The organism is Acinetobacter sp. YH12249, assembly GCF_013417475.1.
Taxonomy (GTDB): Bacteria; Pseudomonadota; Gammaproteobacteria; order Pseudomonadales; family Moraxellaceae; genus Acinetobacter.
Window position 1 is genome coordinate 1 of record NZ_VPDX01000023.1, and the last position, 52,359, is coordinate 52,359.

The following is a 52,359-nucleotide window of genomic DNA, read 5'->3' on the forward strand; positions in this document are numbered from 1 at the left end:
TGTTCCATTTTAGAGATTTGTTTAAGATAAGATATAACTCATTGAGATGTGTCATAGTATTCGTCGTTAGAAAACAATTATTGTGACATTATTTCAATGAGTTATCTATTTTTGTCGTGTACAGAGAATTTTTTATAAGTCTATGACGGTCTCTTTTCATTTTAAATAAATGTTTAGATGTCTATATGGCTACTTTTGCTTCGGCAAAAGTAGCCAAAACCATTTGTCATCCGCAAAACTCGTCCACCACCTTCACGAAATAAATTTATTGTAGAAACAATCCTCTTATGATGTAGTCCTACCTCAACCAGTTACGGATGACGTTTCCACGTATCTATAGGCGATAAAAGCGTTTGGCATTCTCATAAAAAACCGGCTTTACAGCATGTTCGTCATAGCTCTGCACAATATCGCTAAAGGCATCAATGATGGTGACCAGATCTGTGCTGACACGATCCATCGGGAAATTAGAAGCAAACATGATGCGATCTTTAGCGAAGCATTGTAGGGCATGCTGGATCAATGGAGCCGCGAGCTGAATCAGTTCATCTTTTTTTGCCAGTTTTCGCTCTAAATGAAAACGATGACCGAGTACAGGCATAAACAGACCGGAAATTTTGCTATACACATTTGGGCATTTTGCCAGTTCAGCCAGGTCTTCTTTCCAGGTCTGAAAAATATAGTCTCGCTGCTGTGCTGTTTGTCCTGTTGCTTTACCGACTTTCCCAAAGATGCCGGCAGGTGTGCCCAAGTGATCCAGCACAATCGGCGTTTCAGGAAATGTTTTGGCCAGATGGGCCACATCAGAAATTTGGGTAGAATAAACCCAGGCATCAAAACTTAAATTGGCTTTGGCTAATTCCTCAAATCCTTTCAGAAATTTCTTATTGCAGTATAAATGCGGTTCATCGGTCCAGGCATGAATGCCTTTATCGGCATGGAATGATGCCATTTTACGAATACCACGTAATTTAGGCGAAACTTCCTGATGTAATTGCAGCAGCTGTTTAAAGTTTTTTTGACGAAGATCAGCTGTAGCCACAATGCCGCCTAGCTGAATATTCTGTTCAGCAAAAGGCAGCCCGGCAATAAACCTGGTTTCATTAACCACGCCAGTACCTTTATGCTCATGCCAGCTTGCTTCTATATGAACAATCTGTTCCACCTGATAATGACCGATGTCACGTTTATAATTTTCAGGTAGGTAAGGCGCGGTCAGATGTTCGGTCAGACCAATGGTATCGATCACCGCTTTGGGCTTGATCAGTCGCACCATTTTGTTCAGCAGTTTGGGATGTTTGCCAAATAATTTTACGGCTGAGGCTGCGGCATGCGGTGTGGTATAAGGGTCCCATTGATGAATATGCGGATCTATAATCGGAAAGGGCAGTTGTTGCATGATATTTTTGGTCATCGTTTAATTTTTATTCATTTTTTATAGGATGAATCCAGTATTAAAGTCAAATTAGAAATCAAAGATTTAAAAAAAGCCCCGTAGGGCTTTCATTAATGATCGTGGTCGTGTTGATGCTTGTTGGCATGAAACTCTTCATTACGACGGAAACGTAAATAGTTCTCAAACTGCTCACAGTATTCATCGTAGTTATCTTCCAGCATCATCTGAAATTGCTGCAAGATATAAGACATGACCTGATCTTTAGCGTCGCGCATCTCGTTGCCATCTTTGAAATTGTTGGCAGCGACCCAGGTATTAAAGCGGGCAGTACCAAACAGCATAGCGGCGCTGACTTGGCCACGTTTTTCTGCCGGGTTTTCCTGAGAGCCTTTTTCTACACGGCTAAATTCGTTGGCCTGTTTAATAAATTCATCAGCACGTTCAAAGAATGCAGCATTTAACGCTTCTTCTTCGGTTACATCGGTTGCTTCAATCTTTTGAACCATGAATTTTTCCTGATAATAAAATCTTAATCACTAATTATAGGCAAAGCCTTGCAGAAACTAAACCTTTGCCTTAATCTAAAAATAGCCTAAGCAATAAAAATGTAAATCTCATGCAAGATGCAATTGCTGTACAGAGTCTGAAAAGTGATATTGCCTTATTACGCCAGAATATCTGGCCACCAGCAAATCTGGCCAATGTGGAAGGATTGCCAATTTATTATGGCACCAAGTCGCAGGTCGAAGAATATTACAAGCAATGGCTGGGTCTGATTGAAAGGGCACAAGACCTGTTTCAGCCTTTTATGGAAGATGAAGTTCTGGATGCGATTCATTTGCCAAGCCATTTGAATCTGCCTTTATTCTATTTTCATGTGGACCGCATCCGGATTAATAAAACCCGTGCCAAAGAATCCAAGACTTTTCGTGGCATTGCCAGCCTGATTGAAAAATGTGGGCAATTTGAACCGGAACAGATTCAGGCCATGCAACGCTGGCTAGACAGTGATGAGACAGCGGCACTTGTGGCACATCGTGAATTTGTAGATCTGCGTACTTATGTATTCCAGCATGGTCAAAGTGAATACACCCGGACTCGGTTCTATGTGAATGGCATCGTCCTCAGTGTCGAACCACATTTTGAACTGGTTGATGCCCGTGATAAGCCGCGTAAGCAGCGCAGCGATAGTTATAGCGATCCATTAGCTGATAACAATACCTGGAAAGTATATGGAAAATATCGCTAGAGCAATTTTGTCTATTTATCTCTTACCAGAATGGCTGGGTGTGAGAAAATTTTTGTAACTGCTCGGCAGCCTGTTCCGACAGATGCTGCTGTTCTGCGGTGAGCCAGCCGATGACAAACCATGCCTTGGAATGTTTTTTGGCATAAGGCCTATACAGGCTTTCTGCGACAAACAGGTCATTATAATGACCTAAAGTCTCCTGTAAGGGCTTCAACGCTTTCAGATATCTTTTGATTTCCTTTTCCGGAAACAGGCTTTGCAGAAATTCCACATTATAACGCAAGCGTTTAACCCGCTTGCGGGTTCGGTGGCGTGATTCAATATCCAGTTCCTGATAATTCTCTGCATCTGCACAAACTTTCTGGTGCAGTTTACTCAGCCCTTTACCCAAGAGTTTATGAGAGGACTTTTGCTGGTTTGCACTCTGATCCTGACTAAATTGTAGTAGCTCCAGTATCAGCTCCATCGTAGCTGGCTTTCTGAATAATTGGCTAATATCTGCCTGATCCTGTTGGGCTGGAGGCAACTGCAATACTGGTGAACCCGCAGCTTCTAGCTGAGGAAGCAGACTTTCAGCTAAAGCATCGCGATCCCGAGTAGAGCCTAATTGCTGGAAGATATTGCGTAACTGATCCTGCCATTCCTCTGGCAAATCCTGATGATAGGGCTGGAAGATTTTTAAGGCACTGCGTAAACGCCGGATAGCGACGCGGGCCTGGTGCACATGGTCACTATTGTAATTCTCTAGCGCAATCGCCGTCGCATTGGGAAACAGGTGCGTCAGACAGTTGGTGATAATTTTTTGCAAGATATGATGAATATCGTCTTTAGCTGCGAGCTCTAAGGTTGTCTGATGCTGGACCGGAAGATCAGTTTTATTATTCAGCAGAGCATAACCACGTTCAGATTTGCTGCGTACATCCAGCCATAACTGATAACGTTGAATCCAGGGTTTAACAAAATCAATTAAGTCATCAAGTTTGCCACTTTTGAGCTCAAATTCAACTTCATAAATATCCAAGGTCTGGCCATTAGAACGAATCTCACCTCTATCCAGTGCAATTTCAATCTGACTTCCTCGGTAATTTTCAATCCAGAGATCCCGCTCTACATCAGTTTCAAATTGTAGAGTCAGAGACGTATCTAGGGTGTGAAGTGCCTGTTTTAGAATCTTCCGAGCCTGTTTATGCTTGGCATAAGCTTTTAAATCACAGTTGTCCGGTGCGGTATCCAGTCTTTCTTCCAGCTCAAAGCGTTCAAATTGATGCTGGCTCGGTGCTTTTAAGGTCTGAAACCATTGCTGATCTTCCAGACGCTGCCGGAGTGCAATTTTGTGCTGCTGTAACTGCTGATCGGCAGTATCAAAGTATTTGGCACATAAATGATGTCGAGTTGGCCCGTACTGCTGAAAATCTTGTTCGAATTGGTGACGTATACTTTGCGGAATCTGGAATTTGAGTTCGATTTCTGCCATCGGGCCATTCCTTCTCGATGAAGCTCATAACAATCAATATAGACCAAACAACAAAAGTATTGTGATGTGCTTGTGCAACAAAAAGCACGCCGTAGCGTGCTTTGAAAGTCAGTTAAATACTTATTTAAGAAATTTGCGGCTGACCAGAAACTGTTCTGTCGCTTCCAGTAAGCGCTGTGCATAGACTTCCTGCTTGGCAGTCAGCCAACCCAACACAAACCAGTCACTGGCTTCCAGCTCAGTCTGCTGGATATACAGGGCAGAGGAGGCCAATGTCTGATATTCATTTGCTGCCTGCTGCGCATCATTGAGTGCCTTGCTGTATTTTTGCAGGTTTTTGACATCATAAATTGTGGTCAAAATTGGGAAGCTGAATTTTAATTCCTGAATACGAACTGACAGCTGATCCAGACTTTCAAAATTGGTAATATCAGTCTGGTTCATCTGTTCCTGCAAAACCTTGTATTGTTGCTGCAGGGTAGTTTGCGCTGCAAATTTTAATTCCAACGGTTTAGCTTCATCTGTACTTAAGCTGAAGATCAGCAATTCCAGATAGTGATGCACATTCTGAGTAGACTTCACCAGATTGCTCAGCTTCTCTTTGGCATAGAGAATATCTTTAGTCAGGTTCTCTGCAGTCGTAGGATTTTGCAGGAAGCCAGCTAGGGTGTTTTGCATGTGCTGTAAATGTTGCAGATGTTCAAACTGATGTTTAAATGCAGCAAGCTGATGCGCCCATTTGTCTGAAACCTGAGTATGCCAATCTTTAAACAAAAGTAGGGTCAGATAGAGATGATTCAAGGCCTGTTGTGCCTGATCAATATGTTCCTGCTCTGCCAATTGCGCGGAGATTGCCGCAATATTTGGCAATAGGTGCTGCATTTGCTGGGCCACCAGATGACACAGGTTTTTGCCTGCACTGTCTTTTTTGCTGATCTGGAATTCTTTGGCAAAAGTAGCGGGACTTACATTCTGATGAGTCGCTAACAAATTCCCAATTTCAGCCTTACTGCGTACATCCAGCCACAGCTGATATTTTTTGACCCATTCAAAACTAAAGGCCAGCAAATCCTGAATTGAGCCATGCTTTAACTCGAATTCAACTTCATGCACTTCCTGTTCAGCATGAGGCGTGCGAATACAGCCGATATCCAGGCTGACTTCGATTGATGTGTTTTCATATTCAATCACGCGCAAGGTACGGGCAATATCGGTTTCAAACTGCAATTGCAGCTGGTCAAACTGATCACCTAAAGCACGATTAAGCAAGGTTTGCGCTTCAGCAGACTGCTTGTAAATACTCAGGTCCAGCTCAGGAGAATATTCTAATTCACCCAGATCATGATTATGCTCGAAACGTTCAATGTGGCTTTTGCCTGCCGCTTTTAACGTCTGAACCCAACGACTGCCTTCTAATCGTTGGCGTAGGGCAATTCCATGCTGGGCCAGTTGACGGTCTGCAGTATCATAGTATTTGGCTTGAAGCAGGATCTGTTGAGATTTCTTGGGATCAAGTGCCTTAAGCAGGGCAGTACGGCGTGCCGCGGGAATCTGGAACTTGAGTTCAACTTCAACCATGATAATCATCCTGTCTATTCAATTTATTGAAAAATATTAAAAAATAAATTGAATTTTTATTCGCTTGCATGAAATTCCGATATGAAATGGAAATATTTTTTAGACTTTTGAGCGGCTGATTGTAACGAAAAACCAATCTGATGTAAGACTTGACCGATTGAAAAAAATGGAAATGGAAAAATTAAAATGCTGATCTCATTCGCTGGTTTCTACTGAAAGCATGACAATTCAATATCTAAGCCAAATTCAGGTACAGAATTACATGAAAATAAAGGTACTTTTAATTGCCTAAATTATGCGCTAAGGTGAAGAAAAAAGATCAGGATGATGATAATGAATGCACAAGTGCAGCCGAGCAATGAGATTGCAGAACTGACTTCTCCACAAATGCCGATTCATGACTATCATGAGTTTTACCGGTTTTATCTAACCGAGCATCGCCATATTATGAGCCGCCGTTTGCATGTCGCAGGCAGCAGTATCGGTTTATATTTTTTTAGCAAAGCCCTTCATCAGCGTAAAGCTAAATATCTGGCCTATGGACTACTCTCAGGTTATGCCTGTGCCTGGATTGGTCATTTCATTTTTGAAAAGAATAAACCGGCCAGCTTTAAACAGCCGCTATACAGTTTTATTTCAGACTGGCGTATGTTTGCCGATGTATTACGTGGTAACCTGAGCCTGGTCGATCGTAAGCACGACAAAATTCCAAGTTAGGGCTTATGACGTTTTATCGGATTTATGCTTAAGTATTGCAATAAAAACGATAAAAACACTTGCAAGTGTAGAGTTATTATTCTATTAATTGTTTTATTGCTTATTCAGTATTTTATCAAAGAGTATAATTCACTGAATAAATCAGTTTTCCAAGCCTGGAGCGACCTTCTCCGGGCTTTTTTTATATTTAAAAAAATAGAAAGATCTGCATTGACGTATTTTTAATTTATCTGAATGATTTAGAAAATATTCACGAGATGAATGAACCAAGTTTGAGAGATAAGATGGTCAGTTCTGCTTAGATGGGTCGATCCTTTCTAGCTTTGACACGTCTCCCCATAAACGGTTTACCCAAAGCTAGAAAGGATCTGGTAGATAAAACACAGCTTTTGCTTTTCTATTTATGTGTTGTGTTCGAACTTATTTAAATCCTTTAATGCATGTAGACCTATCCCTGAAATTGGGTATTTTGAAGTTTTCTTTAAGTTTTGTGATTAATGGTATTCAAGCAATTTTATACACAGGAATCGTAAAATCCGGACATAAAAAAATCGCTTTCAGAATTTTGCAACTTCTCCACTAAGTTATCTGCAAAATCCTAAAAGCGTTTGTCGGAGGGCGTAAGCATTAACACTTTATCATTATTGTTATAAAACCATTAAAACGTAAATTCTCGCAGTCGCCTATCACTGAAAATAGGGATATTGATCAATCACCTGTATAAAAAGTACAAATAATAATCTAATACCTGAATCGGGTATTATTCAGTGTTTAGGATGGGGAAACTCGCCCATTTATGCCTATAATAGCGTATGTATTTTGAATGGCGGCAGTCATGCGCGGTTTATATTTAATTACCAATGATGATCCTATTGAGCTTCTTCTGGCGAAACTTGAAGGTGCAATGGCGACTTATGAAGTTGCGGTACTTCAGTATCGTCGTAAAAAAGTAGCGAAAGAAGATCAGGCTTACGAAATCGAATATATGAAACAAATGTGTGAACAGTATAAAGTTCCATTTGTAATTAATGACGATTTGGAAACTGCAGTAAAATATGGCGTAGGCGTGCATTTGGGTCAGGATGATGGTTCAATCCAGGAAGCTGTTGAGCGTTTGCCTAAAAATGTATTGATTGGCCGCAGTTGTAATAACTCACTTGAGCTTGCTGAACAAGCCATTGCTGATGGGGCTAATTATGTAGCCTTTGGCGCGATCTATGCGACTGATACCAAGCCAGAAGCAGGTAATATTGGTCTGGAAACCTTAAAACAAGCCAAAAGTAAATTAAATGTACCGATTTGCGCTATTGGCGGTTTGACGGTGGAAAACTCGAAAGAGGTCATCGAGGCTGGTGCAGATCTGTGTGCAGTCATTAGTGATGTATTGGGTCGCTCAATGTCGACTGTCGGTCAACGAGTGTATGACTGGTCGGAACTATTTGCTGAATAAGCTTAATTTTTATTTCTTATTGTATTTTTGAGTTGAGTGATTCTCATGAGTTTATCTCCAAAGCAAGAACAACTATTTAAACAAGCCAATAAACATATTCCGGGTGGTGTTAACTCACCTGTACGTGCTTTCAATGGCGTGGGTGGTACGCCTATCTTTATCGAGAAAGCACAAGGTGCTTATCTGTACGATGTCGATGGCAAGCGCTATGTGGACTATGTGGGTTCATGGGGCCCAATGATTCTGGGTCATGCGCATCCATCAATCATTAAAGCGGTGCAAGATGCAGCTGTTGATGGTTTAAGCTTTGGTGCACCAACCGTGCATGAAACCACTTTGGCAGATATCATTTGCGACATCATGCCATCCATTGAATTGGTACGTATGACGAATTCTGGTACTGAAGCGACCATGACTGCGATTCGTCTGGCACGTGGTTATACTGGTCGTGACAAGATCGTAAAATTTGAAGGTTGTTATCACGGTCACTCTGACTCGTTGCTGGTAAAAGCAGGTTCTGGCTTGTTAACTAAAGGCGAAGGTGAAGCGACTTCTGCGGGTGTACCTGCTGATTTTGCCAAACATACTTTAACTCTTCCTTATAACGACATCGCCACTTTAAAAGAATGCTTTGCCAAGTTCGGTTCAGAAATTGCCGGTGTAATTGTAGAGCCAGTAGCAGGAAACATGAATCTGGTGAAACCGATTGATGGTTTCCTGCAAGCGATACGTGATGTCTGTGATGAACATGGTTCAGTCTTCATCATTGATGAAGTGATGACAGGTTTCCGTGTCGGTCTAGGTGGTGCTCAGGCACATTATGGCGTAACTCCTGATTTAACGACTTTGGGTAAAATTATTGGTGCGGGGCTGCCAGTCGGTGCTTTTGGCGGTAAGCGTGAAGTGATGGAATGCATCGCGCCACTAGGTAACGTGTATCAGGCAGGTACTTTGTCCGGTAACCCGCTAGCAATGCGTGCCGGGATCGAGATGTTTAAACATCTGCGTGAGCCAGGTTTTTATGAAAAACTGACTGCTCAACTTGAAAAACTTCTTGCAGGTTTACAAGCAGCTGCGGATGAAGCCGGTATTCCATTCAAGACCCAGCAAGTGGGCGGCATGTTTGGCCTGTACTTCACTGATCAAGAAGACATCACCAGCTTTGATTCAATGCTGAAATGTGACGTAGAAGCTTTCAAGAAATTCTTCCATGGCATGTTAAGTCGTGGTGTGAACCTGGCTCCATCTGCATTTGAAGCAGGATTTATTTCAGCTGCGCATAGTGATGAAGATATTGAATTCACGATTCAAGCGGCTAAAGAAACTTTTACTGAAATGAAAGGGTAATACAACCTCTCCCTAACCCTCTCCTAAAAGGAGAGGGAACATAAGCCCGAATTCGTTCGGGCTTTTTTATACAGATTTTGAAAATGGAAAAGACGGATGCAAACTAAACATTATTTGACCTTAAGCGATGCTGAGTTTTTATTAAATCAGGCCTATGAATATGCGCTAGAAAATGGCTTTAATGTCAGTATTGCTGTCGTTGATGAAACTGGTAATTTGCTGGCAATGAAGCGTATGGATGGTGCTTCACCGATGACAGCAAACCTGTGTCTGGAAAAAGCACGTTGTTCTGCCATTAGTCGCCGCCCATCCAAGCTGTTTGAAGATATTATTAAAGGCGGTCAGATGGGCTTTCTGACAATGGATACCTTCTCCGGTATGTTGGAAGGTGGTGAGCCGATTCTGTATCAAGGGCAGTTGGTGGGTGCGATGGGTGTATCTGGTGTGAAGTCATTTGAAGATGCGGAGATTGCACAGGTGGCGATTGAGAAGTTTTTAGCGCAGCAGAGCTAGACATTAGGCACTTGAGAATGGTGCTGACATTCTCAAGTCGAGTATAAAAATCACTATCGGATGAGATAGTGATGCTGCTGTTTAATCATTTCCTTATATTCTGTCGAATTATACAGATCTAAACAATGCATTAATATCGCAGGCATTGCGTTACTTTTATATACCTTAGTTTTAGTTTTCATGTATTGATTTATATATTTTTTTAAATTTTTATAGGCAGGTTCTTCATACGAGCCATGTTGGAAATATCCGCCCATCGCTAGAGCTGCCTCCGAACTAAGAGCTTGATCTTGAGTCATCGTCATACAATAACTAAATCCAAAATTTTTGATATTGAGCTCATCTGCATTTGATATGGATTTATTTAAATCGTTTGCATAACATGCACTCATCACTAGAAAACTAAAAAATATGGCAATAATTTTCATTATCTTAAATTCCAAAACAGAATATCTGTGGTTTTTATGCTAGGTGTATTATGAATAAAGTAACAGCTATCTCCACAATCATTTCCATTCCATAAAGTGACATGTCCAGAAGCATCTCCCCAACCAGAGACTTTAAAAACAATAATTCCTTTTTTTCCTTTTAATTGTGATGATAAATCTTGGTTATTTTGAGGCTTGAAGGAGAGATCCGCATTTCCTAAATTTTGTTCAACAAAGGTGATCATTTCGCGAACCCTCAGTAAATAAGGTTTATGATCAGCTCCTCTGACTTTATAACCTCTCGTTGACTGTTTAATTGGCATTCCACCGTAGTTGAAGGATCTACTTAATCTTAAAGCACAGGCATTTGCATACCCGGTAGGATTTTCTTGATATAAAGCGATCGCCTGGCCTCCCACCATAGAATACACATCACTTGCTGGCATCTTTACGGGATAATATTTCCATAATTCGGAAAATAAAGGTCTTTTTGCTTGTATGGTTGAAGAACGCCCACCAGCCGTTGCAGTTATACTCACCATATTTAGTATTCCGTATCAATTATTATTGTTTTTCCTTGAAAAATATTTTTAAGTAGCCCCTTACCTTCAGCATCAATATCAAGTGAAATAGTAAAAGGGTTAAATGCGTTTATTTCGGAAGGTTCTGGTTTTATTTCGATAGTAATAATATCGCCTTGTGCATAACCGGAAGTTTCAATATGCAAATTTAAGTCATCAAAAAATCTGGACTTTTTTTCTAAAAGAATAAAATTGTCTCCATAGCTCCAATAAATATTATTGATAGTCTTTACTTTTTTTTCTTCAATATATTTATCAGCTATATAGGGTGTTGATTGATCACTTTTACTTGAGACCATACCATTATTCATGACAGCCAAATCAGAAATTTTCAGGAATTTTGAACCACAAGTTGACCTGTCTCCTACTGCAACAATACTTCTACCGAGCACAACCATAAAACCCCGATTAGAAGCAAGTGCTTTGGATAGGACATTACATTTAGGACAATAATGTACCATTCCATCCAAATGCACTGCTTTCCCAGCTACCAAAAAAGAAGGATCGCCAAGAGTAATGATTCCGCCATGATCAGTTTTACAACCAACTGTTATTAATGCTTTCATTGTTATTTTTTATTAATCTTTTATAAAATTAATAATAACATAACCATATAAAATCAAAGGTTTGGTTTAAAATTCATCTAATCAGTTTGCATATAACTACTATAATGGCTGAGTGTAGATATAAGTCCTTTTTACTTTGTTTAAATCTTATCCTGCTGACTTTTTAAGTATTGAGTACCTTTCAAACTCAGTTAGCATATACCTTCACCATAAATGCTGACTGTCTTAAGCCTAAAGAGAATTCTATGCTGTATCCAATGCCTAAAAAAATCCAACTCGCACCATCTCAAGCCAAATGGCAGCTTGTTGCTACAGATTCAGTCTTGGTCTTGGTTGGGCTGCATAATTTAAGAATGCAGACCGGGATTCAAGAGACTGAGCTGATGAATAATCTGATTCAGATCAGCAATAAAGCTAAAGCACTGGATATTCCCATTGTCGACCTATATGGCGATGATTTAATGCAAGGTATGCAGCAACTTGGAGAATATGCTTCAACTCATCCACAACTGATTTTTGCTGGACAAATTACACCGATGCTGAAACAGATCTTGCCACATCTGCAAAGTGTGACAGAACAAATTTGCATAATTAATGATGCAATTTTGATGCCTAGTCAGGAACAGCATATCCAGTGGATTGAGAATATATCGGCACAAGCTTTGCATCATATGAACAGCTATAGTCTGACCCGATTATGGAACTTAAGTGCGCCGTCAGAATATGTATTGTCAACTAAAGGCATCATGTTGGCAGTAGCTGAACAGCTGGATATGGATGCGCTGGAAATTGATCCTTATGCTGATTTAAAGCAGTATGGACTGGACTCTGTAGCAGTAGTCAGTCTGGTTGGCACATGGCGTGCGCATGGTGCTGATCTGCGTTATGAAGATGTGCTGGAACACTCGTCATTACATGATTTAGCGAGCTTTGTAATGCAATCTGCACGTCGATAATCGGTAATTGGGTAATTTTCTTAAAATAATCGGAAATTTCATCGCCATTTACATAAATGCGCATTGTAATTATCACTCAAGCTTTCTATTATGGCCGCCTTGTTTTTCGCGATCAGCGTGGGATTGAACTTTGAGTAATTTTCTAACCGAACATCTGATACATCGTGATGAAGATTTTATGGTCATCCATAAGCCTGCAGGCTTACTCACAGTGCCCGGTAAAACAGAAGATTTACAAGATTGCCTGATCAATCGCCTCATCAAATTAGAACCTAAAACTTTACTGATCCATCGTCTGGATCGAGACACTTCCGGTATCTTAGTATTTGCTTTAAGCCGAGAAGGGCAAAAATCCATTTCTCGCCAGTTCCAGGAACGCCAAACCGATAAAACCTATCAGGCCATCGTGGCTGGAACATTAGAAGGCAAGGGTACAGTTGATGTGCCTGTCATTTATGATCCAAGCTGTCCACCACTGCATATTGCTGAACCGAATCATAATAAGCCGGCAATTACAGAATGGCAGGCCATCGAACATTTTGAAATTCAGAGGCAAGCTGTGACTCGGGTGAAACTGACTCCGATTACTGGTCGTTCACATCAGCTCCGTGTACATATGCAATATCTCGGACATCCGATTATTGGCGATACCTTGTATGCGACGCCAAAGCAGCAACAGCTTAGTCCACGTCTGTGCTTACATGCTGAGCGTTTAAGTTTTTATCATCCTAAAACACAACAGTTAGTTGAATTTAATTGTCCGGCTGAATTCTAGGAAATACTTGTTTAATCGACGTGAATTATGCTCACTTTTTAGTGGGCTTTATGTCAAAATACATTGCTTGAAGGTGTGAAATTTTGCTCAAATGACGTTTCGTGATTGAGCCTGATATTCATAATCTTGTACTTAAGATAAAGGTGGAAAAATTGCAGCAATTTGCTATTGGTCAACGTTGGTTATCAGATACTGAAACAGAACTCGGTTTAGGGGTTCTCATTGATGTTGATGAGCGATCGGTCAGCATTTTATTCCCAAAAAGCGATGAAACTCGCGTCTATGCTCGCAGTAACGCACCCTTATCTCGTATCGTATTTAATGCGAATGACGAACTGCAAGATCAGGAAGGTACGATCTGGACCGTTGAGTCAGTTGAAGACCGCAATGGTGTAGTGCGTTATCACGTGGTTCGTACTCTTGAAGATGGTACAGAAGAACGTAAAGCTTTAAATGAAACCCGTGTAGGTGCAACGATCCAGTTGTCTAAACCTTTAGATCGTTTACTGGCTAGCCAGATTGACTATAAAGAGTGGTATGACCTGCGTATTGAAGCCTTGCTGATGCAAGCCAATATGCAAACCAGTCCATTGCGTGGCTTGGTCGGTTCGCGTGTGGGTCTGATTCCACACCAGTTGTATATCGCACATGAAGTCGGTCAGCGTTTCGCGCCGCGTGTTTTACTGGCCGATGAAGTAGGCTTGGGTAAAACCATCGAAGCAGGTCTGATCATTCATCAGCAACTTAAAACTGGCCGTTCTGAACGTATTCTGATCTTGGTCCCGGATTCACTGCAATATCAGTGGATGATTGAGATGCGCCGTCGTTTCAATCTTGAATTCTCCCTATTTGATTTGGCTCGTACTGCATCGATCAAAGAGCATGATCCTGAACTAAATCCATTCCTGACCGAACAGCGCATTATTGCTTCTGTGGACTTGATGGTGGATCACGAAGATCTACGCGAACAGGCGATTGAAGCGGGCTTTGACCTGTTGGTTGTCGATGAAGCGCATCACCTGATGTGGTCTGAGGAAGAAGGCGGCAATGACCGTTATGATCTGATCGAAGAGCTGGCAGAGAAAACACCGGGCGTATTGTTATTGACTGCAACACCAGAACAGCTCGGTGTAGAATCTCACTTTGCACGTCTACGTTTACTTGATCCGCAACGTTTCAGTTCATTGGATCGTTTCCTGGATGAAGAAGAGCAATATCAGCATACCGCTAAAATTGCTGAAGTGTTGATGTCAGACCTTCCACTGGAAGCTGAGCATTTCACTGCGATTGAAAGCCTGCTTGGTCATGCGATTGAAGATACTCCGGAGCAACGTTTCCGTGCGATTCATGAATTGCTAGACCGTCATGGTACGGGTCGTATCCTGTTTCGTAACACACGTGAAGCGATTCAGGGCTTCCCGGGTCGTGACTGTCAGCCAGCACCATTGCCAGCGCCAGAAAACTGGTCTAAAGATGGCAAACTACGTGAACAGATGTGGCCGGAAGAATCTCAACTTGATGGCTCGTGGATGGAAACCGATCCGCGTGTAATGTGGTTGATGGAAAAGCTGCGTACTGATCTGAAACACAAAAAAGTATTACTGATTGCCCGTAGTGGTCCAGTGGTTGAAGCACTGGAAAATGTATTACGTCTGCATGCAGGTATCCGTACTGCCATGTTCCATGAAGGCATGAGTCTTTTGGAACGTGACCAGGCAGCAGCTTATTTTGCTGAAGAATCTTATGGTGCACAGATTTTATTGTGCTCTGAAATCGGTTCAGAAGGCCGTAACTTCCAGTTTGCATCGGACTTGATCCTGTTTGACTTGCCAGCCAATCCGGATGTTCTGGAACAACGTATTGGTCGTTTAGACCGTATTGGTCAGGAAAACCGTATCCAGATTCATGTGCCTTATCTGGTGGGTACTGCGCAGGAGCGTATGTTCCGTTGGTATAACGAAGCGCTGAATATTTTCAGCAACATTTCTCCAACGGCGCAAACGCTGCAAGAAAACTTTATTGTTGCCCTGAAAGATTGCTTGCTGGCAGATAAAGGTCAGGAATTTGAAGATCTGCTGGAAGAAGTTAGCGTACAACGTGAAGCACTGGAAGCCGAGTTGCAGGAAGGTCGTGACCGCCTGCTCGAGTACAATTCTTGCCGTCCAGTGGTGGCTCAGGAAATTGTCAATGCGCTTGAAGACTATGATGACAATACTACCTTGCCAATGTTCATGAAGCGTTTCATGGCATCGACCAATATCGACTTTGATGAGCAAAGCAATGGTACGGTGATCATCAAGCCAACGGATCAGATGCAGGTACAAGGTTTGACCCTGGATGAAGAGGGTATGACAGCCACCTTCTATCGTGACCAGGCTCAGATTCGTGAAGATGCTCAATATCTAACTTTAGAGCATCCATTCACTGAAAGCGTGATGGAAATGATTAATACTCAGGGCTTTGGTAGTACCAACGTTGCGGTCTTAAAGTCTGCAGCATTGCCACAAGGTTCTGTATTGATGGAAGTGTGGTTCAAGGTTGATGTGGTTGCACCAAAAGCACTGAACTTACCGTCAAGCTTGCCACAGCAGCTGATCCGTGTATTGCTGAGTGAAAAAGGTCAGGATCTGTCTCAGAAGATTGCGCCTGAAATCCTGAAACCATATCTACATCATTTAGATGGCAATAGCTGCCGTCAGGTGGTGAAAGCACGCCGTGAAGTGATTGAAGCGCGTTATCAACAGGCATTGGAATTAGCTCGTTCAGCATTGCCAAACTTCAGGCAGCAGGCTAAAGAAGCGTATGGCAATAAATGGCAGTATGAAATTGACCGTCTGACTTACCTGAAACAGTTCAACCCAAGTATCCGTGAAGATGAAATCGCACGTTTACAGAAGCTGCAAAAAGAAGGCTTGAGTTTGTTAGAAGGTTTATCTGTAACACCTGAAGCGATTCAAGTAATGGTCGTGGTTAAGCCATAAGATCTAATGAATTATGAAAGCAGCTTTCGGGCTGCTTTTTTATGGCTGGAATTAAAGTCATGATTGAGCTTTTGGTCGGGCTGTGCTAGCTGATATTTTCTGTATTGTTTAAAATCAGCACCTCTAAGAATAAGAAATAAAATATCATGTCCAAAGCATTGATCACTATTGGCGCGAAAACCAGCCATGGCGGTATGGTCACTGAATGTGAAAACTCTTTTTTAATTAATGGCATGGCGGTGCATCTGAATGGCATGAAGCATTACTGTCCCAAGTGCCAAACTACCGTGACAGCTATTGCTAGTGATTTATCTACAATAGTCAAAGGCAGGGCTGTAATCATTGCTGGAGATAAAGCCAGTTGTGGAGCCACTTTTTTGCCGATGCAAAACCTGACTATTTCCAAAAAATAATCATCTATATCCAGACATGAGTTCATAGTGACTTAAAGGTCATAGATTGATGAATTTGGTTCTGTAGAATTTTGCATTTCAATATTAAGCTTCTTTCAGACTTTATAAAGAAATGATCAAAGAAAATAATGAAACAGGTTTTGCATTTTACTCATGCCAATGGCATTCCATCGGCAAGCTATCGTAAGTTTTTAAATTATTTTCAGGACGAATATCAGGTCAAGGCGATTCCGCTGATCGGGATGAATCCAGCCTATCCAATTACCAAAGACTGGCGTTATCTAGTAAATGAAGTGATACAGGATATCCAGCAACAATCTCCAGATCAAAAAGTGATTGGGCTGGGGCATTCTTTCGGTGGCTTGGTAACGTTAATGGCAGCCTATCAACGTCCGGATTTATTTTCCAAACTGGTGATCATGGATCCACCTTTTATCATTGGTAAAAACAGTGCACTGTTTGAAGTCGTGAAAAAGCTCAACTTAAAAAGTATTGACCGTTTCACTCCGGCAGGTATTACCCTAAAACGTAAAGATTACTGGCCATCTAAACAGGGCGCCATTGCAGCACTGAGGTCGAATCGTTTATTTAAGCATTTTGATGAACAATGTTTTCAGGATTATATTGAAAGCGGGATTGTGCCTGATCAAGAGCGTGAAGGAGTAACTTTAGCCATTCCCAAACAGATTGAGGCAGAAATTTTCCGGACTGTACCGGCTTGGTGGTGGCGTACACCAAGAAAACCACCCCAGGTTCCGATACATTTAATCACAGCAGAGCGCAGCCAGTTTTATCAGCAAGGTTTACCACAAGGCATGCATAAGGTTTACCAAATTCATTATTCGGTGGTGCAGGGCGGACATATGTTTCCACTAGAGCATCCGGAAATGACGGCAAACCATATTAAAGCCAGATTGAAGAAGCTTTAATCTTGGTAATAAAAAAGACTCATAAAGAGTCTTTTTGGTGTCTAGCTTAACGGATTTGGGATTGATCCAGATGACGTGCGCCTTCCAGAATCATGCGAATCATGATCATGGTCTGTTCCGCAATTTCCTTACGGTCTTCAGGTGCCATATCGATCACATTGGCACCCATATTAAATACCAGTTGGGTAATCGCTCTGGCCGCAATCTCGGGATGAAATAATTTTTTATTATTTAGTCGTTCCAGACGGATCAGGTCTTCCTGAAGCTCCTGCTGGAAATAATTCAGTTGGCGTTCGACTGCCTGTTTATAAGATTTTGAACCAGTATAACCTTCACGTAATAACAGACTTAAATTGCCTTCATCAGCATCCAGCTGGGCAATAAAGACTTCAACAGAGCTACGGATAATACTGTTCTGTTTCGATGCTTTTAGGCGGGACTCATTGAGAATCTGACGCAGCACGATCCCGGCACGATCAATCAATTCAATCGCCAGTTCATCGATATCTTTAAAATGACGATAAAAACTGTTCGGAGCAATTCCAGCCTCACGAGCAACTTCACGCAAGCTTAAAGATGAAATACTTTTTTGTGGTCCGATCAGGTTTAAAGCAGCCTGAAACAGTTCTTCCTTGGTAATGGTCGCTTTACGGCCCACACTACGGACAATAATGGGCTCATCAATGCTTTTCGATGGTAAAGACGCGTCACTGCTTATTTTCATTGAAGGCTCATTCATGAGGTGATTAGTAAAAGGCATTAACACATTATAACGAAGGCAGTCCAGCTTGTGAAATGATTAGAAACAATACAAATGTATATACAAATATATATACAAGTGTATAATAATTAAAAATCCAAGGTGATGTCTAAAACGATGCCTGTACTCGAAAAGCTTAAAACGCCATTTAATACGCTGAAAGAGAGTGTGATTGATCCATATGCGATTAATTTCTGGATGCAGAAATTAAATCCTTTATGGTCAATGAATCAGCCCTTAGGCAAGATTGTGCGCAAAGAACATGCTGCGCAGGATATGCTGAGCCTGACGATTCGTGTCAATCATTTATTCCAGTTCGGTCAGGCGGGCCAGCATCATCCTGTATTTGTGGTGGTGAACGGCATTCGTTATGAACGTAGCTATAGTCTGACCCGTATTGATCAGCAGCATGTTTTATTGACGGTTAAAAAAGTGAATGCAGGTAAGGTTACTACCTGGTTTGCTGAACAGGCTGAAGTCGGCGATATCATTGAATTCGGTCAGCCTTTCGGTGACATGACTTTGCCAGAACAGGACAGCCCATTGCTTTTGCTTGCTGCGGGTAGTGGTATCACCCCAATGCTGAGTATGCTGGAAGCTTTAAAAGATAAAGCTGAACTGGTTGCACCAGTAACTTTATGGTACTGGGTTAAGAAAAACCAGGATGCTGCTTTCATTGCGCGTTTTGAAGAGCTGGCACAAAAGTTTTCAAACTTTTCTTATCAGGTATTTGCAACTCAGGAACAACCGGCTGCGCCGCGTCTTGATGAATCTTATCTAGACCAATTGCAAGCATTGGAACAAAGTACAGTCTATGCATGTGGACCATCAGGTTTTGTTGCGACTGCAGAACGACTGTTTGCTTCAGCGAAACTGTTCAAAAGTGAAGCATTCAGCATGAGTCTGAATGATGAAGCTGATACCGGTTTTGTCAATGTAACCCTGACTCAATCGAAAAAAATCGTCACGATTCCTAAAGGCCAGTCGATTCTGGTGAGTCTGGAACAGCAGAATATCCGACCGACCCATGGCTGTCGTATGGGCATCTGTAATAAATGTGCCTGTAATAAAGCGGAAGGTTCAACCAAGAATCTGGTCAATGGCGCACAAAATACCGAGCCGGGTAATCTTTTAAAAATTTGTGTTAACTCAGCGCAGACTGACCTTGTCATCGACTTATAAGCGAGTTTTATCCTATGAATATGCCAGTAAAATTACAGTATTTTAAAAATCCTAAAAACCGTGAACTGACCCAGTCTGAGCTAGATGAACTTGCACGTGAGCTTGATGCCATCAAACAGGAAGTGCTGGATGATTTAGGTGAAAAAGATGCCAAATATATCCGTCGCGTATATTCGAGCATCCGTTATTCATCGATTGCAGGTCGTGCCTTATTATTTGCAGGCTGGTTTCCGCCAGCATGGTTGTTGGGTACAGGCTTATTAGGCTTTGCCAAAATCATGGAAAATATGGAATTGGGTCATAATGTCATGCACGGTCAATATGACTGGATGAATGATCCGAAGCTCAATGGCCAGACTTACGAGTGGGATATTGTCGGAACTTCAGACAACTGGCGTCAAACCCATAACTTCAAGCATCATACCTATACCAATATTAAAGGTATGGATGATGATATTGGTTATGGCTTGTTGCGTTTATTCCCTGAGCAACGCTGGAAACCAGGCTATTTATTACAGCCAATTTACAGTATTCCATTTTGCTTGTTATTCCAGTGGGGCGTGGCTATTCAAAACCTTGAATTGGGTAAATACTTCAAAGGCCGTAAAACCAAAGAGCAAACCCTTGAAGAATGGAAGCCAATGCAGCGTAAAATTGGTAAGCAATTATTCAAAGATTATGTATTCTTTCCATTAATTGCAGGTCCTGCAGCATTACCGGTATTGACAGGTAACCTGGTGGCAAATGGCCTTCGTAATATCTGGACTTTCAGTATTATTTTCTGTGGTCACTTTACCAAAGATGTAGAAGTGTTTCCGAAAGCTGTGATGGAAAATGAAAGTCGGGGTCACTGGTATATGCGCCAGATTCGTGGATCTTCAAACTTGACTGGTTCTGAAGCGTTTCATATTTTGACTGGACATTTAAGCCATCAGATTGAACACCACTTATATCCAGATGTGCCTGCACGCCGTTATCGTCAAATGGCGCCAAAAGTAGAAGCAGTATGTAAAAAATACGGCTTAAACTATAATAATGCCAGTCTGGTAAAACAGTATGGCAGCGTGATTAAACGTATCGTGAAATATGCGTTTCCGTTTAAGAAGTAAGATGGATTTCAATAAAAAACCGCTGTTCATAGCGGTTTTTTATTATTCTCAGTTTAATTAATTATTTTAAGCTCAGACTCAGATAAATTCATTTCAAGTAGTGGAAGTACTTTATCTCGTCCTTCCAGATAAGCATAATGTGCAAGGCTTAACATTGCCTCATCTTCTTCGCTATTTCCATAAGCATAAATTTCAGCATAATCTTCTAAATTATATTTTTCCAAGATTCTACTTTTCTTCTGATCCTTACTACAATCAGGTGTGTTGTATAAACCTGTCATTTTGCCTGTCAGAATTTCTACTTCACTACAAATCAGGTCAATGCCTAAATAAGTACAAACCGGTTTTAAATATAAATCCAGTGAAGCAGAAACGAGAACGACTTGATGCCCGAGTTGCTGATGTTGTCTAAGTTGCTTTAATAGCTTGGGATTTAATCTTAAAACAAGCTGCTGTGCATATTCTTCGGCAAGCTGCTGAATTTCATGCGCATGACTATTTTTGAACATGGTGTAATACAGCTTTGGGCGCATTGCATGAGCAGGATAGAGCTTAAGATAGTAAGCCTGAATCCAAGGCAGAATACGAATGCCACGTTTTAAAATCTGCCTTTTCTTTAAAGCATAGAAAATGAACCCTGTAAAACTGTCATAAGGATACAGGGTTCCATCAAAATCAAATAAGGCTAGAGTTTTATGTTTTTGATGCGGCGCATGCATGTTTGATAACGACCATCGACACGGCTGGCAAACCAGTTAGTATTATACTCACGACTCAATTTTGGGCCTGAGATCACGACTTCTGGCATCATTGCATACATTGGTTCTTTACCGGTTTTTTCTTGATAAAGTTTACTGATGCCACGATAAGTCATAGTATCTTCAAAATCTTTAACTTTTTCTTTTTTTAAATCCGCTCGAATCTGACGTTCAGTAATAATAAAATTATTTTTTGCAAAAACGCTGATGAGCTCTCGTTCAGATTGACTCTTTTGTGAGCGAATCGCGCCATCTTTAGTATATAGTAGTAAATCGCCATCCAGGCTCAATTCGGCATCGGTTAAGCTATTTAACATGCTCTGGAATGCTGCATTACGGCTGGAATACATCCCAGAGTTATAATCAGCAAAACGATAAATCGGTTTTTCATAATCCGCAGGGTACATCATCAATCGATGAATCCCATAATACAGTCCACCATACTGGCTATACAGGTCACTACGCAAATCAGCAATACTGCCCCCTTGACGTTTATATTCCTTGGCATAGCTGATATGAACCTGCATGGAACCCAAAGTTGTAATCGGATTCATTTTTTCGCCAATATTTTGTCCAAATAGTTTGGCTGCACCTGTCAGTGCACTTACATGATAATGCTTGGCCATGTAATCAAAGATTTCACGATAAAGTTCATCTAATTGACGTTCGGTTTTGACCCGGCGCATCTGGCTTAGATAATTGTCTTCTGGGCTTGGATGGTTTTTCAGTACATCCTGGAAATATCCTGCAACTGTTCCACCGATACTTGCACCGAGTTTATCTTTAAATTTTTCTTCCAGACGTTCCTGAACTTCTTTAACGGCTTTCTCACCAAGACCAGGAACTACCGGGTCTGCATTAAAGTTAGATTCCTGATCGACAACTGCCACGATTGAACAGATATTCTCTTTGGTTTGTGGAATACCGAGCTGGTCAGTGATGTCATAAATATCTTGTGCCCAGGATTCACGCTGGCTGACACGACCTGGAATGGCTTTACGAATATGTTCAACTTCAAGAGTTGGTTCATCATTTGACCACCATGAACCATTGCCACACCCTACAAGGCTAATAGATAAAGCAAGTATGGATACGGACTTAAGAGAAAAAACTTGAGCAAAATATTTGTTCATGGTGTCGTAAATAAATTGAAAAGATGAGTGAACAAGGCAGATGCAGTATACTATGCCCATCAGAAAAGTGATGAATTTATATGTATATTGGTCCCTATCAACTGTCAAATAATTTGATTGTCGCTCCTATGGCAGGTGTCACCGATCGTCCATTTAGAACCTTATGCAAGTACTTCGGTGCGGGTCATGCGGTCAGTGAAATGATGACTTCTGACAAGACCTTGCGCATGAGCAAAAAGAGCTTATATCGGGCGAATTTTGATGGTGAGCTGGCACCAATCTCAGCGCAGATAGCTGGTTCTGATCCGCATGACTTAGCTGAGGCAGCACGCTATCAGGTCGCAAATGGGGCACAAATTGTTGATATCAATATGGGATGTCCAGCAAAGAAAGTCTGTAATAAGCTGGCCGGTTCTGCCTTGTTAAAGGATGAAGATCTGGTTGCACGTATTTTAGATGCAGTTGTTGCTGCAGTTGATGTTCCTGTGACTTTAAAAACCCGTTTGGGCTATCTCAACGGTCATGAAAATATTCTGCGAGTTGCAAAACGTGCTGAAGACGCGGGGATTGCAGCGCTGGCATTACATGGTCGTACTCGTGAAGATATGTACCTCAATACGGCACGTTACTTCTTAATCAAGGAAGTGAAAAGAATACTGAATATTCCCGTGATTGCGAACGGAGATATTGATAGCCCTGAGAAAGCCAAATATGTACTGGACTATACAGGTGCAGATGCCATTATGATCGGCCGTGCTGCACAAGGCCGTCCCTGGATTTTTCGTGAAATTGCACACTATTTAGAAACTGGAGAGCATCTGGCTGCGCCAAGTATTGCTGAAGTGAAAGATGTGTTATTAGGACATCTATCTGAGCTTTATGAATTTTATGGTGAATATTCAGGTTGCCGTATTTCGCGTAAGCATATTGCCTGGTATACCAAAGGACTACGTTCGAGTAATGAATTCCGTCAAAATATGTATCAAGTAGAAAACACTGCCGATCAATATAAAGTGGTGGAAAACTATTTTAATGGATTACTGGAACATGGACATATCATGAGCGATGTACAAATAGATCAGGTAAATCTGTTAGAAACTAAATAAAAAGATAGATTTCCTACTTATTTCAAAAGGTACTGTAGTAAATACAGTACCTTTTTTATCTTATAGCTAAAATTTTATATGCTTCCGTTACATTAAAGACTGTAGTGAACATAGCCGCATATTAAGTTCACTGAAACTGGACATGACATGGACATTGTTTACGTGAAATTGCTCTAAGCTGAATTTCTAGCATGGCAAGATGTTTATTCAATCTTGTTCATTCTCATGATCAAGGGAGATCTATAATGACAAATACCAATCGTCCAGTTACAGACTTTGGCAATAAAACCTCGACTGAATTACCAGAGGAACGTAGTGACGCATTAAATCAAGATGCAACAGATGCCAGTGCTCGACCAGATTTAAATTCACCTCAAAAAGATAATCCTCGTGTGCCAGATATGAATGAAGGTGAGGATAATATACTTGCTACCAGTGCAGGTACTTTAGGCGGGGCAGCAGTTGGAGCGACTGCCGGTCTGGTAGGTGGTCCTCCAGGGGCAGTAGTAGGCGGTATCATTGGCGGTGTTGTAGGCGGTATTGCAGGGAATGATATTGCTTCACCTGATCATCCGAAACAAACGGATAACTATGAGCATCCAGAAAATCATCCAGAGGCAGATAATTATCAGCATCCGGACACGATTAAGCAGGAAGATGATTACTGGAGAAATGAGCATACCAACCGTCCGTATTATACCGAATCACGTACTACTTACAGCGACCTAGACTATGATCGTGACTATCGTGGTGCTTATCGAGTGGGTTATGAAAACCGTCCACTATATGACCGTCAGACTGACTTCGAACATGCCGAACCTGAATTACGAACCAAATGGGAACAGGTAAAAGGTGAATCCCGTTTGAATTGGGAAGAAGCAAAATTTGCGATCAAAGATGCTTGGCATCGTATGACTCGTTAAAGAATCGATATAAAAAACCTCTCCGTGGAGAGGTTTTTTATTTTTAAAATAAAGATTTTCTTTATTTCTGTTTCATTTCCAGTACTAACTGATTAATTAAATCAGAGGCTTCCATCTCACGAATTTGAGCCACATTTGAACCCGCCCAAAACGCGCCATAACCCTGATCACCATGCTTAGATGCTGCTGCATGTAACTGCTTAGCCAAATCATAAGTATATGGATAGGCAGGAACATCCAGACGATTAGGTGTATCTACTTCTATGTGCCAGTGATTAATAATACCACGCGCTGGACGGCCGGAAATGCTGGCACTAACTTGAGTCAGCGGCTTGGACAGTAGCGCTTTACGATAGGCGTCATTGGCATTGGAAGATTTGCATTGAACAAATGCCGTGCCCAATTGTACTGCTTCAGCGCCAAAGTCCATCATCTGACGGGCTTGTTCACCATTCATAATTCCGCCTGCAGCAACCACCGGCAGTGAAAAATGCTGTTTCATCAACTTAACCAGATTAGAGGTTTTGACTGAGGCATCAAACTTGGTACTAAAGATACCCCGGTGACCTCCAGCCTCAATGCCTTGAGCAATGATGATATCAATCCCTGCCTCTTGAATGGCTTTCGCCTCAGCAAAATTGGTGGCAGATACCATCGTCAGAATACCTGCATCTTTTAGAGCCTGAACCTGATGCGGGAGGGGAATGCCAAAATGAAAGCTGACCGCACATGGTCTGGTTTCCAGAACCAGATTCAGGAAGTCATCATTGTCTTTAAAACTTGGGTAAATACAGTTCAATTGAGTGGGTGGATTAATTCCGTATTCAGCAAATTTATCTTTAAACTGGTCAATCCAGGCCTGGGCTACGTTTTCATCAAGAGGCTGGCTGTCATGACAGAAAAAGTTAACCTGAAATGGACAATCTGTAAGTTCCTGAGTTTTTAAAATCTGCTGACGCGCAGATTCTACGCTGCTGGCTCCCAAGCCGAGCGAACCCAGACCACCTTGATTTGAAACTTCCGCTGCCAGTTCAGGTGTCGAAACGCCTGCCATAGGGGCCAAAAAAATAGGATGTTTTATTCCAAGTTTTTCTAATAAAGACATAGATTTGCTCCCTGTTACTCTACCTACTTTGCCTATAGCCGCAGAATTAAGCAAATCATATTGGTTATTTTATTTTGAAATAATGCTGTATGGATAACGGTTCAATTACATTTCTTACGACATGAGATGTCGTCACAAAGACAGCAAAGCTATAGTGCAGAACAGGGAAAATTTATAATAGGTTTTTAGCCAACAACTTGCTGAAATCATGTCTGATCGTATCCGAGAAAAACTACAAATTTTAGCTGATGCTGCCAAATATGATGTTTCCTGTTCATCGAGTGGCAGTAACCGTAAAAATAAAGACAAAGGCCTGGGTAATACCGGAAACGGGATCTGTCATAGCTATACCGAAGATGGTCGCTGTGTCTCATTACTGAAAATACTGTTTTCCAATGTCTGCATTTTTGACTGTGCCTATTGTGTCTCTCGTCGTTCCAATGACGTAAAACGTGCTGCATTTACCGTGCAGGAAGTGGTCGATCTGACCATGAATTTTTATCGCCGTAATTATATTGAAGGGCTGTTTTTAAGTTCGGGAATTTTTAAATCAGCAGATTACACCATGGAGCGGATGTTGCAGGTGGTGAAAAAGCTGCGTCTTGAAGAAAATTTTAATGGTTATATTCATCTCAAAACCATTCCCGGAGCATCGCAGGAGATCATTACTGAAGCGGGTTTATATGTCGACCGGATGAGTATCAACCTGGAAATGCCAACCGAAGCAGGCTTGCAAAAGTTTGCTCCAGAGAAAACCCATACAGAAGTGCAAAAAGATCTGGGAATTGTACGGGATCGCTTAATCCAGTTGAAAGATGAACGTAAGATCATCAAATCCGTTCCCAAATTTGTTCCCGCAGGACAGACCACGCAAATGGTGGTCGGTGCGCATAGTGAAACGGACAAAGATATTATTTTGATGGCTGATCGGCACTACAAGGAATTTAAGCTGAAACGCGTGTATTTTTCTGGCTATATTCCGATTAATCCCGAAGAAAAAGCCTTACCTGCAATCGGCTCAGCGCCACCCTTATTAAGAGAAAATCGTCTATATCAGTCTGACTGGCTGATGCGCTTTTATGGTTTTGAAGCAGATGAAATTGTGGATGACCAGCATCCAAATCTGGATCTGGATATTGATCCAAAACTGAGCTGGGCTTTACGCCATCCGGAGGCCTTCCCGGTTGATATTAACCGAGCCGACTACAAGATAATATTACGCGTGCCTGGCATTGGAGTACGTTCTGCCAAAAAGATTGTACAGGCACGCCGTTTTGGTCAGATTCATATCGATCAACTAAAACGGATGGGCGTGGCGTATAACCGGGCGCAGCATTTTATTCGCTGTGCAGATACACCGAAATTTAAAAAGGAGCAGCAATCCCAGCAGATTCGCCAGCAGATTTTACAAGCGGGTCAGTCCAAATATCAGCAGCAACTGTCACCTCAACTGGGATTTGGTTTCTGATGGCACACTACTGTTTTGATGGCACCATGACCGGTTTATTAAGCTGTGTATTTCGGGCTTTTGAATTTAAAGAGTTTGATGTCAAAGTGACGGCTAATCCGCAGGCCCAAAATGGCCTATTCGATGATTTTATTCATGTGGCCTCGAATGAAAGTCATGGGCAGCGGGTCTGGCAAGGCTTAAAACAGAAAATATCATCCAGTAGTTTAAAAGCCTTTTATTATGCTTTTCTTTCTGAAAAAGAACAGGCATTTCAGAACCTGTTCGATTTTGCGGTCTATGTATTCCAAAATCAGCGGCCGGTTGATAAAGATTATGGCCATCATGCAGTCATCGGAATGTCACAATGGATGAAACAGGTCGGGCGTGAAAAGCATCGTATGGAAGCTTTTGTCCGCTTCAAAAAGGCCAAAGATGGATTGTTTCTCAGTCTGGTCAAACCGGATTTTAATGTACTGCCGATTATTTCCCGACATTTTAAGGAACGTTACCAAGACCAGCGTTGGCTAATTTATGATGAGCAGCGCCAGTACGGCATCTATTACGATTTAAATGATGTGCACCAGATAGAGATGAATGCAGAAATGGTTGATCCACAAATCCGGATTGGACATAGTCAGTCTTTTAGTATTGAACTGGATGATGAAGAAGTACTCTATGATCAGCTTTGGAAAGATTATTTTAAAAGCGTGAATATTCAGGCACGACAAAATATGAAACTGCATATCCAATATGTACCTAAACGTTATTGGCGTTATATGAATGAGAAAGTACTTTAAATAAAATCTTCGCCCAGGTTTAAGGCATAATGACAGCTAATATTTAGATCGAGTGTATAGATATGAAGGTATGGCTGGCATCATTAGCTATGGTAACTGGATTGGCCGCATGTTCAGCAGAGCAACAGAAAGTAGCAGTAGATCCAGGTAAATATCAGGTTAAAAGTGCACAGGAATTACAGCAACGTTTTGATGATCTAAACAGTAAGTTGGCACAAGACTTTCAGCAATTTAAAAAAGTAGAAAGTATTGCCTTTTCTCATCAGCTGCCTTTGGATGTGAATAACCTGCAAACCTTGAATCAGCATCCTGTCAGCCGGACTGCGCTAAAATCCAGTAAAGTGGCCTATTGTGACATGATGAATGGTTATTTTGCTGAGATGTATCGCTTGGGGCATTATAATCTGAATCTGGTCGACGAAATTCAATTGCCTAAAGCCGAGAATGAAGACCTGAAATCCAATTTTGCATCTAGCGATCAGTTCTATACTTTTATTCTGGACCGTTATACGGCTTATCGTCAGGTTCAACAAACCATGAATTATGGTTGTAATCTAAAAGCTGCGTTATAAGTAGTAAGCTAAAAAAAAGCCCATCGCAAAGATGGGCTTTTTTATTTAGCAACCAGTTAATTTTTCTGGTTGAGGTTTCTCACCGGGGAAGAAAATTGGACGAAGTTTTACCCCAAGCCCATTTCCAAGGAATGCGAAGACCAGCCATAACCAGCCATGTACGCTGCCTGAAGCAATACCACTAAAATAGGCACCGATATTACAGCCATAAGCCAGACGAGCGCCGTAGCCAAGCATCAAACCGCCAATAACTGCAGCAACCAATGAACGTTTTGGAATATTGAAGTTTGGAGCAAATTTACCTGCCAGACTGGCGGCCAATAATGCACCAAGCATGATGCCAAAGTTCATCATAGACGTAATATCGAACCAGAGCGATTCAGATAAGGCTTTGGCATTTGCTGGTTGCTGCCAATACGCCCAAGAGGCTACATCAATTCCAACAAAACTTGCAGATTTCGCCGCCCAGACAGCAAGGGCAGAAGTAACCCCCCATGGACGACCAGCCAGCGCCAAAGTAGCAAAGTTAAGCAGGGTTAAAATGATTCCGCCCCAGATTAATGGCCACGGACCACGCAAAAAACGTTTCCAGCCCTGATGCTGGCTTCGAGCTTCAATTTCCAGGTTGCCATGACGTTTCTTTTCAAAAAATACAGTTGCAGCCGCAATGACAGCAAAAATAATGAAACTCAAAATAAGTGCAGGAATGACACCAAAACTTTCTACAATGGAGATAGGTGCGAAATGAGGCAGGTTAAACCACCAGTCAATATGCGAAGTCGCAATCAGTGAGCCGGCACAGAAGAAGAACAGAGTTACCAGCATACGGGCACTACCACCACCAACGGTATAAAGTGTGCCTGATGCACAACCGCCACCGAGCTGCATCCCAATCCCGAATATAAATGCACCAATTACGACAGAAAGTGAAACCGGACTGACAAAGCCTTGAACTGGATTACCAAACAGTTCACCTGCGCCTAAAGCAGGGAAAAATAGCAATACAGCAAGACCCAGCATGATCATTTGGGCACGTAAGCCACGACCACGACGTTCTTTAATAAAGACGCGCCAGCTGGAGGTAAAACCAAACGAGGCATGATACAAGGTCATGCCCAGTGCACCACCCACCAGAAATAATAGAGCCTGGTTTAGACCTACGATGTGATAGGCACCGACGGTTCCTAATACAAGTAAAATAAAAGCCACCCAGACCGAGAGATTCGATCGCTGGGAAGACGCAGCAATAACAGACATGGGAGATCAAGCTTTAAAAATAAAGTCGCGTATATTACGCAATTTCTCACTAAAATGGGCTGATCTAGGGCTTCTAAGAGTCAATTAAACATCCTGATAACTGATAATAATTATGACTTTAAATGATATAAGGTCATCATTATTTCAAAAGATATCAGTTTAATCACAAGAATCATTTGCCCAATAGTGAAATGTATAAAAAGTTTAAAAGCCTGCAAAGCAGGCTTTTAAAGATTGAAAGCTTTAAAAATTAATTTTCAGCTTTCTCGCGTACTTTACCTGCACCTTCTTCAATAGCACCCGCAGTTGCAGCAGTCGCATTTTTAGCGGCTTCAGCAGTGGCATCGGCTGCTCGAGAAGTCGCAGCTGCAGCTTCATCAGCGGCACGGGAAGCATTTGCTGCCGCATTATCCATGGCTTGGTCAGTTTCTTGAGAAGCCTCATGAGTGGCATCTTCCATATCATGGCCGGCTTGAGTAGCAGCATTTTCTAAATGCTCACCTGTAGTCGCGCCAGTTTCAGGCTGTTTCTCTTTATTACAACCCACCAGTGTTACGGTAGCAACTAAACCCAAAGCAACAAGTAATTTATTCATCGTGTCATATCCTTTGTAGTTGTAAGGTCGAAAACAGTCTAGCGAGTATTTATTTGAATTTATGCTAATAATTAGATCAGAATTTGTTCACTAAATGTAATTTTTATAAAGGCTTATACAATTTTCGCCAAATATAAATCGTCTGATTATTTGAATGTATTTTCTTACAAACCTTATGTAGATTGCTTCTCACTACTTATAAAGAGTGAGGTTATTCACTTTAAGATATAGTTTTAGATGTAACAAAACACAACTATTTCATCATCAATTTTTATCAGGCTAAAAGTAGAAGCCATAAAAAAAGCCCGCATAAAGCGAGCTTTTAAAACTTGAAAACTTATAGACCAGCAGATGCTTTAAGTGCTTCGACTTTGTCAGTTTTTTCCCAAGTAAATGCAGTATCTGAACCTTCACGACCAAAGTGACCATAAGCCGCAGTCTGTTTATACATTGGCTGGATCAGGTTCAACATACGGGTAATACCGTATGGACGCAGGTCAAAATGCTCACGAACCAATTGAACGATCAATTCATCAGACACTTTGCCTGTATTGAAAGTATTGATTGAAATTGAAGTTGGTTCAGCAACACCAATCGCATAAGACACCTGAATTTCACATTTGTCTGCAAGACCCGCAGCGACAATGTTTTTCGCAACATAACGGCCTGCATAAGCAGCAGAACGGTCAACTTTTGATGGATCTTTACCAGAGAATGCACCACCACCGTGACGTGCCATACCGCCGTAAGTATCTACAATGATTTTACGGCCAGTCAGACCACAGTCACCTACAGGGCCACCGATCACAAACATCCCGGTCGGGTTGATGTGGAATTTGGTATCTGCATGGAACATGTCGGCAGGAATGATTTTCTTCACAATTTCTTCAATCACAGCTTCTTTTAAATGAGCTTGTGAAATTTCAGGATCGTGTTGAGTCGAAAGCACAACAGCATCTAGGCGAACAGGCACGCCATTTTCATAAGCGAAAGTCACCTGGCTTTTTGCATCTGGACGTAACCAAGGCAATGTACCGTTACGGCGTAATTCAGCCTGTTTTTCCATTAAGCGGTGCGCATAAGAAATTGGCGCAGGCATGAGTACATCAGTTTCACGGCTGGCATAACCAAACATCAAGCCCTGGTCGCCGGCACCTTGATCTTCAGGTTTCTGACGGTCTACACCCTGAGCAATTTCAGGAGACTGCTTACCGATCATGTTGATGATCGCACAAGTCGAACCATCAAAACCTAGGTCAGAATGATGATAACCAATACTGTTAACGGTATGGCGGACAACCGCTTCAAAATCGATGTTCGCAGTTGTTGTGATTTCACCGGCAAGTACAACCGCACCTGTTTTTACAAGCGTTTCACAAGCAACCCGTGCATATGGGTCTTCTTTTAAGATTGCATCCAAGATAGCATCACTGATTTGGTCAGCCATTTTATCTGGATGGCCTTCGCTTACAGATTCCGAAGTAAATACAGCGTACTCGCGCATAGTCCTATCACAGTTAAATTTAAAGACCCGATATGTTACATCGACTTGTGCTCTAGGACTAGCGTAACTCGACAAAATTGCACGAAATTGTTTCAAATTATTGTGCTTTTATTTGATTATTGGAATTAAAAAAACTGATATGCCTAATTAAACAGCAGGGCGGATTCATTTAATAAACTTAATAAATAGTCTGTGAATTGATAAAGGACGCTTATTAAGCAGTGATATTTCTAAACAAATTTGCATAACTAAATACTAAGAAAAATATAAAAATTAAAGTGCCTAAAATATCAAGGAAAGTGATCATTCTATTAATAAATTAAGAAGGGGGTATTGATCGTACGACAGACAGCCTTGCTGCAAATAGTCCGATTCTGCATAGTAGTTTCAAGTCTTCAGAAACCGCCTGTCAGGAAGTGGCGAAATCTTTTGGTATGGACTTGTTTAAAAGGCTGTACGGAGATGGAAAAGCATGTATCAAAAGGCGTTTACCTTGATTGAAGTCATGATTGTACTCACAATTATTGCCATTCTGGCGACAGTAGCAGGCATGAGTTATCACAGTTATGTAGTGCGAAGCCAACTAGCGGAGGTTTTTGAGCAGGCAGGTAGCTATCGAACTCAATTTATTGCCTCTGATGGACATTGTGATGCGGGCCGTCAAATTGGCAGCGGAACCCAATATATTGAAAAAGTCGTGATCAATGCCGCTTGTCGGATAGAATTTAAGCTACGGCAGGATGGGGTAGATACGGCTATTCGTGGGAAATCCATTGCTTTTGATGTCTATAGCGGCAGTTGTTCTTCGAGCGATATCAGTCAGCGTTATTTACCTAAAGATTGCCGAGGACAATGATTTTCTTGGTATCGATTAGCCTGATTTAACTTTAATCTTTATCTTTTATGTCTGAGGATCTTGGGCAGACAATAGATATTCACATATACATTTTTATAGCCTGGAAAAGATCACTTATTTAAATCTGGATCTTCTGTTTTGATCCTTATATGGATGTCTCCTGAAAAGGAATTCAACATATTGTGAAAGTTTAATTTATAAAAAATAGTTAAGAATAATTCCAGATTTATCATCTTATTAGAATCTAACTTAAACTCTAGTCAATCAATGCACCTTAAAAGTGCAGAATATTTATCCGATAGGTAAATACAAGATCAATAAATTGATAAATATTGTAGGCTAGTCTTTACCCCTCGCTGTTTTTTTAAGACAATAGACGGCAGTTTTGAAAGTCTTTTCATCATTTCCTATTTCTTCTGAATTTATTTGGACGCTGATTTATGACAACCCCGCTTAATGAACGTCGTATTGCAAACGCAATTCGTGTATTGGCAATGGATGCTGTGCAAAAAGCAAACTCAGGACATCCAGGTGCTCCAATGGGGATGGCAGATATCGCTGATGTGGTTTGGCGCGAATTCTTAAACCATAACCCAACAAATCCGAATTGGGCTAACCGTGACCGTTTCGTATTGTCGAATGGCCATGGCTCTATGCTTCAATACGCACTTCTTCATTTAACGGGCTATGATCTTTCAATTGAAGATCTTAAAGCATTCCGTCAACTTCATTCTAAAACTCCAGGTCACCCAGAATTGGGCTATGCACCGGGTATTGAAACAACCACTGGCCCATTAGGCCAAGGTATCGCAAATGCTGTTGGTTTTGCACTGGCTGAAAAAACTTTAGCAGCGCAATTCAACAAGGAAGATATCAAAGTTGTAGATCACTACACTTACTGCTTCCTGGGCGATGGCTGCTTGATGGAAGGTGTTTCTCACGAAGCATGTTCTTTGGCAGGTACTTTAGGTCTGGGTAAGCTGATTGCTTACTATGATGACAACGGTATTTCGATTGACGGTGAAGTTGAAGGCTGGTTCTCTGACGATACAGAACAACGCTTCAAGTCTTATGGCTGGCAAGTGATCAAAGTTGACGGTCATGATGCTGATGCAATCCGTCAAGCCACTGTTGAAGCAAAAGCTGAAGTGAATAAACCAACCATCATCATGTGTAAAACAGTGATTGGTTTAGGTTCACCAAACAAACAGGGTAAAGAAGACTGTCACGGTGCTCCTTTAGGTAATGACGAAATCGTATTGACTCGTGAAGCTTTGGGTTGGTCAGATGAAGCGTTTGTCATTCCTGAAGATGTATACGCAGCTTGGGATGCCAAAGATAAAGGTTCACAAGCTGAAGCAGCATGGAATGAAACTTTTGCCGCTTATGCAGCAAAATATCCAACTGAAGCAGCTGAATTAAAACGTCGTCTTTCTGGTGATCTTCCAGCTGACTTTGTTGCAAAAGCGGATGCTTATATCGCTGAAGTAAATGCAAAAGAAGAAACCATTGCTACACGTAAAGCGAGCCAAAATACGTTACAAGCTCTTGTGCCTTCACTACCAGAAGTACTAGGTGGTTCTGCTGACCTTGCAGGTTCTAACCTGACACTTTGGAAAGGCGCGCAAGGCGTACAGGACAATCCAGCAGGTAACTATGTTCACTACGGCGTACGTGAATTTGGTATGACTGCGATTGCCAACGGTGTTGCACTGCATGGCGGTTTCATTCCTTATGTAGCAACATTCCTGATGTTTATGGAATATGCACGTAATGCAGTACGTATGTCTGCACTGATGAAACAACGTGTGATCCATGTATATACTCACGATTCAATCGGTCTGGGTGAAGATGGTCCTACACACCAGCCAATTGAACAAATCGCATCTTTGCGTGGTACACCAAACCTGAATACATGGCGTCCATGTGACACTGTTGAAGCAGCAATTTCCTGGAAATCTGCTTTGATGCGTTCAGAAGGTCCAACAGCATTAATTTTCTCTCGTCAAAACCTGCCATTCCAAACGCGTACTCAAGCACAAATTGAGAATGTAGCGAAAGGTGGTTATGTTCTGGCTGAAGAAAAAGGTGAATTGAAAGCGATTATCATTGCGACTGGTTCTGAAGTTTCTCTTGCGATGGAAGCTTATGCACAGCTTGAAGGTGTACGTGTCGTATCTATGCCATGTGCTGAAGAGTTTGTGAAACAGGATGTTGCGTATCGTGAAGCGGTTCTTCCTTCAAATATTCGTGCGCGTGTAGCGGTTGAAGCTGCACATGTGGATTACTGGTGGAAATTTGTAGGTCTGGATGGTCGTGTGATCGGTATGACTACTTATGGCGAATCTGCACCTGCTAAAGACCTGTTTAAACACTTCGGTATTACAACTGAAGCTGTTGTAACAGCTGTAAAAGAGATTACTGCTTAATCAACTGATTAAGTCGTTTTTTAAGGGCGCCCCAGTTTTGGGGCGTCTTTTGTTTTTTCGCTTTCTAGCCTTGTTTTCATGTGGCAACCGCTAAAAAGTGTTCTCCCATAATTGAAATGAAAGAGTGAGATAAACATGAGCTTGTATGAACAAATTAGTGATGAAATTACTTTAATGGATGCAGGCGAGCAGAAATGGATCGGGCAGGATCTACCCCTTGAAGCAATGGTTGCGGTTGAGCTATTACTTCAGGAAATGGCTGAAGAAAAAATCATTAAAGTACGTCGCAAGAACCATGAAAAGCATTCTGGTTTGAAACAGGTGGATCGTATTCTGGTTGAAAAACTTTAATAGAAAATACTAAAAGTCCCTGAGCGGGACTTTTTTTATATCGGATGATTTTCATCTGGCAGTTGCTTATGAACATTAGATAAGATAAATCTAAGTTTGTGTCCTCATAAAAGCTTAATGACTTATATCGTAAATAATTGAATTAAAGATAATGAAAGACATAAACCAAAGAAGTTACTCAATATGGAAATATCATCCCAGATCCAGATCAAATCTCTAGAGCAAATATCACAGCCCGAATGGCTGTTTTTATGGAAAGGCTATCAAACCTTTTATGAGGCGCAAATTTCAGAAAAAATCAGTGAAAATACCTGGGCCAAGCTCACTAGTCCTGGACAGGACAATATGTATGGTTTTGCTGCACTGATTGATGGAAAAGTAGTCGGGCTAGTTCATGTGGTTGAGCATGACAGTAGCTGGACCATGCGTCCTTATGCCTATTTGCAGGATTTATTTGTTCATCCGGATTATCGCGGGCAGGGCATAGCACGTGTACTGATTCAGCATATCTATGATGTAGCAAAGCAGCGTAATTGTGATCGGGTGTACTGGCTGACCCATGAATCGAACCATAAAGCCAGATTGCTCTATGATAAAGTGGCCAAAAAAACCGGATTTATCCAGTATCGTATGTCTTAAATGCTTAGATTTACACGAGAATTTACAATTTTATCGTTTCATAGTTGCAACAAAACGTTTTATCTTTAGGGATGTAAACGGTTCAAGATTCTATAAACTGAAGTTAATTCAGACGAGAGATAACAACATGAATTTGAAAACATTAACTTTAGGCTTGGTAGCCGCATCTGTTGCAACTTTCAGCTTTGCAAAACCAGTGACTTATACAATTGATCCGAGTCATACTGCGACGGTATTTAGCTGGAACCATTTTGGTTTTTCTACGCCATCAGGCAATTTCTCTGATATTCAGGGTAAAATTGTGGTCGACAATGAACAGCCAGCAAAATCTTCTGTAGATGTGACCATTCCAGTTTCTAGTATAAATACCAACGTGACTGCACTGGATGACCATTTAAAGAAAGAAGATTTCTTTGATGCGGCCAAATATCCAAATATTACCTTCAAAAGTACTAAGGTAGAAACCAAGGACAAAAAGAACTTCAAGATTACCGGTAATTTAACCGTTAAAGGCGTGTCCAAACCAGTGGTATTGGATGCCGTGTTAAATAAACAGGGTGAACATCCAATGGCAAAAGTTCCGGCAATTGGTTTTAATGCTACAACATCATTTGACCGTTCTGCATTCGGCTTAGGCGCGAATGTTCCGCATGTGAGTGACAAGATTACTGTTCAGATCACCACTGAAGCGACCATTCCGGCAGAACCTGCAAAGAAATAAGATTTATTTCCATTCTGCATAAAAATAAAAAAGCACCTTTATAAAGGTGCTTTTTTCTTGGGCCAATAGATGAATTATGAAACAGAATCGGCATCTATCTAAACTAAAAAATCTTAGCTATGATTCCATTAATCTATTTTGCAAACTTTTAATCATAAATATTTATCCAGTACCTTTGCTCAAGATACTATTTTTAACTGAGTCAGATATTGCTCTAGGACAGCTTTAGAAGTGCCTTCCAGTACAGGTGCAAATTGAAGATTGGCTGCCCGAAGAACTGGGATATTAATTTTAGCTTGACGTAATTCAGAGGTATGACCAACTAGCCATTTTTCCAAGCTATCGCCAGCGACTTCAGGATGAAATTGCAGAGCCAGAATATTTGATCCTATCCGGAAAGCCTGATTTGGATAGAGATTGGAACTGGCTAATAATTCAGCCTGTTTAGGCAGATCAAAAGTATCGCCATGCCAATGTAGCACTTCAATATTTTCCAAGGCTTGTAGTGGATTATTCTCAGTGGCTGGAAGACTAAGTTTAGACCAGCCAATTTCTTTGCTATGTCCTGCATAGACTTTAGCACCGAGTGCATGAGCCATGAGTTGAGCACCCAGACAAATACCTAAAGTGGGTAAATTCTTTTCTAAACGCACTTTAAGTAAGTCTATTTCTTGTTGTAAGAAAGGGTAGTCCTCCGTTTCATAAACACCAATTGGACCCCCTAAAATAATTGTCAGACCTTTATATTCATACGCTTTACGCAGGTCATCAATACCGGCTTCAAAATAGCGAACACGTAACCCCAGCTGATAAAACACATCTTCCCAAGCGCCTAGGTCTTCAAAAGCCAGATGTTGAATGGCATATACGGTATCGGGGAAGTGATCAAGGTTCAGCATAGCAATCAGGTCTAAATGGAAAATATTTATTTAACGTTATTCTGCAAAAAATTAGAAGTCTTTTTAATCCGGTGAGTTAGCATCAGGTAAGTGATTCATTCAAATTGGCAATCCTCTGTAAGACTATAACTCCGCTTTGTATCAATATGCAGCGATATTTTCCTTTTCTATAAAAAAGGCGTTAGAGTAGAAAGCAGTGGATAATCATAAGAGGCAGGATAAAAAATGCACAATATCTGCTTATATGTCGATAAAAAACGTATCAGTCCTTATGCCATGTCAGTTTATGTGGCTCTAAAAGAGAAAGGACTCAACTTTCAGGAAAAAATGATCGATCTGGATCTGCTGGAACAGCAATCTTTGGCTTATCGTAAAATTTGTCCGAGTGGTAAAGTCCCTTGCCTGATTATTGATGATTTTCATTTATTTGAATCTGGGGCGATTACCGAATATCTGGAAGATGCTTTTCCGGCACCGGATTATCCTGCTTTATATCCTGCAGAGATGAAAGTCAGAGCAAAATGTCGCGCCGTTCAGGCTTTGATGAAAACTGATTTTTCCTCTATCCGGCAGGATATGCCTTCAACTTCGATCTTTGTTCCACCTAAAAGGCCTTTAATCGCATCGGCTGAAACTATGCAGGATATTCAGCGCTTACTGGCAATCACAGAAACTTTAGTTGAAGAGTTGTGGCTCACCGAACAATGGTCAATTGCAGACTTTGATCTAGCCTTTATGCTGCATCGTCTGCTTAGTCATGATGTTGAGCTTCCCGAAAAGATTCAGGCCTATATCCAGCGTAATTTTCAGCGATCTTCAGTGCAGTCCTGGATTTTGGAAAATGAAAAACTGCGGACCCATACTGAGTTTTGATTCTATATCGGGTAAAGAGGTAAATTTAATAATTCAAGCGCTGAATTTGCTTAATGAATGAACATGGATATTTTAAAAGAGAGTTAAGCTATACAAAAAATTGCTTAAATATCAGCAGTGCAGGCATAGTATAGAAAGTATAGGCAATAAGAAGTAGCTAAAACTTAGAATCAGATTCAAATGAAAAGGAGTATAAGGTGGGTGGGTCACATCATCATGATCATAGTCATGTAGAAGTTAGTGCGAAGAATGCCAAAAAACTGTCCATCGCCTTAGCCCTGACGACAGCCTTTTTAATTGTAGAAGTCATTGCCGGTTTTATGACTCAGAGTCTGGCCTTGCTTTCTGATGCAGCGCATATGTTTACTGATGCTGCTGCATTGGCAATTGCACTGGCTGCGATTAAGATCGGGCAAAAACCCGCAGATGATAAACGTACCTTTGGCTACCAGCGTTTTGAAATTCTGGCAGCTTTGTTTAATGCGATTATGCTATTTCTGGTAGCGATGTATATCCTGTTTGAAGCTTACCAGCGTTTGAGTCATCCCCCTGAAATTGAAAGTCTGGGCATGTTGATTGTCGCTATACTTGGACTGGCCATTAACCTGATCTCCATGAAAATTCTGGTTTCTAGCAGTCAGGAAAGCTTGAATATTAAAGGAGCTTATCTGGAAGTACTGAGTGATGCACTAGGTTCGGTGGGTGTCATTATTGGCGCAGTGATCATCTATTTCAGTGGCTGGATGTGGATCGACACCGTGATTGCGGTCATGATCGGATTCTGGGTCATTCCACGGACATGGATTTTATTGAAACAGAGTATCAATATTCTGCTGGAAGGGGTTCCCGATGAAATCGATATTGAAAAACTGCGCCATGACCTACTGGCGCTAGACGGTGTTGAAGATATTCATCAGCTAAAAGTCTGGGCGATTACTTCCAAGAAGGTGATGTTAACGGTGCATCTGGTTGCGCCAGACGTTGACTATAAAAAGTTGCATCAGGAGGCGTTTGAGATGTTGCACCATGAACATCACATTACCGAGATGACATTGCAAATTGAAGCAGAAGATTGTCCGCCAGAACAGCATCGGCAATCAGCCCATTTACATGAGCATCATGAGCATAAGGAAAGCCATCAACATTAAGTATGAGAAATTTTGCCATCACACTTAATGTATTTTTAAACTTCGATCTTTTATTTTAGCCTTTTAATAATGAAACAATTACATCTTTATAACTCGGTGGCGCTTTCACGTAATCGCGCTCTCGCAACATCTGATGCATTTTGGGCAGATTTTGATGTGGAACAGAGGCCATTAAATGATGTTCAATATGATAACTCACATGAATCGGTGCAACGAAAGCCCGCGCTAGCCAGCCTGCACGGGTGGTACGGGTATTAGTCAGTGCAGAATGGCTGGTTTCCAGACCAGCATGCTCAGCCATTGCCCGGATACGGATAAACAGTGGGAAAGGGGTGATATAAGCTAACGGCCATAATAAATAAAGTTTCGGATGACCGCTGGCCCAAAGTGCAGAAAATAGGGCAGCATTGGAAATCAGCATGCCCGAGCTATTTTTTAACAGATTCTTTGCCAGTTCCAAGTTACTGCGATTACCACGAGGAATTGGTTTCGGATCATTGGAAACACTCCATTCCAGAAGTTCTAAATCCATCAAGACTCGGCCAGCCAGAAATTTTAGGCCGGATTGACCATTTAAATCTCTAAAGAATTTTCTAAATAATGATTGTTTAGTAATTGGAAAGTTTTTCACCAAACCTAAATCTGGATCATCAGGTTGAGAGGTGCGGGCATGATGTTTCAAATGATAAGGACGATATTTACCGACCTCATTCCAGATCGGACGGGCGCACAACCAGTCAGTGAAGTGTGTGTTTAGCCACTTGGTTTTAAACAGACTGTGGTGTGAGGCATCGTGCATTAAAATGGCCATAGCCAGCTGACGACCTGCCAGAATGGCTAATGCCAAGGCACATATCAATATTTTCCCCCAGACTGGTAAATATTCCCAGCAATAAGCGACTGTGCCAAAGGTCAAAACAATCACAGCCCAAGTTGAGCTCACTGCCAAAGCACCCTGTAAATCGGATGGGGTAGTCAGCTCTCTAATTTCTTCACGGCTAAATAGCTCTGTGACACTCACTTTACTGTTCATTATTCTGCCTTGATCTAATTCTTGTATTTCTTATCACTATATTTGAATTAAAATATTACAGTCAATTTATTTTTGTGAGTATGTGGGAAATAAATTATACACCTTGTTGTTGAAAATATTGCTGCCATAACTGCTGGCCTTGTTCCTCCATACGCCGTACAGCCAGTTCAAACTTTTGTCGGGCTGGAGCATCTAGCCATTCTTCAGGCAATAGCGGATCTGCACGCAGACTAAATACAGCAGATTTCGCCAGATAAAAGGCGGTTTTAGCTGATTCAGCCAAGGATAACTGTTGATGGTTTTCAAACCATTGTTCAATTTCCTGGCTGATATTCAAATAAGTTTGATGCAGGCCATGAATATCCCAAAGTGCTGATACATGGGTGTGCTGATCGATCTCACTAACCTGAAAAAATCGTGCGCCTTGATCTAGGCCAAACTTGACGGCTGCTGATTTAAGCTCGTTCAAACCAAGTTGCAAATTGTCCGGGCGGATAAACACGTTTTGTTCCAGTTCCTGAAATCCATAATAACGCAGGGCTTTTTCCCGTTTAGATAAGGCCGTACGATCTACCCGCCCCAAAGCACCGGTATAAACCAGAATGTATTTGCCATCCCAGGCCATAGCGGTCTGCATATTGGGATGTTTGTTCAGGCTGATAAAAGAAGTATCAAATTTTTTTTCAATTAATTGATAAATGCCGCGTTCTACTGACTGAATGATCTGATCCTGATTGAGTCGTGCGACCGCAACCCGCAAGCTGTTGTCAGAGATTCCTAATAAATCTGCTGCACATAACATCTGTTTGATGCTAACAGTAGAATTATGTGAGGCATAGAGCAGGTCTAGTACCAGATGTCGGGCATTCAGTTTATAAGTCATGAAACTAGATCGTGAATAGAAAATGAGAAATTGGGAACTTTTTGTACAATAGCATTTTGAATAGGGGTAACCAAAGAGGAATACGACTAAAGTGTTTGTATATTCAGGCAATTAATTTTAATTAAAAGACAACGTATATGGGTAAAATAACTAGATAAGGTCTTGGTTTTCTACTGAGACACCGTATTTCACAGCCAATAAGCTGGTCTAAACAGCAAGTCAACGAAAAAGTCGTGAATCGGTTTTTTTTATCTCTTTATTCTTGATTATTTTTAATCCCAGCTCCCTAGGGAACTGGAATTACCTAAAAAATTAAAGTGAAGTGTTAGTTATAACTGCTTCAAAAATGGGTATATGAACAAGAACAAGATTTCTTATTCACACGAATTACCTTACATATTCGGGTAGTTCGGACCACCGCCACCTTCCGGTGTTACCCAGGTGATATTCTGAGATGGATCTTTGATGTCACAGGTCTTGCAGTGTACACAGTTCGCGGCGTTGATCTGGAAGCGTTTCGAACCATCATCATTTTCCATGATTTCGTAAACACCCGCCGGGCAGTAGCGCTGTGCAGGCTCATCCCATTTTGGCAAGTTGACATCTACTGGAATCGAAGCATCGGTCAGTTTTAAATGTGCCGGCTGGTTTTCTTCATGCACCGTGTTCGATACAAACACAGAAGACAGACGGTCAAACGTCAGCTTACCATCCGGTTTTGGATAGTTCGGCTTGAAGTTCACTGCATCAACCGTTTTTAGCGTGCTGAAGTCAGGAACCAGGTCATGCAGGGTGAATGGCACTTTGAATACGTTCTGGTCGATGAAGTTGAATGCACCACCCATCCATTGACCAAACTTGTGCATTGCCGGGCCAAAGTTACGCGCGCTGTACAGCTCTTCTTTTAACCAGCTGTTGTTGAACTTGTCTGTATAAGCAGTTAGCTCTTTTACGAAGAAGTCTTCGCCTTCAGTTACACGTGCAACGGCAAGGTCACCACCTTTTTCTACACCGGCAGCAATCGCTTCAAATACCGCTTCACCACACAACATGCCTGATTTCATGGCAGTGTGTGAGCCTTTGATCTTGGCAAAGTTCAGGAAGCCGGCATCATCACCGATTAAAGAACCACCCGGGAAGGTGAATTTCGGCAGGGAGTTAAAACCACCTTTAGTTACCGCACGCGCACCATAAGAAATACGTTTACCACCTTCCAGATACTGTTTAATCAGTGGATGGGTTTTCCAGCGCTGCATTTCCATGAATGGATACATGTGTGGATTTTCATAAGAAAGATCCACGATCATACCTAATGTCACCTGGTTGTTTTCAGCATGGTATAACCACCAGCCGCCTGAAGAACCAGTTTCAGATAAAGGCCAGCCGGCACCGTGCATTACCAGACCTGGTTTGTGTTTCGCTGGATCGATTTCCCACAGTTCTTTAATCCCGATACCGTAATGCTGTGGATCAGCATCTTTGTCCAGATTGAATTTCTGGATCAGGCGTTTACCTAAGTGACCACGGCAGCCTTCAGCAAAAATGGTGTATTTAGCATGCAGCTCATAACCTGGTGCAAAGTTATGCGTCGGTTCGCCATCTTTGCCAATCCCCATGTCACCGGTTTGGATACCTTTCACCGTACCATCTTCATGATACAGAATTTCAGAAGCAGCAAAGCCCGGGAAGATCGATACTTCCAGCTCTTCGGCTTTCTGGCCTAACCAGCGCACCACGTTACCCAGTGAGATCACGTAGTTACCATCGTTATGCATAGTTTTAGGCACTATCCAGTGCGGTGCTTCTTGTGATTTTTCATCTGAAAGAAGGAAGAAAGTTTTGTCTTCTGTCACTGGCACATTTAAAGGCGCACCTTCTTCTTTCCAGTTCGGGAACAGTTCGTTCATGGCACGTGGTTCAAGCACAGCACCTGAAAGAATATGTGCACCGACTTCGGAGCCTTTTTCTACGACACAAACGGACAGATCATTTAAATTGTTTTCAATTGCAAGTTGACGGATCTTGATTGCAGCAGACAGGCCGGCAGGACCCGCACCTACGATCACAACGTCAAACTCCATCGATTCTCTAGAAATATCTTCCATAATAAGAAATCCTGTTTCGCTTAGCGGTATTTTACCACAGTGAAAAAGTTTTTAAATAGAAAGTTGGGAATTGATTATGAAAAAAGCCTCCTAGGAGGCTTTTTCTAAAACGGATTAAGATTTTTGAGGATCGTAGAGTTTTTCTTTGATGAACAGGGCAGGAAGCAGACCACAGATAAAGTATGCAGCACCCATTACTAAGAAGCCAAGACCGATCGAACCGCCTGTTGCCAGATAACCAATCGTAGCTGGGGCAATTGCCGCACCTAAACGACCGACATTATATGCACCACCAATTGCTGTGCCGCGTACGTTGGTTGGGAAGCTTTCAGTCATATAAGTCGCATTCACACCATATGGAATACCGTATAGGAAACCGAAGATCACCAATAAGTACAGGATATTGTCTGGTGAGTTATAGAATACGATCAGTGGTAGGAAGATCGCAGTACCAATCGCACCGAAGGCATAAGTAAAACGACGTCCGAATTTATCTGCCATTAAGCCTGCAAGGATTTTACCTAGAATCATCGCGGTATAAGTACCGACCATGTAGGCAGTCATTTCCTTGAACTTCATACCCAGTTCACTTTCCAGGTATGTCGGCATCCAGTTGTTTACGCCATAATAACCAAACTGAAGGAAACCAGCAGTTAAAGCCCATAAGATAAACATGTTGCGGTTTTTCTTATCCTGGAAAATCAGCTTCCAGGTCGACTCAGCAGGTTTGTCAGTCACTTCAACTTTTTTGAAGCGGTTTTCTTGCCATGCCGCTGGTTCTGGAACCATGATGTGCATCAGGATCGCCATTACGATTGGAATTGCAGCCACATAGAACAGCATGCGCCAGCCGTGATCTGGAATTAACCAGCCCGCAAGCAAGGTCGCAACGATATAGCCAACTGTCCAGCCAGCCTGTAATGTACCTAAAACGGTAGTACGATATTTAGTAGGTACGTACTCAGCCATTAAAGTATTCGATGCAATATACAAAGAACCCAAGCCAAGAGAAGCGAAGAAACGTAATGCACCAAATTGAGCAAAGCTTTGGGTAAAACCAAGACCACAAGTCAATGCCGAAAATAAAAGGATTGAGACAACGACGGTACGTACACGACCGAATTTATCACAAGCCCACCCTCCGAATATACCTCCAACTGCCATACCTGCAAGGGTAAAGCTTCCGAGCATCCCAGCTTCCACAGAGGTTAGGCCAAATTCAGCTTTAATACTGTTTAAGCTGTAGGAAAGCAGCATTAAATCCGCACCATCGACCAGCAGGGCGAGGAATGCAAAGATAAATGCGATTTTCCAGGTATTTGGGCCAATTTTTGAAATTGTATTCGTTATAGCCATCATCCATTACCTATAAAAAAGGCCTGATCGCAAGGAGAGTTGATCAGGCCAAACTTGTTACTGAGTCGCCTCGCGAATCATATTGCGAGCAATAATGACTTGCTGGATCTGCGTGGTTCCTTCATAAAGACGGAATAAACGCACATCGCGGTAGAAGCGCTCAATTGCATATTCACTGATGTAGCCCGCGCCACCATGGATTTGCACACCACGGTCAGCGACACGGCCACACATTTCTGTTGCAAACATTTTTGCGCAAGATGCTTCAGTACTTACGTTCTGGCCGGCATCACGACGACGCGCTGCATCAAGCACCATACATTTCGCTGCATAAATTTCAGCTTTAGAATCTGCCAGCATGCCTTGGATCAACTGGAAGTTGGCAATCGCCTGACCGAACTGCTTACGTTCAACGGCATATTGCAATGAATCTTCCAGCATACGGGTTGCAGCACCCACGCTTAGTGCGGCAATGTGGATACGGCCTTTATCCAGAACCTTCATCGCAGTTTTAAAGCCAACGCCTTCCACACCGCCAATCAAAGCTGATGCAGGGATACGGCAGTTTTCAAAGATCACGTCACAGGTATGTGCGCCTTTTTGGCCCATTTTCTTGTCACGTTTACCCAGTGAAATACCTGGTAATTTGCTATCAACGATGAACGCTGAAATGGCAGCAGCGCCTTTCAATTCTGGGTTGGTACGAGCCATTACCGTGAACACACCCGCATGTGGGGCATTGGTAATAAAGCGCTTGGTACCATTCAGGATGTACTCATCGCCATCTTTCACAGCAGTGGTTTTCAAAGATGCTGCATCAGAACCTGAATCCGGTTCAGTCAAACAGAACGAGCCAATGATTTCACCGCTAGCCAGTTTTGGCAGGAAGTGCTGTTTTTGCTCTTCAGTACCGTCGATGATCAGGCCAGATGCGCCGATACCGTTATTCGTACCAATCAATGAGCGGAAAGCAGGGGAAGTGCGGCCCAGTTCAAAAGCGATATAGACTTCTTCTTCCATGGTCAGGCCAAGACCGTCATATTCTTCAGGAATGGTTAAACCAAATAAGCCCAACTCTTTCATTTGTTGCACGATTTCTGCAGGAATTTCATCCGTTTCTGCAACAATTTCTTCATTTGGGATTAATACGCCTTCTACAAATTGGCGAATCATATCTACCAACTGGTCTAAGGTTTCCTGATCACGAATCATGTCCTAACTCCGTATCTAGGATTTCGTTCTGTCCACATCTTGTCCAATGTGAATAAAAACTCATCACTAAGCTAAATTTATGCGGATACTAATTAAAATTAAAACAAGGATCAATATATACGAAAGTATATTTCGCTGTGCGATATATATGTTTTGCTTTAAAATTAGATTTAAATAATTGATTTAATGTGATTAATGCTATTTTTTAAGGCGTTATAAAATATTTTTTGTTCATATTTGAATAGTTTACTTTGAACGAAATTTATGTATATTGTTAATTAAATACCGCTGTGCGAAATGAGAAGATTATGGAAAGCACTGAAATTTTAAAATTGACTGTACAGGAAGATGGCGTCGCGATTGTTCAAATCCATCGCCCGGAAGCACGTAATGCCTTGAACCTGGAATTACGTCAGCAACTCTCTGAAGCATTTCAATACCTTTCAAAATTAGATGCTGTAAAAGCGATTGTTTTGACCGGCGGTGAAAAAGTATTTGCTGCGGGTGCAGACATTAAAGATTTCACCACTGCAACTACAGCCCAAATATATTTACGCCATACTGAACAATATTGGCAAAGCATTACTGATTGTCCGAAACCGATTATTGCAGCAGTCAATGGCTATGCACTCGGTGGTGGCTGTGAACTGGCCATGCATGCGGACATCATCATTGCCGGTGAAAGTGCCAAATTTGGTCAGCCTGAAGTGAAACTGGGCTTGATGCCAGGTGCAGGTGGGACACAACGTTTACTGCGCGCGATTGGTAAATATCAAACCATGCTTTGGGTATTGACCGGTAAATTGGTGAAAGCTGCTGAGGCTGAGCGTATGGGCTTGGTTTCTGAAGTCGTGGAAGATGAAAACACCATTACCCATGCGATTGAGATTGCTCAAACGATTGCGTCTTTCTCTCCAATCGCGGTTCAGCAAATTAAAGAAGTGACCAATCTTGGCCAAGATCAATCTTTACAAGGTGCTTTGGCATTGGAACGTAAAGCTTTCCAGATTTTATTTGATACCAAAGATCAGAAAGAAGGCGTGAATGCGTTCTTTGAAAAACGTCCTGCACAATACACTGGAGAATAAGACATGACCATTCAATCTATGGCGCTCATTGGTACTGGTGTAATGGGCATGGGTATCGCGCAAATCGCAGCCCAGGCAGGTCTGGAAGTGCGCTTATTCGATGCCAAAGCAGGTGCGGCAGAAGCAGGTTTGGCTAAACTTAAAGCTACGCTTGAAAAGCTGCAAGCCAAAGGTAAATTTACTGAAGAAGTTCTGAATGCAACTCTGGCACGTTTCAAAATCCTGAATAGCATTGAAGAAGTGGTTGGTGTTGATCTGGTGGTTGAAGCCATCATCGAAAATCTGGACATCAAGCAAGGTTTATTTAAACAGCTGGAATCCATTGTTTCACCAGAGACCATTCTGGCCACCAATACCTCATCGCTTTCAGTGACTGCGATTGCTTCCAATCTTGAGCATCAAGGTCGTATGGCGGGATTCCACTTCTTTAATCCAGTGCCCTTGATGAAAATTGTCGAAGTGATTGCTGGCCTAGCAACAGATGAACAGGTCGTTGCAGATCTACTCGAACTGGCACAACATATGGGTCACTTTGGTGTGCGTACCAAAGACACGCCAGGATTCATTGTCAATCACGCGGGTCGTGCTTATGGTACTGAAGCACTAAAAATCCTGGGTGAAGGTGTAGCTTCTGTTTCTGAAATCGACCGTATTCTGCGTGAAGGTGCCGGTTTCCGTATGGGACCACTGGAATTATTTGACTTGACTGCACTGGATGTTTCTCATCCGGTAATGGAATCGATTTTCAACCAGTATTATCAGGAAGACCGTTACCGTCCAAGCGCTTTAACCCGTCAAATGCTGGCTGGTAAAAAAGTCGGTCGTAAAGTCGGTGAAGGTTTCTATAAGTATCAGGATGGTCAAAAGACTAATGAAGCTCCGGCTCAGATTGCGCCTGAAGTAACTGAATTCAGCCCGGTCTGGATCAAAGCAGATCTTGAACAGGATGCCAGTATCTTGCGTGACTATATCCGTGAGCAAGGTCTGGTTATCGACAGTGCAGAAACTCCGGCAGCTGACAGTCTGATTCTATTGGCCACTTATGGTGAAGACACCACGACTGCAGCGCTTCGTTTTGATGTCGATGCGACTCGTGCAATCAGCATCGATATGCTGACTGATTTTGCCAAGCACCGTACCATCATGCCTTCGATTGCAACTCAAAAAGCCTATATCGACCAGGCACATGCATTGTTTGCTAAAAATGGTCATGGCGTATCGGTAATTGCTGAAAGTATTGGCTTTGTCGCACAGCGCGTATTGGCAATGGTCGTGAATCTGGCTTGTGATATTGCCCAACAACAAATCGCAACTGCAGCCGATATCGATAAAGCAGTAAAACTTGGTCTGGGCTACCCACATGGACCAATTTCATGGGGTGATGTTTTGGGCGCAGAACGTATCCTGTTGATCCTAGAACGTATCCTGACAAATACCGGTGACCAGCGTTACCGTCCAAGTCCATGGGTACAACGCCGTGCCCGTTTAAAACTTTCTCTTCTTCACACTGTAGCAGTTTAAGGAATCAAACTCATGTTAAATGCATATATTTATGATGGATTACGTACGCCATTTGGTCGTCATGCAGGTAGCCTGGCAAAGGTTCGTCCAGATGATCTTGCTGCACATGTGATTAAGGCACTGGTAGAGAAGCATAATTTAGCTGCTGATATTTTTGATGATGTAATTCTGGGTAATACCAATCAGGCGGGTGAAGACAGTCGTAACATTGCACGTCATGCAACGTTATTAGCGGGTCTGGATGTGAAAACGCCAGCACAAACTGTGAACCGTCTATGTGCTTCTGGCTTGGCTGCGGTGATTGATGCTGCTCGTGCAATTACTTGTAATGAAGGGGATATCTTCCTTGCAGGTGGTGTCGAGTCGATGTCTCGTGCACCGTTTGTCTTTGCCAAATCTGAAACACCATTTAGCCGTGATTTTAAAGTATTCGATTCAACCATCGGCGCACGTTTTCCGAACCCTGCCATTGAAAAACAGTTCGGCAATGACACCATGCCGCAAACTGGCGATAATGTAGCAGTAGAATACGGTGTAACCCGTGAAGATGCAGACCAGTTTGCTGCAGCATCACAAGCCAAATATGAAGCAGCTAAACAGGCGGGTTTCTTTGCTGACGAGATCGTGGGTGTTGAAGTGCCTCAAGGCCGTAAATTGCCCCCAAAACTGGTCGATCAAGACGAACATCCACGTCCATCTTCTAACTTGGAAGCGCTACAGAAACTACGTCCACTGTTTGAAGGCGGTGTGGTGACTGCGGGTAATGCTTCTGGTGTCAATGATGGTGCAGCAGCGCTAATCATTGGTTCTGAAGCCGCTCAGGAAAAACTGGGCATCCAGCCAATGGCGAAAATCATCGCTTCAGCGGCTGCGGGTATTGAACCACGTATTATGGGCGCCGGTCCGGTTGATGCGATCAAACTAGCATTAAAACGTGCCAACTTGACGTTGGATGACATGGATATCATTGAAATCAATGAAGCATTCGCATCACAAGTTTTAGCATGCTTAAAAGGTCTGGGTGTGGCATTTGATGATGCTCGTGTGAACCCGAATGGTGGTGCGATTGCAGTTGGGCATCCACTCGGTGCTTCAGGTGCTCGTTTAGTGCTCAGCACCGCTCGTGAATTGCAGCGCAGCGGCAAAAAATATGCTGTGATTAGTCTGTGTATCGGTGTGGGCCAAGGTCTGGCACTGGTCATCGAACGCGTATAAACAAAGGAAAAACACATGGGTGCATTAGAGGGTATTCGCGTACTGGATTTAAGTCGCGTACTTGCAGGTCCTTGGTGTGGTCAAATCCTCGCGGATTTAGGCGCTGAAGTGATTAAAGTTGAACGTCCTAAAACGGGTGATGATACCCGTATGTGGGGACCACCTTGGATGAAAAATGACCATGGTGAAAATACACGTGAAGCGGCGTACTACCAGTCAGCCAACCGTAATAAAATGTCAGTTGCGATTGATATTTCAACGCCTGAAGGTCAGGAACTGGTCAAAGCACTGGCTGCTGATTCAGATGTGGTGATTGAAAATTACAAAGCGGGTTCATTGAAAAAATACGGTCTGGATTATGAAAGCCTCAGCGCGATTAATCCGAAACTGGTGTATTGCTCAATTACTGGCTTTGGTCAAACTGGCCCTCGTGCACCTGAACCAGGTTATGACTTCATTATCCAGGGGATGGGCGGTTTAATGTCTGTCACTGGTGAGAAAGATGACTTACCGGGGGGCGGACCACAAAAAGTCGGTGTGGCTTTTGCTGACTTGACCACGGGTTTGTACTCGACCATTGCCATTCAGGCAGCCTTGCTAAATCGTCATGTGACTGGTCTCGGTCAGCATATTGATATGGCATTGCTAGATGTACAAGTTGCATTACTCGCAAACCAAGGGATGAACTACCTGGCTTCGGGTAAAATTCCAGGTCGTTATGGTAATGCACATGCCAATATTGTCCCTTACCAAGTGTTCCGTGCGGCCGATCAGGACTTCATTATTGCCTGTGGTAATGACAAACAGTTTGTGGCCTTGAGCGCTGCAATTGGTTTGCTTGATTTGCCACAAGATCCACGTTTTGTGACCAATGCACTGCGTATTCAGCATCGTGCAGAAATCACAGAGCTGCTAGCCAAACATTTCTTAAGCAATACTGCGAAGCATTGGGTAGAAGCAATTCATGCAGTGAAAGTTCCGGTAGGCCTGATTAATAACCTTGAACAAGCTTTCCAGGAACCACAAGTGCAAGCGCGTAATATGCTGGTTGAGATCCCCCATCCGTTAAAAGAAAAATTAACGGTGATTGGCTCACCAATTAAATTATCGCGTACACCAGTGGAATATCGTAAAGCACCACCAATGTTAGGTGAGCATACGAATGAAATTCTTTCACGTGTCGTGGATGAGGAAAAACTGGAGGCCCTAAAAGCTCAAGGTATTGTTGGTTAATAAACAAGAAAACCCATAAGTCCAATAAAGAAGCAACTTAATCAAAGTTGCTTCTTTGCTATATACAAGATAATTATTTATAATTTCGCAATGCGAAACACTTATTATGAATTTGAAGGACGGTGAAGACATGTCTGATGATGTACCTGAAACCGATCAGTCGGAAGAAAAATTAATTGCGCCTTTGCGCCATGAGTTATTGCATCCGATCGAAGATATGCAGGATGAAAATGACCGTCAATTTATTACAGCTTTAGCACGTGGTCTGGAGTTACTGCGCTGCTTTAGTCCAAAACATCAGCATCTGGGCAATCAGGAACTGTCACAAATGACAGGTTTACCTAAACCGACGATTACTCGTTTAACCCATACCTTGTCCCGTTTAGGATATTTGAAGCAGGTTCCTAATTCGAGCAAGTTTCAGCTCTCAGTCGGCGTACTGTCTTTTGGTTATTCGATGCTGTCGAATTTATCCTTACGTTCAGTTGCACATCCATTAATGAAAAATCTGGCGGACTATGCTGAGGCAGCTGTTGCGATGGCAACCCGTGACCGTCTGAATATGATTTATCTGGATGTGGTGCAGGGCAAAGGCAATGTCACCATGCGTCGTCAGGTAGGTACCCATTTGCCGATTCATTTAAGTTCAATGGGGCGTGCCTGTCTGGCTGCAATGCCAGAAGATGAGCGTGATTTTCTACTTGATGCGATTCGCCGTAAACATGCTAAAGAATGGCCACAGATCCAAAAAGATCTGGAGAAGTCATTTAAAGACTATCAGGAATATGGTTTCTGCTTTTCAATCGGTGAATGGCATAAGGATGTCAATTCGGTTGCAGTTCCTTTTGTCCATGAACAGCATGGTCTACTGGTGTTTAACTGCGGCGGTCCAAGTTTCCTCCTCAATGAAGAGAAAATCAAAAATGATATTGCACCACGCTTATTACATATGGTGAATAATATTAGAAATGAATTGGGTTAGAATCTTATAGATAGTTAGATATTACTGATTTTTTATTTAAGAGCAGGTTTTGAAATTAAATACCTGCTCTTAATATTTTTATAGAATAGATCTCTTTCATAAATCAAAAAACGATCTTCTTTTTGGTTAATATTTGCACTCCGGATTTCTTGGCATTCGTGCATAATCTGCGGATGAAATACATCGATTCAAACAAGCTTTCTGATCCTCA

Annotated in this window: 49 protein-coding genes; 29 read left to right on the forward strand and 20 right to left on the reverse strand. The window is 42.1% G+C overall.

Annotated features, from left to right (window positions below; genetic code table 11):
• Positions 1-334: 334 nt before the first annotated feature.
• Positions 335-1,399, reverse strand: a complete 1,065-nt coding sequence (locus tag FTV25_RS12065; RefSeq protein ID WP_034590228.1) for an amidohydrolase — start codon at positions 1,397-1,399, stop codon at positions 335-337.
• 107 nt (positions 1,400-1,506) lie between these two features.
• On the reverse strand, positions 1,507-1,902 hold the full coding sequence (locus FTV25_RS12070; protein WP_004786347.1) for a DUF3144 domain-containing protein: 396 nt from the start codon (positions 1,900-1,902) through the stop codon (positions 1,507-1,509).
• 110 nt (positions 1,903-2,012) lie between these two features.
• Between FTV25_RS12070 and FTV25_RS12075 the strand changes: the two genes are divergently transcribed.
• A complete protein-coding gene (locus FTV25_RS12075) occupies positions 2,013-2,645 on the forward strand; it encodes a hypothetical protein (RefSeq protein WP_004786345.1) in 633 nt (210 codons plus the stop codon).
• 22 nt (positions 2,646-2,667) lie between these two features.
• On the opposite strand, the gene FTV25_RS12080 is transcribed toward FTV25_RS12075, so the two are convergent.
• On the reverse strand, positions 2,668-4,119 hold the full coding sequence (locus FTV25_RS12080) for a CYTH and CHAD domain-containing protein (protein ID WP_180003960.1): 1,452 nt from the start codon (positions 4,117-4,119) through the stop codon (positions 2,668-2,670).
• Positions 4,120-4,239: 120 nt separating this feature from the next.
• Positions 4,240-5,697 carry an inorganic triphosphatase gene (locus FTV25_RS12085; RefSeq protein ID WP_180003958.1) on the reverse strand — a complete coding sequence of 486 codons (1,458 nt, stop codon included), beginning with the start codon at positions 5,695-5,697 and terminating at the stop codon, positions 4,240-4,242.
• A gap of 333 nt (positions 5,698-6,030) precedes the next feature.
• Between FTV25_RS12085 and FTV25_RS12090 the strand changes: the two genes are divergently transcribed.
• The 4 genes from FTV25_RS12090 (at position 6,031) to FTV25_RS12105 (ending at position 9,724) form a co-directional block, all read left to right on the forward strand.
• A complete protein-coding gene (locus FTV25_RS12090) occupies positions 6,031-6,414 on the forward strand; it encodes a DUF962 domain-containing protein (RefSeq protein WP_159123774.1) in 384 nt (127 codons plus the stop codon).
• Between the two features lie 835 nt (positions 6,415-7,249).
• A complete protein-coding gene (gene thiE / locus FTV25_RS12095) occupies positions 7,250-7,864 on the forward strand; it encodes a thiamine phosphate synthase (protein WP_180003962.1) in 615 nt (204 codons plus the stop codon).
• A 45-nt stretch (positions 7,865-7,909) separates the two neighbouring features.
• Positions 7,910-9,211, forward strand: coding sequence for a glutamate-1-semialdehyde 2,1-aminomutase (hemL, locus tag FTV25_RS12100; RefSeq protein ID WP_180003956.1), 1,302 nt, complete (start codon positions 7,910-7,912; stop codon positions 9,209-9,211).
• 96 nt (positions 9,212-9,307) lie between these two features.
• Positions 9,308-9,724, forward strand: coding sequence for a heme-binding protein (locus FTV25_RS12105; RefSeq protein WP_180003953.1), 417 nt, complete (start codon positions 9,308-9,310; stop codon positions 9,722-9,724).
• A 53-nt stretch (positions 9,725-9,777) separates the two neighbouring features.
• On the opposite strand, the gene FTV25_RS12110 is transcribed toward FTV25_RS12105, so the two are convergent.
• Genes FTV25_RS12110 through FTV25_RS12120 form a run of 3 tightly spaced genes read right to left on the reverse strand, consistent with a single transcriptional unit; the run spans position 9,778 to position 11,299 of the window.
• Positions 9,778-10,152 carry a hypothetical protein gene (locus tag FTV25_RS12110; RefSeq protein ID WP_163166485.1) on the reverse strand — a complete coding sequence of 125 codons (375 nt, stop codon included), beginning with the start codon at positions 10,150-10,152 and terminating at the stop codon, positions 9,778-9,780.
• Positions 10,152-10,694 (reverse strand): type VI secretion system amidase effector protein Tae4, encoded by a 543-nt coding sequence (locus FTV25_RS12115; RefSeq protein ID WP_159123770.1) that lies wholly within the window; start codon positions 10,692-10,694, stop codon positions 10,152-10,154. The genes FTV25_RS12110 and FTV25_RS12115 overlap by 1 nt, the downstream gene beginning before the upstream one ends.
• A gap of 2 nt (positions 10,695-10,696) precedes the next feature.
• A complete protein-coding gene (locus FTV25_RS12120) occupies positions 10,697-11,299 on the reverse strand; it encodes a PAAR domain-containing protein (RefSeq protein ID WP_163166483.1) in 603 nt (200 codons plus the stop codon).
• A gap of 245 nt (positions 11,300-11,544) precedes the next feature.
• Here FTV25_RS12120 and FTV25_RS12125 point away from each other — a divergent pair, with 245 nt between their 5' ends.
• The 5 genes from FTV25_RS12125 (at position 11,545) to FTV25_RS12145 (ending at position 17,353) form a co-directional block, all read left to right on the forward strand.
• Positions 11,545-12,255: a phosphopantetheine-binding protein gene (locus tag FTV25_RS12125; protein WP_180003949.1), complete on the forward strand. Its 711-nt coding sequence runs from the start codon at positions 11,545-11,547 to the stop codon at positions 12,253-12,255.
• Between the two features lie 130 nt (positions 12,256-12,385).
• The gene (locus FTV25_RS12130; protein ID WP_180003947.1) at positions 12,386-13,030 is read left to right on the forward strand and encodes an RluA family pseudouridine synthase; all 645 of its coding nucleotides are present in this window, start codon (positions 12,386-12,388) and stop codon (positions 13,028-13,030) included.
• A gap of 143 nt (positions 13,031-13,173) precedes the next feature.
• Positions 13,174-16,011 (forward strand): RNA polymerase-associated protein RapA, encoded by a 2,838-nt coding sequence (gene rapA / locus FTV25_RS12135; protein ID WP_159123766.1) that lies wholly within the window; start codon positions 13,174-13,176, stop codon positions 16,009-16,011.
• A 146-nt stretch (positions 16,012-16,157) separates the two neighbouring features.
• Positions 16,158-16,424, forward strand: a complete 267-nt coding sequence (locus FTV25_RS12140) for a PAAR domain-containing protein (RefSeq protein WP_004786323.1) — start codon at positions 16,158-16,160, stop codon at positions 16,422-16,424.
• A gap of 128 nt (positions 16,425-16,552) precedes the next feature.
• The gene (locus FTV25_RS12145; RefSeq protein WP_180003945.1) at positions 16,553-17,353 is read left to right on the forward strand and encodes an alpha/beta fold hydrolase; all 801 of its coding nucleotides are present in this window, start codon (positions 16,553-16,555) and stop codon (positions 17,351-17,353) included.
• Between the two features lie 46 nt (positions 17,354-17,399).
• Here the strand turns inward: FTV25_RS12145 and fabR are convergent, their stop codons facing one another.
• Positions 17,400-18,077, reverse strand: a complete 678-nt coding sequence (fabR, locus tag FTV25_RS12150) for an HTH-type transcriptional repressor FabR (protein ID WP_004786319.1) — start codon at positions 18,075-18,077, stop codon at positions 17,400-17,402.
• A gap of 153 nt (positions 18,078-18,230) precedes the next feature.
• Here fabR and FTV25_RS12155 point away from each other — a divergent pair, with 153 nt between their 5' ends.
• Both FTV25_RS12155 and FTV25_RS12160 read left to right on the forward strand, forming a co-directional pair.
• Positions 18,231-19,295, forward strand: coding sequence for a ferredoxin reductase (locus FTV25_RS12155; protein ID WP_180003943.1), 1,065 nt, complete (start codon positions 18,231-18,233; stop codon positions 19,293-19,295).
• A 14-nt stretch (positions 19,296-19,309) separates the two neighbouring features.
• A complete protein-coding gene (locus FTV25_RS12160) occupies positions 19,310-20,404 on the forward strand; it encodes an acyl-CoA desaturase (protein WP_004786314.1) in 1,095 nt (364 codons plus the stop codon).
• Positions 20,405-20,457: 53 nt separating this feature from the next.
• Here the strand turns inward: FTV25_RS12160 and FTV25_RS12165 are convergent, their stop codons facing one another.
• Both FTV25_RS12165 and FTV25_RS12170 read right to left on the reverse strand, forming a co-directional pair.
• The gene (locus FTV25_RS12165; RefSeq protein ID WP_180003941.1) at positions 20,458-21,123 is read right to left on the reverse strand and encodes an HAD-IB family phosphatase; all 666 of its coding nucleotides are present in this window, start codon (positions 21,121-21,123) and stop codon (positions 20,458-20,460) included.
• On the reverse strand, positions 21,090-22,295 hold the full coding sequence (locus FTV25_RS12170; RefSeq protein WP_180003939.1) for a DUF1615 domain-containing protein: 1,206 nt from the start codon (positions 22,293-22,295) through the stop codon (positions 21,090-21,092). The genes FTV25_RS12165 and FTV25_RS12170 overlap by 34 nt, the downstream gene beginning before the upstream one ends.
• A gap of 80 nt (positions 22,296-22,375) precedes the next feature.
• Here FTV25_RS12170 and dusB point away from each other — a divergent pair, with 80 nt between their 5' ends.
• Together dusB and FTV25_RS12180 are read left to right on the forward strand one after the other, a co-directional pair.
• The gene (gene dusB / locus FTV25_RS12175; protein WP_180003937.1) at positions 22,376-23,401 is read left to right on the forward strand and encodes a tRNA dihydrouridine synthase DusB; all 1,026 of its coding nucleotides are present in this window, start codon (positions 22,376-22,378) and stop codon (positions 23,399-23,401) included.
• A gap of 245 nt (positions 23,402-23,646) precedes the next feature.
• Entirely contained in the window at positions 23,647-24,324 is a 678-nt protein-coding gene (locus FTV25_RS12180; RefSeq protein ID WP_180003935.1) for a hypothetical protein, read from the forward strand.
• Between the two features lie 61 nt (positions 24,325-24,385).
• On the opposite strand, the gene FTV25_RS12185 is transcribed toward FTV25_RS12180, so the two are convergent.
• Complete coding sequence (locus tag FTV25_RS12185) at positions 24,386-25,429, reverse strand: nitronate monooxygenase family protein (protein ID WP_180003933.1); 1,044 nt, start codon at positions 25,427-25,429, stop codon at positions 24,386-24,388.
• Between the two features lie 208 nt (positions 25,430-25,637).
• On the opposite strand from FTV25_RS12185, the gene FTV25_RS12190 reads away from it, so the two are divergent.
• From FTV25_RS12190 to FTV25_RS12200, 3 genes are all read left to right on the forward strand, one after another.
• Positions 25,638-26,897, forward strand: coding sequence for a putative DNA modification/repair radical SAM protein (locus tag FTV25_RS12190; RefSeq protein ID WP_159123756.1), 1,260 nt, complete (start codon positions 25,638-25,640; stop codon positions 26,895-26,897).
• Positions 26,897-27,676, forward strand: coding sequence for a TIGR03915 family putative DNA repair protein (locus FTV25_RS12195; RefSeq protein WP_125279323.1), 780 nt, complete (start codon positions 26,897-26,899; stop codon positions 27,674-27,676). The genes FTV25_RS12190 and FTV25_RS12195 overlap by 1 nt, the downstream gene beginning before the upstream one ends.
• 62 nt (positions 27,677-27,738) lie before the next feature.
• Positions 27,739-28,248, forward strand: coding sequence for a hypothetical protein (locus tag FTV25_RS12200; protein ID WP_180003931.1), 510 nt, complete (start codon positions 27,739-27,741; stop codon positions 28,246-28,248).
• Positions 28,249-28,293: 45 nt separating this feature from the next.
• Here FTV25_RS12200 and FTV25_RS12205 read toward each other — a convergent pair whose 3' ends face one another.
• From FTV25_RS12205 to metK, 3 genes are all read right to left on the reverse strand, one after another.
• A complete protein-coding gene (locus FTV25_RS12205) occupies positions 28,294-29,505 on the reverse strand; it encodes a YeeE/YedE family protein (protein ID WP_180003929.1) in 1,212 nt (403 codons plus the stop codon).
• Between the two features lie 250 nt (positions 29,506-29,755).
• The gene (locus FTV25_RS12210) at positions 29,756-30,100 is read right to left on the reverse strand and encodes a hypothetical protein (protein WP_180003928.1); all 345 of its coding nucleotides are present in this window, start codon (positions 30,098-30,100) and stop codon (positions 29,756-29,758) included.
• 337 nt (positions 30,101-30,437) lie between these two features.
• Positions 30,438-31,604 (reverse strand): methionine adenosyltransferase, encoded by a 1,167-nt coding sequence (metK, locus tag FTV25_RS12215; protein ID WP_004786281.1) that lies wholly within the window; start codon positions 31,602-31,604, stop codon positions 30,438-30,440.
• A 472-nt stretch (positions 31,605-32,076) separates the two neighbouring features.
• Between metK and FTV25_RS12220 the strand changes: the two genes are divergently transcribed.
• From FTV25_RS12220 to FTV25_RS12240, 5 genes are all read left to right on the forward strand, one after another.
• Positions 32,077-32,460, forward strand: coding sequence for a prepilin-type N-terminal cleavage/methylation domain-containing protein (locus FTV25_RS12220; RefSeq protein WP_180003925.1), 384 nt, complete (start codon positions 32,077-32,079; stop codon positions 32,458-32,460).
• Positions 32,461-32,900: 440 nt separating this feature from the next.
• Positions 32,901-34,889, forward strand: a complete 1,989-nt coding sequence (gene tkt, locus FTV25_RS12225; protein WP_166135154.1) for a transketolase — start codon at positions 32,901-32,903, stop codon at positions 34,887-34,889.
• A gap of 135 nt (positions 34,890-35,024) precedes the next feature.
• Entirely contained in the window at positions 35,025-35,240 is a 216-nt protein-coding gene (locus FTV25_RS12230) for a hypothetical protein (protein ID WP_004786275.1), read from the forward strand.
• Between the two features lie 183 nt (positions 35,241-35,423).
• Entirely contained in the window at positions 35,424-35,879 is a 456-nt protein-coding gene (locus FTV25_RS12235; protein ID WP_179993378.1) for a GNAT family N-acetyltransferase, read from the forward strand.
• A 127-nt stretch (positions 35,880-36,006) separates the two neighbouring features.
• Positions 36,007-36,600 carry a YceI family protein gene (locus FTV25_RS12240; protein WP_180003923.1) on the forward strand — a complete coding sequence of 198 codons (594 nt, stop codon included), beginning with the start codon at positions 36,007-36,009 and terminating at the stop codon, positions 36,598-36,600.
• A 179-nt stretch (positions 36,601-36,779) separates the two neighbouring features.
• Here FTV25_RS12240 and FTV25_RS12245 read toward each other — a convergent pair whose 3' ends face one another.
• The gene (locus FTV25_RS12245) at positions 36,780-37,499 is read right to left on the reverse strand and encodes a glutamine amidotransferase (RefSeq protein WP_179993380.1); all 720 of its coding nucleotides are present in this window, start codon (positions 37,497-37,499) and stop codon (positions 36,780-36,782) included.
• Between the two features lie 225 nt (positions 37,500-37,724).
• Between FTV25_RS12245 and yfcF the strand changes: the two genes are divergently transcribed.
• Together yfcF and FTV25_RS12255 are read left to right on the forward strand one after the other, a co-directional pair.
• Positions 37,725-38,372, forward strand: coding sequence for a glutathione transferase (gene yfcF / locus FTV25_RS12250; protein ID WP_180003921.1), 648 nt, complete (start codon positions 37,725-37,727; stop codon positions 38,370-38,372).
• A 197-nt stretch (positions 38,373-38,569) separates the two neighbouring features.
• On the forward strand, positions 38,570-39,520 hold the full coding sequence (locus FTV25_RS12255; RefSeq protein ID WP_180003919.1) for a cation diffusion facilitator family transporter: 951 nt from the start codon (positions 38,570-38,572) through the stop codon (positions 39,518-39,520).
• 55 nt (positions 39,521-39,575) lie between these two features.
• Here FTV25_RS12255 and FTV25_RS12260 read toward each other — a convergent pair whose 3' ends face one another.
• From FTV25_RS12260 to FTV25_RS12280, 5 genes are all read right to left on the reverse strand, one after another.
• Positions 39,576-40,553 carry a fatty acid desaturase family protein gene (locus tag FTV25_RS12260; protein ID WP_180003917.1) on the reverse strand — a complete coding sequence of 326 codons (978 nt, stop codon included), beginning with the start codon at positions 40,551-40,553 and terminating at the stop codon, positions 39,576-39,578.
• A 94-nt stretch (positions 40,554-40,647) separates the two neighbouring features.
• Complete coding sequence (locus tag FTV25_RS12265; protein WP_180003915.1) at positions 40,648-41,436, reverse strand: PaaX family transcriptional regulator C-terminal domain-containing protein; 789 nt, start codon at positions 41,434-41,436, stop codon at positions 40,648-40,650.
• Between the two features lie 392 nt (positions 41,437-41,828).
• Positions 41,829-43,541, reverse strand: coding sequence for an electron transfer flavoprotein-ubiquinone oxidoreductase (locus FTV25_RS12270; RefSeq protein WP_180003912.1), 1,713 nt, complete (start codon positions 43,539-43,541; stop codon positions 41,829-41,831).
• A gap of 114 nt (positions 43,542-43,655) precedes the next feature.
• Positions 43,656-44,897 carry an MFS transporter gene (locus tag FTV25_RS12275; protein WP_004786258.1) on the reverse strand — a complete coding sequence of 414 codons (1,242 nt, stop codon included), beginning with the start codon at positions 44,895-44,897 and terminating at the stop codon, positions 43,656-43,658.
• A 57-nt stretch (positions 44,898-44,954) separates the two neighbouring features.
• Positions 44,955-46,109 carry an acyl-CoA dehydrogenase family protein gene (locus FTV25_RS12280; RefSeq protein WP_166135179.1) on the reverse strand — a complete coding sequence of 385 codons (1,155 nt, stop codon included), beginning with the start codon at positions 46,107-46,109 and terminating at the stop codon, positions 44,955-44,957.
• Between the two features lie 308 nt (positions 46,110-46,417).
• Between FTV25_RS12280 and FTV25_RS12285 the strand changes: the two genes are divergently transcribed.
• From FTV25_RS12285 to FTV25_RS12305, 5 genes are all read left to right on the forward strand, one after another.
• Positions 46,418-47,197, forward strand: a complete 780-nt coding sequence (locus FTV25_RS12285; protein WP_180003910.1) for an enoyl-CoA hydratase — start codon at positions 46,418-46,420, stop codon at positions 47,195-47,197.
• 3 nt (positions 47,198-47,200) lie between these two features.
• On the forward strand, positions 47,201-48,718 hold the full coding sequence (locus tag FTV25_RS12290) for a 3-hydroxyacyl-CoA dehydrogenase (RefSeq protein ID WP_180003908.1): 1,518 nt from the start codon (positions 47,201-47,203) through the stop codon (positions 48,716-48,718).
• A 12-nt stretch (positions 48,719-48,730) separates the two neighbouring features.
• A complete protein-coding gene (locus FTV25_RS12295) occupies positions 48,731-49,933 on the forward strand; it encodes a 3-oxoadipyl-CoA thiolase (RefSeq protein ID WP_180003906.1) in 1,203 nt (400 codons plus the stop codon).
• Positions 49,934-49,948: 15 nt separating this feature from the next.
• Positions 49,949-51,166, forward strand: coding sequence for a CaiB/BaiF CoA-transferase family protein (locus FTV25_RS12300; protein ID WP_180003904.1), 1,218 nt, complete (start codon positions 49,949-49,951; stop codon positions 51,164-51,166).
• Between the two features lie 130 nt (positions 51,167-51,296).
• Positions 51,297-52,148, forward strand: coding sequence for an IclR family transcriptional regulator (locus FTV25_RS12305; protein WP_004786244.1), 852 nt, complete (start codon positions 51,297-51,299; stop codon positions 52,146-52,148).
• The last annotated feature ends 211 nt before the right edge of the window (positions 52,149-52,359 follow it).

Coding starts and splice junctions, on each gene's coding strand:
- FTV25_RS12065 (WP_034590228.1), bottom strand. CDS start 1,399: ATGCAACAACTGCCCTTTCCGATTATAGATCCGCATATTCATCAATGG.
- FTV25_RS12070 (WP_004786347.1), bottom strand. CDS start 1,902: ATGGTTCAAAAGATTGAAGCAACCGATGTAACCGAAGAAGAAGCGTTA.
- FTV25_RS12075 (WP_004786345.1), top strand. CDS start 2,013: ATGCAAGATGCAATTGCTGTACAGAGTCTGAAAAGTGATATTGCCTTA.
- FTV25_RS12080 (WP_180003960.1), bottom strand. CDS start 4,119: ATGGCAGAAATCGAACTCAAATTCCAGATTCCGCAAAGTATACGTCAC.
- FTV25_RS12085 (WP_180003958.1), bottom strand. CDS start 5,697: ATGGTTGAAGTTGAACTCAAGTTCCAGATTCCCGCGGCACGCCGTACT.
- FTV25_RS12090 (WP_159123774.1), top strand. CDS start 6,031: ATGAATGCACAAGTGCAGCCGAGCAATGAGATTGCAGAACTGACTTCT.
- thiE (WP_180003962.1), top strand. CDS start 7,250: ATGCGCGGTTTATATTTAATTACCAATGATGATCCTATTGAGCTTCTT.
- hemL (WP_180003956.1), top strand. CDS start 7,910: ATGAGTTTATCTCCAAAGCAAGAACAACTATTTAAACAAGCCAATAAA.
- FTV25_RS12105 (WP_180003953.1), top strand. CDS start 9,308: ATGCAAACTAAACATTATTTGACCTTAAGCGATGCTGAGTTTTTATTA.
- FTV25_RS12110 (WP_163166485.1), bottom strand. CDS start 10,152: ATGAAAATTATTGCCATATTTTTTAGTTTTCTAGTGATGAGTGCATGT.
- FTV25_RS12115 (WP_159123770.1), bottom strand. CDS start 10,694: ATGGTGAGTATAACTGCAACGGCTGGTGGGCGTTCTTCAACCATACAA.
- FTV25_RS12120 (WP_163166483.1), bottom strand. CDS start 11,299: ATGAAAGCATTAATAACAGTTGGTTGTAAAACTGATCATGGCGGAATC.
- FTV25_RS12125 (WP_180003949.1), top strand. CDS start 11,545: ATGCTGTATCCAATGCCTAAAAAAATCCAACTCGCACCATCTCAAGCC.
- FTV25_RS12140 (WP_004786323.1), top strand. CDS start 16,158: ATGTCCAAAGCATTGATCACTATTGGCGCGAAAACCAGCCATGGCGGT.
- FTV25_RS12145 (WP_180003945.1), top strand. CDS start 16,553: ATGAAACAGGTTTTGCATTTTACTCATGCCAATGGCATTCCATCGGCA.
- fabR (WP_004786319.1), bottom strand. CDS start 18,077: ATGAAAATAAGCAGTGACGCGTCTTTACCATCGAAAAGCATTGATGAG.
- FTV25_RS12155 (WP_180003943.1), top strand. CDS start 18,231: ATGCCTGTACTCGAAAAGCTTAAAACGCCATTTAATACGCTGAAAGAG.
- FTV25_RS12160 (WP_004786314.1), top strand. CDS start 19,310: ATGAATATGCCAGTAAAATTACAGTATTTTAAAAATCCTAAAAACCGT.
- FTV25_RS12165 (WP_180003941.1), bottom strand. CDS start 21,123: ATGCATGCGCCGCATCAAAAACATAAAACTCTAGCCTTATTTGATTTT.
- FTV25_RS12170 (WP_180003939.1), bottom strand. CDS start 22,295: ATGAACAAATATTTTGCTCAAGTTTTTTCTCTTAAGTCCGTATCCATA.
- dusB (WP_180003937.1), top strand. CDS start 22,376: ATGTATATTGGTCCCTATCAACTGTCAAATAATTTGATTGTCGCTCCT.
- FTV25_RS12180 (WP_180003935.1), top strand. CDS start 23,647: ATGACAAATACCAATCGTCCAGTTACAGACTTTGGCAATAAAACCTCG.
- FTV25_RS12185 (WP_180003933.1), bottom strand. CDS start 25,429: ATGTCTTTATTAGAAAAACTTGGAATAAAACATCCTATTTTTTTGGCC.
- FTV25_RS12190 (WP_159123756.1), top strand. CDS start 25,638: ATGTCTGATCGTATCCGAGAAAAACTACAAATTTTAGCTGATGCTGCC.
- FTV25_RS12195 (WP_125279323.1), top strand. CDS start 26,897: ATGGCACACTACTGTTTTGATGGCACCATGACCGGTTTATTAAGCTGT.
- FTV25_RS12200 (WP_180003931.1), top strand. CDS start 27,739: ATGAAGGTATGGCTGGCATCATTAGCTATGGTAACTGGATTGGCCGCA.
- FTV25_RS12205 (WP_180003929.1), bottom strand. CDS start 29,505: ATGTCTGTTATTGCTGCGTCTTCCCAGCGATCGAATCTCTCGGTCTGG.
- FTV25_RS12210 (WP_180003928.1), bottom strand. CDS start 30,100: ATGAATAAATTACTTGTTGCTTTGGGTTTAGTTGCTACCGTAACACTG.
- metK (WP_004786281.1), bottom strand. CDS start 31,604: ATGCGCGAGTACGCTGTATTTACTTCGGAATCTGTAAGCGAAGGCCAT.
- FTV25_RS12220 (WP_180003925.1), top strand. CDS start 32,077: ATGTATCAAAAGGCGTTTACCTTGATTGAAGTCATGATTGTACTCACA.
- tkt (WP_166135154.1), top strand. CDS start 32,901: ATGACAACCCCGCTTAATGAACGTCGTATTGCAAACGCAATTCGTGTA.
- FTV25_RS12230 (WP_004786275.1), top strand. CDS start 35,025: ATGAGCTTGTATGAACAAATTAGTGATGAAATTACTTTAATGGATGCA.
- FTV25_RS12235 (WP_179993378.1), top strand. CDS start 35,424: ATGGAAATATCATCCCAGATCCAGATCAAATCTCTAGAGCAAATATCA.
- FTV25_RS12240 (WP_180003923.1), top strand. CDS start 36,007: ATGAATTTGAAAACATTAACTTTAGGCTTGGTAGCCGCATCTGTTGCA.
- FTV25_RS12245 (WP_179993380.1), bottom strand. CDS start 37,499: ATGCTGAACCTTGATCACTTCCCCGATACCGTATATGCCATTCAACAT.
- yfcF (WP_180003921.1), top strand. CDS start 37,725: ATGCACAATATCTGCTTATATGTCGATAAAAAACGTATCAGTCCTTAT.
- FTV25_RS12260 (WP_180003917.1), bottom strand. CDS start 40,553: ATGAACAGTAAAGTGAGTGTCACAGAGCTATTTAGCCGTGAAGAAATT.
- FTV25_RS12265 (WP_180003915.1), bottom strand. CDS start 41,436: ATGACTTATAAACTGAATGCCCGACATCTGGTACTAGACCTGCTCTAT.
- FTV25_RS12270 (WP_180003912.1), bottom strand. CDS start 43,541: ATGGAAGATATTTCTAGAGAATCGATGGAGTTTGACGTTGTGATCGTA.
- FTV25_RS12275 (WP_004786258.1), bottom strand. CDS start 44,897: ATGGCTATAACGAATACAATTTCAAAAATTGGCCCAAATACCTGGAAA.
- FTV25_RS12280 (WP_166135179.1), bottom strand. CDS start 46,109: ATGATTCGTGATCAGGAAACCTTAGACCAGTTGGTAGATATGATTCGC.
- FTV25_RS12285 (WP_180003910.1), top strand. CDS start 46,418: ATGGAAAGCACTGAAATTTTAAAATTGACTGTACAGGAAGATGGCGTC.
- FTV25_RS12290 (WP_180003908.1), top strand. CDS start 47,201: ATGACCATTCAATCTATGGCGCTCATTGGTACTGGTGTAATGGGCATG.
- FTV25_RS12295 (WP_180003906.1), top strand. CDS start 48,731: ATGTTAAATGCATATATTTATGATGGATTACGTACGCCATTTGGTCGT.
- FTV25_RS12300 (WP_180003904.1), top strand. CDS start 49,949: ATGGGTGCATTAGAGGGTATTCGCGTACTGGATTTAAGTCGCGTACTT.
- FTV25_RS12305 (WP_004786244.1), top strand. CDS start 51,297: ATGTCTGATGATGTACCTGAAACCGATCAGTCGGAAGAAAAATTAATT.